Raw genomic sequence first — 57,671 nt, 5'->3', positions numbered from 1 at the left:
TTTTAAGAGACTTTTTTCCTTGCCATCAATTAAGTGTGGAAATAACCAACTATTGCAATGTCAGTAATGAATCCTGATGTATTTGTTAGTTCAAATGGTATCGGCTATTTTTTGAGGGTAACAACCCCCAAATCTCCGTGTTATTACCAATCTTTGATACATTTATTAAAAATAATGTCGAATTTTCCCGAAAAATAATTCTTTATTGAATTCGTTTTCAATGTGTACAATTGAATTTATCATCTAAATATTAAGAAAATTAATTCTTTTCACTCAAATTATAGAATTTGGAATAGATTAATTTATTAATAGGGTAAAAAGCAAAAGCATGAGAAGGCTTCCTTAGTTGACATTAAAGTTATTTTTGTTTGGAGGCTTTTAGCCCCAACAGAAAGGGGGATTATACAAATGGATAATTGTATCTTTTGTGGAATTGAATTGTCAAAAATGGAGAGAAACCGATGCGAATGTTGGGATTGTAGGGATAAGACAATTGAATCATATGAGGAAGACCCATAATCGAATAGTCGAAACTCCTTTTAAGAAAACATATTCCTCGTAAATAGTATGATCAATACATTTAGTTTTTTCGAAATATGGTAAATCAACGTTAGTAAATAGATTTGGTTGTAATAAACGGATTAAGATGGGGAAGAATTTTTTTATACCTAACCGGGACAATTTTTGTCCGCGGTGGATAAATTCCGTCCCTATTTTCTTCTTTTTAATAACCAGGGTATTCATTCGTTTTATCCAGTCATACCCCAAGAGACTCCAATATGATACTTACTGCATTAGGGTTAAATGGTAAAAGGTGCAAATTAGTAAATTCTCTTTTTACAACACAATTATTTTTTAAAATAAATAGTGAAAATAGTACATGCCATATTTTTCGATAAATTTAAATATATTCCAAAATCAAAGGGGGATTTATTATGCATACAAACGTATTATCCTTAACAGCTTATCCTTTTTATATAAATGGGGAGTGGAGAGAAAGTAAGTCAGGTGAAACAATTAAAATCACTTCGCCATATCTTTATGAAGTGATTGGAGAAGTACAAGCCATAACACCTGAAGAGGTTGATGAGGCAATTTATTATGCTCATAATGCACAAAAAAGTTGGGCAGTAACTTCACTTCAGGAACGAGCAAAGTTTTTGTATCAATGGGCAGATGAATTAGAAAACATGCAGGATGAAATTGCCGAAATTATTATGAAAGAAGTAGGAAAAAGCTACAAAGATGCAAAGAGTGAAGTCGTACGTACTGCAACTTTTATTCGATTCACGGTAGAAGAAGCAATGCATATGAATGGTGAAAGTTTGAAAGGAGACAGCTTTCCAGGTGGTTCAAAGTCAAAGATTGCGATTGTTGATCGTGTTCCGCTTGGTGTAGTCTTGGCCATCCCTCCATTTAACTATCCGGTCAACTTAGCTGCAGCTAAACTGGCACCCGCACTTATTTCAGGAAATGCAGTCATCTTTAAACCTGCTACACAAGGAGCAATCAGTGGAATCAAAATGATTGAAGCTCTTCACAAAGCAAACCTGCCAAAAGGTCTTGTAAATATCGTGACAGGACGTGGTTCTGTTATTGGTGATTACTTGGTTGAGCATGCAGGCATCAATATGATTTCCTTTACAGGTGGCACAAATACTGGTACCCGCTTATCGAAAAAAGCAGGCATGATCCCACTTGTCCTTGAACTTGGCGGGAAAGATCCTGGGATTGTGCGTGAAGATGCTGATTTAAAGGAAGCGGCGAATCATATTATTAGCGGAGCATTTTCCTATTCCGGTCAGCGCTGTACAGCGATTAAACGAGTATTAGTTCATAACAGCGTGGCAGACGAGCTTGCTACGATTTTAAAAGACGAAATTGAAAAATTGGAGGTCGGTTCTCCGGAAGAGGGCAGCACGGTAGTCCCGTTAATTGATGAACAATCTGCTGACTTCGTTCAAGGGTTAATTGAGGATGCGATTGAGAAAGGGGCAACACTCTTAACTGGAAATAAGCGTGAACGCAATTTAATTTACCCTACTCTTCTCGACCATGTGACAGAAGATATGGCCGTAGCCTGGGAAGAACCGTTCGGGCCTGTGCTGCCAATCATCCGTGTATCATCTGATGAAGAAGCGGTCAAGATTGCCAATGAATCTGAATTTGGTTTACAGGCAAGTGTCTTTACGAAAGATATAAACAAAGCATTTGCGATTGCAAATAAAATGGAAACAGGTTCTGTTCAAATTAATGGACGTACGGAACGCGGTCCTGATCACTTCCCGTTTATCGGAGTAAAAGGATCCGGTATGGGAGCGCAAGGAATCCGAAAGAGCATTGAATCGATGACACGTGAAAAAGTCACTGTATTAAATCTTTCTGAGTAATCTAAATTTGTAAAAGTATATCTTGAATTCCTAATAGGGGGCTTTGTTGCAGCCTTAAGGCTGCGCGTTTCTTCAGAAATTAGAACTTTAAAGATCTAGAACAGGTGCATAAATAGCTTATTTAGGTCGGCAGCACTACGGACTGTTCATAAAGAAGAAAAACACCCTTTCTGTCATTCCGTACGTGTCTCTTCGGCATTAAATGGACCGATAACTATGGACTGTACGGGGCTCACGCCTACATTCCATAGGTTCCTGTTCCATTTACGGCTGACGCCGCCATACTGAAAGAGCTAAAAATCGGAAAATCAATAGATTAAAAGCTCAAAAGGGGGGAGTAGATTGAAATTAAGAGAAGAAATACTTGAGGAGGTAACAAAGGAATTGATACGGATTGGATCAACTAACCAAAGGGATTACGATTTTTTAAAGAAGAAAGGACAGTTTTTAGTCCTACATTTGCCGCAGGTTGAAGTTAAGTTGGCCTGAGGGCGTTAATCAAACCGGAGTAAAGTTTTTTCTCAGTGGTAATTTATAAAATATGGAAAATAAATATTTTTAAGAATCAGGGTGATTTTCTTAAATCAATTAACAAAGTGCCCAAAAGTTACTACTATAATTTTGTGCACCTTGACCATACCTAAATTCTGCCTCTCCCCGTAAACTATTAATAAATAAACCATCTGGGAAGTTATCCCAATGGCAGAATTAAAATTAGATCACATTTATAAAATTTATGATAATAAAGTAACCGCTGTACAGGAATTCAACCTACATATTGAGGATTCAATGATGGAAAAAGAGTAAACGATGTTATTGCAAGAATTGATTCCCGTGCAAATGCTCATTCTGGAGACATTGTTAAACTTGCGTTCGACTTGAATAAAGCACACCTTGATACTGATACGAATTAAGATTACACCCTCAGGGTGAAAAGCAGACCCCCTTTAATATATATTTTTTGTAAGCCTGTTCTACAAAACAGGCTTTTTCTTTTATGGGATAATGCTGTAACTAGCCAAGAATAGTATAGCTGTATCCTTAGTGGAAGCTTGGTTCTTTAAAAGCTAATCATTCTTCGTAAGGAGTAGAAGGGGATAACAACTATCTCGGCATTAACGGATTATGATAAATAACAGAAAATAAGAAGGTAGTGAGAGAGGAAATATGAAATTGATCATTTACAAGAAAGATATTGAATATTTTCTAAATAACTTTTTAGACATAGCTGAATGCGATAAACAAAGGAATAAAAATTATTTTGTATTTAAGGATCATACCCGGAATGGGAATTGGACATTAATGTTTTACAAAGAAGAGCAAAAATGGACTGTTCACGGTAAAGGTTTAAATTATTGTGATCAAAATGAACAGGAATTACAAAGAAATGAATTAATTCAATTTTTATATAAAAACAGAAAGTATATTAACAATGAATTGAGAAGTAAAAAGGTAGTTTTAACTTCTTGAAAAAATTAAGAGCTTGGAAGGTCCAGGCTCTTTTTACGATTGTATAGCTGCTTTATTAATAATCTCGTAGTTTTTATGGTTGATAAAGGTTACATTATTTTCATAATCAATCCCCGTAGGATTTTTAAGGATTTTAATCAAAACGGAATTTTCATAAACGTTTTTCACAATCCCAATAATTCCTCTTTTAGACAGAATCTAATCATTTATTTTAGCTTTTTTCAAATTACCGCACCCTTTTTCATTTTAATTTACAAAAAAGACCAAATATAGGAGGGAGGACAGGGTGCGTGTCATAGACCTAAAAGTGACTGACAACAACAGTTCAAAGGTAAATATTTTCCACGTAAATCCACTTATGGCGATTACCAAAAACCATAAATTACTGAGATCTAGTACATAATAACAAGACTTAGATGAAGAAATTAACAGAGTCAACAATCCAGTATTCATGGCTGCTCTTTGGCAATTATTTGCACATTGCGGTTTAAAAACCAGCTTAGAATTTTTATTGAAGACTACGAACCTTTAAATGTACATTTATCAGAGAGTTTATCCGGTCATTGCTCCATCATGACTCCTGTATACCTACCTAATATTTCTTCTCATCAATGTAATGCGCTGCATCATTTTCCTTTTTCATGATTTCTTTCAAATAAATTTCCGTGGTTGTTACTTTCTTATGCCCTAATGTATTTTGGATAAACAAGAGAGGTTCTCCACATCGATGGGCTTCCTGGGCAAAATAGTGACGAAACCAATGGGGTGTCACGTTTCCTTGTTTGTATTTTATAAAATCAAAATTGGTTTGCTTGATGATATTGGTGACATATTTAGATAAATCCCTAAAATCGTAAGCCTTTCCTCGATTGGTAGTAAACAAAGGAGCCTCATCCGTGGGGGCAAGATGTGGGGAAAGCCGTTTTCTTACTAATGTTTGAAGCCTTTCAAAAACTAATTTCTTGATCAATGCATGTCGGGCTTCATCCCGTTTTCCCTGAACCTTAAGATAATATTTTCCTATTCCACGATCGTAGTAGAGATCATACCAACGACTTTGGGCAATCTCCTGAATCCTGAGACCAGTGGTGGCCAAAAGCGCAGCCAGTATCACCTAGTGAAATGAGGCCAGGAGATCTTGTATTCTTTGATACTTACACATCAGACGGACATGTTGGTAACTATATTGGTAATGGTAAGTTCATAGGGGTACAACCAGATGGAGGTGTAGCCATAGAAGATATGACAAAAGGCTATTGGAACGAAAGGTTTAATGGTCGTGTTATGAGAATATAAGTGGATAAAAATATAACATTAGAGGCTTAGAAAATGGAATAATTCAAAACAAAATATAAAAATCTTGGCCTACGACTAAGATATAGGGACTAAAACAGGTTTATAATTTAGCCTGTTTTTCTTTTTAAATCCTAAAATTCCTGCGTGATAACGTGAGAACACATAGGTCACTGACATCACCGTTAGTGACTAAAAGCATTATTATGGGATATTCAAGCAGCAATTTTTTAATACAATTACCATAATAAAAATTAAGAAAAATAGCTTAAAAGCTCCGCCCTTTTCAAATTCTTGATTCGAGATAGGATAGCGACACGATTTTTTCCGCTTAAGGGAGGCTAAATGATTGATTTATAAGCATATTCTGAAGAGGAACCAAGTAAATGTGTAACAGATTAACAGATTAAATGTGTAACAGTGTTAGTGACTTAAGCGTTGATTTTAGTGGAGATAACGAAAAAAATTGGTGGAGAGAGAGGGCTATGCATTATAGACAGATAGCGAATTCAATCGAAGAAGCTTCGAGTAATGTGATTGTGATTAACAATATGGGTAAAAACTCAAACGTCTATTGCAGAGGGTGCCTTTCTCGAATAGTGCCCCTTCGTTTCCATATACAAATGGGCATAATTAGAATTGAAACAAAAACCCTCTTCTTATTGATAAAGGTTTCCGTTTTTTGAGGTTCTTTTCTTAAATTTATAGTTAAAATGGCACTTAGATTGACATAAGGGGTGGTATACAAAAAGATCCTTTGTCTCTCCATTCAAAAGACAGCAATTCAGCGGTCTTTTGTTGTTTATTCCATATTTACTCTAATTCCTATCGCTGCCATAATTCCAGTCACTGAAATAAGGATGGTTTCTAGTAGATTCATATAAATTCCTCCTCTGCTTTTATGAGTATCTATTATACCATTTATTACTTAATTTTTTTGCATCTAAAATAACACGTATTCCAATATGAGGTAGTGCATGGCTCCGTTACGAAACTTTATCACTATAGGAAAGGAGTATAATATGGGCAAAACTCTTGTCGGCAATCACATCTGTAAATTACGATTCAACCATGATGAAATGACGGCAGCAATTAGCTGACAAGGTGGGCGTAATAAGGCAAACCATCGTGGCTCTCGAAAAGGAGATATGACTGGCAATAAAAAATGGGTTTATCAGTCGTTTTACGAAATGGTTAAATTGCATTATTGAAGGTATCAGTAAATAGATATAAAGTGCCATAATATGTAATATTGTGATAAAATACTTCAAGTTTTTCACCACACATGTTAGAATGTTAACATTCTCGGTTTTGGGAGAGTGGTTATTTTGAATAATTTTCGAGACAATTCACGTGCAACGTCTAGAGTAAAAAGGAAAAAAACCAATTTCATTTTAAACGGATCAATTGTAATCGTACTTATACTTATTGCATTTGTTTCGTATTCGATTTTTTCGTCGGGAGATAACCAAGCAGCATCCCAAAAAAGTGTTCAAGCCTCAGGCAAAAAACAATCGGTTCACAACATAAAGAAGGATGAGACTGCTGCAAAAAAGAATTCAACAAGTAATCAAACAAATGGCGACTCATCGTCCCAAGTTCAAACTCAAAATGATCAAACGAATAGCGATACAGTATCAGAAGGCAATTCATCCTCATCTTCTTCGGGTAGCTCGCAGTTAAGTTCAACAACATCACGAGCACCTGAGACACCGGCACAAACGGGTCAGCAACATGTTTCAAGCTATGATTCAAGTTCTCAAGATTGGCAGGAGATGCTACAGACAATCTCTTCTGCTGCTGGAATAGATCAAAGCAATATGATTGTATGGTTTTTAGGGAGCGACAAAAGCAACCCAGGCGGTTCAGTCGGGACTGTATCAGCAAAAGCAAAAGGCTCGCAAAAATATCGTGTGTATCTCCAATGGGATGGCTCAGGCTATAAAGCAACAAAAGTTGAACCAGCTTCATAAAAAGAATTTAGAAAATACCTAAGGGACATCCTCAGGCTGTCGAGAAACACTCGACAGTCTTTTATTTCGCTTATTTCCTGTAATAATTTACCGCATAAATTCGTTAAGAAATCTATCAAATACGGTCCAAAAATAAAGTAAAAATAGTGACACGTCATGTCTAAAAGAAGCATAAGGAAAAAGTAAGATTAAAAAATTACGGGGATTAAAGAAGGCAAGTCTGTAATTGGGTTGCCTTCTTTAAGTGAGTCGTCACGGTTTCAGTAAACAGGATGAAAATCGCGATAAACGAATGAAAGTAGCCTGAAGTTCCCTATATAATTTTCTTCCGGGTTTATAAATAAATATGATAACCTACATAGCAAATATATATGACTAAGACGGTGAAAAATCCTTGTTCAATTGCACCGCCAGTACGAATTCCACCAGGTATACCTATATGGATTTTTAAAGGCCATAAAAACTTAATTCCTTGTTTTGTGAGCATATCCAGAATCATATGACTGAACATTCCCAGCAAGATACCTAATTGAATATCTTTAGGCCAGGAAGTCTGCTGAAATAAGAAGAATGCTAAAACTAAAAACAAAAGACTATGAGTAAAGGACCGATGACCGAATACTGAACTGACTATATTATCAATCAACGGTATCTTTCGGCCAATAGATGAACCGGTGTGGTCGATATCCGGCATTAAAGCACCAAGAACTAAACTGCCAAAAAAAAGAGCTTCATGGCCAACTGCTCCTCCCAAGTTTAAATATAGAGCGCCAGCTGCTAAGCCCCCAACAATATGTGTTTTACCTTCCATGTTTTTCCCCTATTCTTTGCTAATCATTTCTATCATTTCAGTATGAATTAGCTTTTTACTTAAATCAAACAGACTAGTTTCCTTCAAGATACAAAATTTTAATTATATGCCTAAATATAATAGAAGAAACTCGTCCGGCAACTACTGATCATTAGGATAATAATGCTATCAATGGTAGTATCTTTTATGAATGTAAAAAGAGTCAAAATACCCAAGAAGTGTATAAAAACTTGCATATTTAAGGCTCTTTAATTTTATTCCTTATTGTTATAAGCCCCCATTAGTGTAAGTAGAATCCTTCACAATCTTTTTTTACACATAATAAACTTCAATCTTTTAAATGTGTTACTCCATAAAAAGCGCTTCCTTATTAAAGAAAAGCGATGATAGCGAAATGTTGAAAAACAAGGCTTCAAAAATAGATCCACAGTTATTTTGCTAAATCCTCATAGTAAAGTTAAAAATGCTTTAAAGTAATTTAAATCTTTTTTGGATATTTAATTAAGCTCAGGAAATATTATTGTCGTGGAGGTGATTTATTATGGCTAACAATCAACAACCAAACAAAACTCAAGCTGGAACTTACGCCCAACAGGCTAGACAACAAAATGCTCAAGGTGGACAAGCTGGAGCTGGTCAATTCGGAACAGAATTTGCTAGTGAAACAACTGCAGAAAAGGTAAGACGTCAAAACCAACAATCCGAGCAAAATAAGAACCAAACCTCTTAATTTGTGACTTGATAAACACCTCTTATCGCTCGATAGGGGGTGTCTTTTTTATGAACTTTTTTGAGGTAAAGCAAATTACAAACATTCTTATTATTACGCTAAACCTTTAATTGAGCAATTTCTTCTTTACCTTATCATAAATATCCATTTATCTTGCAAAGCGTTACTCATCAATCTGAACCGAATACTGAACACAAGTTAAACACGCTTTTCAACTATACTGCAACGTTTGTTAAAGAAGCTAGTATAAATACTTTAAACATAATCTTCCTGAAATCGTGCAAAAAGCAGTGTGATTTCATATGAGAAATACACTGCTTATATAACTGTTTTTTTATTTGCTTTTTGCTATGCGGGTACCTCAAAAGAAAACGGCTTATGAAAAAACAGGCAGTTTTTCATATTCCTTCTAACTTATTTCTTTCATAAACTTCGACATCAGGGCGCTTCTTAAAATGGTTAAATGGGTTCGTATATTCGTCTAAAATAATTACTTTTGCTGTAGCAAGATCGAAACTTTCTCTTAAAAATCCTCTTATCGTTTTTGGTTTCTGTAAAAAGCATTTAAAGCTGTATTCCGGCCATTTTTCCCTAATCTCACTTTTTATACTTTCTTCTATACCCTCAATGGTCGTTAATTTGTATGAAATAAAAAGGATTTTGTTACCTAAACGTATTTTTTTGCATAAAGGATACAAGATAAAATAGGCAAGGGCTTTTCCTGCCATATACTTAGCAGAAGCTACTTTTTGAGAAATTCTTTTTAAAAGAAGCTCATTTTTCAGCAGGCCCTTATTCTCCATTTTTTCAATGGCCTTAATTCTTTCTTCTGAGCCTAATTGTTTTAAGACGGATAGAATGGTCTGGTCCATTTGGTTAATCCATTCAACAATCTGCTCAACATCTATATAATCATGGTTAGGCCTGTTTCTTAGCGAGTTAATGGCTGGCCACACATCAGCCGTTAACAAACGATGGTAATAATAGCCCTTAAGAAAAACCCTTTGTTCTTCATTCTGTATGTAACGGTTCCAAAGTTGATCTGTCAATCTCACGCTTTTTAAAATATCATCAAGTACGTTTTTGGGGTTGCTTTTTACACTTTGTGACAATGAAATATTCTTGTCTGTTTCGCGCCGCCGGTATTGATAAATAACCTTATCAACGGTATAGATTTTAGCTGCTTTCAAATAAGCTTCAATGCAAAATGGATGATCCTCCGTCACTTTTATTCCAACAGGAAACCGTATTGGTTTAATGAGATCGGCCTTGAACAATTTATTGCATGGGCCCACTGAATATAATAATTCCGGATTATTGAATAACGTTTTTGGGCCAGGATTATAAACGCCATTCGCGGCATGGCTTTGGCTATACCAGAATCTTGTTGAATTAAAGCTGATAGACCCGCCGGTAATAATATCAGCCTCTTCCTTAATCGCCGCCTTGTACATCGTTTCTAAAGCATCTTTCGGAAGGAGATCATCTGAATCCACAAAACTGATATAATCTCCCCGCGAAATCTCAATTCCAGTATTTCTCGCAGCCCCAGGCCCGGCATTTTCCTGTTTTATGTATACAATAGAATCATGATTTTGAATAAAAGCATGAATAATTTTATCGCTGCCATCGGTTGAACCATCATTGACAAGAATGATCTCGACACCTTCTAAAGTTTGCCCAAGTACAGAATGGAGAGTCTCTGATAGATAGTCCTCAACATTATATACGGGCATCACAACACTAACTTTATATGATTTTATCTCATTACGTGAAATGACTTCAAATGCCATACTCTCACCTTCCTTTTTATCTCGCTGTTTTACTTGGGTCCTTTAAAATTAATACATTTTCTTTTATTTTTACCAGTTCACTCAGAATTAAAATATTTGGAAAAAATGTAATCGAAATGAATGAAGAGGTGAACAATTTGTCAGCGTATATTAGTAAACGCTATAAAAACTTCAATTGATTACTATCCTAAACACCCATTTCATACCGGCGAAGTTACCGCCTGCTGGGGTTATTATACCGCAATGAAAGAATTTGTACGATATGAAGAAATAAATCAAACAAAACAATATCTACCAATCTTTGTTCTTATATCTCCACAATCAAGAAATTTTTCTACTTCTTTAATAACGATTGGACGTATCTTTCTTCCATATTTACTTTTGAATTTTTCCGCCAAAACATACATCAGATAATTGCTAGAAACAATTGCTAATCTTTAAAAACAGGAAAAGTCCCGGTTGATTCATTTACTATCCAAATGTAATAAACTTTTTTAATATTTCTTCTCATCAATGTACTGCGCTGCGCCATTTTCCTTTTTCATGATTTCCTTCAAATAAATTTCCGTTGTTGTTACTTTCTTATGACCTAATGTATTATATCAAAAGAAGGCAAGCCAATTACAGGCTTGCCTTTATCTATATAATGAAGTATTAAAAAACGCAACAAGTTATGCTCGTCTTCCGCCTCTTCCGCCCTGTTTTGCTCCGGTGTTACGTTTGATGGTAGATAAATTCTCTTCACTCGTCTTTAAAAAACGAGCCATTTTATCTTCAAAACTTTCCTTTGGCTTGAAATTGCCTTTTGGACGAAAATCTTTGGAAGGATTATCAGATCTTCCTTGGCGCGGTGGGCTTTTTGTATAAGAAGGGGTTTGTCCTTCGGGTCTATCTATTGCTTTTTTGATGGACAAAGAAGTTTTTCCGTCTTTCATACTAATCACTTTTACTTCAACCTGATCGCCTACTTTTAGATGGTCATTCACATCTTTTACATAGCTATCCGCAACTTCACTGATATGCACTAGACCTGTTGATCCATCCGGTAATTCTACGAATGCTCCAAAATTAGTGATGCCTGTTACTTTTCCTTGGACCTTGCTGCCAACTTCAACTGACATAAAAATAACGTTCCCCCTCAATAATGTTAAAAACACTTCATTATAACAAATTTTCGAAGAAAGTAATATCTACTGGAGCCATTCAGTTTGAATGTTGGGTAAAAGGCCAGTCATTGACTATGACTGGTTAAAATTATACTTGGTTCATTCCAGTTCTACAAAATTATTAAGATGTGCATCAAGCCAATTCCATGTTTATAATATCTGCCAGCGTTAAGGCTGCGTAATTTCTTCAGAAAAAAGAACTTTATAGATCTAGGGCATAAACAACTTATTTAGGACGGCAGCACTACGGACTGATGAGAAAGAAAATAATCGCCTTTCTTTCATTCCGTACGTGTCGCTTCGGCATTAAATGGACCGATACCTACGGACTGTACGTTTAAAGCCAACATTCCATAGGTTCCTGTTCCATTTACGGATTACGCCGCCATACCGAACGAACCGAAAACCTTTAAGACCTTGGTCTCCTCGCCCAAACCCAGCCAACGGGGAATCCGATGCTGTTGAACTTTTTCGTGAAAAATCCAAATCCATTGGTTAATTATCAATTCAGCAACCCTCTTGTCGTAAAGAATGAGCAAATTTCAATGAATAATGTAAATTTTCATATCCCTACACCGCTGAAGGAGGTGAGAAACACACCAAAAAGCAAAATAGCAAGATACAAACGGATGGAAAAACCTTCATCGTGACAGTAAGCAGCTTCCTTATGTTACCGTTAAAATCAATCAATGGCCAATACATCCATACATACAGCCACCAACCTACCGCAAACGTCCGAATAGTTGTTCGCCATATTACTTTTTCCATTGCTATTTTTTATGTATCCTAATGGTTTATAAGCAATTGACGCTACGAATTTTCCCCTTTAGCTATATAGTTATTTTTTACATGGTCTGATTTAGCCAGCTTTTCGTTTTTAAGGAGGGCGTACTGCCCTAATTTTTCGTTAGAATGTTTTCCGATAATTGATTCCAAAGCAACTTTACAATAAATCTATTAATATGGGAAAATGTAAATAAATTCCTAAAGGGAAACACCATACATATGAAGGTTAAGACCTTTCACCTTCCTAGCGAGGTACGCTGGTTTAATAAAATAATTTGAAAGGAGAGGAAAGGTTTGTTTAAAAAAATCACACCAATCATTTTTACGATGGGGCTCATCTTGAATCCGCATATATCTTTCGCTGCTGAAAATGGTAATGTACCTTTTTCTAAATCAGTAAAAATAACTCAGGGTAACAAGGCTACAAACAATGTTCATCATGCAATAATAAATACGACAGTTCACTTACTCCCAAAAGGCTCGAACCCGTTAACAGCAAAGGCGGAGGAATTACAACCAGACGGAGTATCTCTACGTTCAACTAATCTAGCAATGTTAAAAAACGGCAAGAATGCTGCGTCTTGGAATAAACGGGTCGTTGCTACTGTTCAACCGGCTCATATAATCAGTTCGTATTCGGCTACTCAGCGGGGCTGGAGTGGTGTGGTCGATCATAAAACTTCCTCTCGTGTGGTAGGGACTTGGATTCAACCATATGTCCATTCTTATGGACGTCATTCGACTTTTTCGTGCCAATGGATAGGTCTTGGTGGATATGGAACCCAACCCTTGATCCAAATAGGGACCAACTCATTTCATTATCCAGACGGCACAAAGTATAATTCGGCTTGGTGGGAAATTGTTGGTACCAATAAGGATACAAGTTATGAAATACCTATAACAGGCTTTGCCCACCATCCTGGAGACAAATATTATGCAGATGTTTGGCTTACAGAAGATTCCCATTCTGCGACAGCCCATTTCTATATGAAGGATTTGGATACTGGAGCGGTTTTTAGTAAAAGCGTTCCTGGCATAGAGAACGAATATATATCTAGTATAACAAGTACGGCAGAATGGATTGTTGAACGCCCTATTGTGAATCCTGAAGAATATGGATGGTCAAGTGGAAAGGTGGTTCATACAGCTGTTTACCCTTATCTGACGAATTTCGGAAAAGTTTCTTTCACTAATACCTTAGCAGGAAATGCATTAACAGGGCATTTGGAACATCCGTCTCCGTTTAGTAAAGATACGGAGTATGACATTATGTACGATCCTTATGGAAAAATGAAATTGGATAGAATAAGTTTTCTTGACAATTCAGGAGATTTTCATGTTACTTTTCGTCATACGGGACATGTAATTTACGCAGATTAGCGGAATGAATTACAAATAAAAAAGTTTAAAAAAACATTTATTATCATTTCATACTAAAAAGGGCATTCGTTTAACGAGTGTCCTTTTGCCGGATTATGGAGTGGGATGGAATCGGTATTGGCAAGGTCTTGACCAACCGGGAGAGAGAACTTTCGATTTAAGAATTGAAGCAGTTGGGTTTCGAACCGGTTATAGAAGTTAACGAGGAGATTGTCAATAACAAAAAGGGATCCGTAATGTTGAAATTGACCAAACCGAAACAAGTGAAATCAATGCTTTTGAATTGATTGATCAATTCTATCGGATTGCTGGCCTCATAACATGAAGTTGGAAGTTTTCAATAGCGAAATTGTGATTGGGATGAAACCTGTACTCCTTCCATTTTATAAAAGCGAACATCGAGATGAAATCGACCTCTTGAAAAACAGCCTTGTAGAAGGAAAAATGATTTGCAGGCCGAATGGTGTTGTTCTAGATAGCGATTTAGTTTCCTTTGTGGCTTATGAATCCACTCATTTAAAAAATCAGGTAAAGGAGTATGCGGAAATAGAGGGTTTGACACAAGAAGAATTTATTATTCAAAGTTTAAAAGAGATCGTTCAGTGGCGAAAACTGATAAAATACGAATTTGAATTGAAAAGTACATAAATAATAGAAGAAACTCGACATAAATAGCCTTTACTCATATAGAGTAAGGCTATTTATCAATAAATAAACTTTTTATATGCACTGAAGCTAGCTTTGAGTAAAGCCAAGATTACAAGAATAGAGGAAATTTAAAAAAGGGTACAAAATTCGTGCGAAGTCTTTTTTAAAAAAAAAGCAAATCTCCGAAACGGAGAGTCGCCTTTCACATAGACAACTAGAGACTTCTGATTTTAGGTTCTTAGTTTAAGATTGTTACCTTTAATTGTTTTCTCCCAAAATTGATTGCATCTTGTTCTGAAGGAATAAAGACATCAATTCGATTTCCTTTAATGGCTCCGCCGGTATCAGCAGCTGTATATTCGCCATAGCCCGGAATATAAACTTTACTGCCTAGTGGTATAACAGAAGGGTCAACGGAAATGACCTTTGCATTTGGATTGGCCTTAATGTTAATTCCTGTAGCCGTAGTGCCGGAACACCCACCACATGAAGCTGTATACGCTGTGGCTGTTACAGTTATGACTCTTCCTAAACTTGGAATTGTTGTGGAGGCAGCTTTTACTCTAGGTGCACTTTCCATTGACTCTCGTACAGCGTGCCTCGGTGCAGCATTAGCCTTTTCATGTGAATGGCCGGTTCCAGATAGGTTTCTATGTTTTTCTATTATTGAATGATTAATAGTTATTGAACCATCAGGTATTACAAGATTTAATCCAGGATGGATGAGATCAGATGTTAAATTGTTCCGATTCATAAGCTGTGAAACGTTTATGTGGTGTGCTCTGGCGATTCCCCATAATGTGTCCCCGTGTTTAACAATATAATGTTTTTCCGGTGAAACGGTTAGTACTTCACCAGGTCGAATTAGGTTCGTGTGAAGATGATTCCACTCTTTTATTTTTTTTACAGTTGTCTTATGTACGCGTGAAAAATCCCAAAGAGTATCTCCCTTTTTTACAGTAATCGTTGCAGCCTGTACATTAGCACTTACAGTTCCTGAGAGTACAGCAACTGCCATCATTGTTTTAACTTTGTTAAGCATTCTTTTACCCTCCATATTCCTTGGTTGCTAATTTTTCCTAATAGTAACATAGAATTATTTGAAACAAAGAACAGGGGGATATTATTTAGTTTACATATATAGCAATTATATTTCGATAATATTTACTAATTTACAAAAATGTCTGAAAAATGGCCCTTCTAAACCCTCATTCGAGGTAGAAAGGCCGAAAGAGCGCCTTTCTTAGCACAACTTCAATTTATTACATTCATGTTACCAAAACCCCGATGGTTACCAATTATTACTATACCACCTAATATTTTTTAGGTTTTTTCTATGAAATTTAAAGATTTTGTAGAAAGTAATATTGAATATTTTTTAAAAGCTTGTTGAAATATCTGCATAATTATTAGGGGTATCGCTGTCAACACGCGAAAATCGTAGGCTAATACATATTACGGAAATCGTTAATAGAAAACACTCAGATGAAACTAAACTCGCTACAATTGTATACGAACTATGCCACTTATATTGTTGCCAACTTGGTACACCTAATCCTGTATGGTGGGGGAATAGAATCCTCTTGAAAGAGCCGTTGAGGAATTTGATGCTGAGAGTGTATGTTGGTTAGTTTGTAAGAGGTTGGGAATTAAGAACTCATCTGTAAAGTATCTTAGTGGATATCTTGATCATAATAATGATATTCCAAATATAAGTATTGATACTGTCCTTAAAGCCGTGGCTAGCATTGAGTCACTGATAAAAGGCGTTTGTAACGAAATGAATTAATAATAAGGAACTAATGAAGTAAACTAAGCATTCATGTTGATGGCATTTAATTATTTTAGAGCATTTGATTCTTTTATTACCAGATCCAAAGTTTTATAATTTGCTATCAAATCAATAGCAACTCCTGTAACTTTAACCTACATATGAGTAATTACGACTGAAATAAAAGTTACCACCGAACCGACATAAAGACCAAGCATAATTTTATCGGAGGCTGTGCCCAAATCTAAGAAACGGTTTACGAATTTCAACTGTTGTGCTAGCATTTTCATTTATAATACATCTCCCAATAGATAGATTTTTAGATTGGAACGGGTGCAGCCGTTCCTTTCTTCATTTCTATGACTAAAATGATAGAAATAGAATCAGAATCACATCGTAGACTACTTCCTCTTTCGGTTATTTGCCATTCTTGCAGCCTTAAGGCAACGATTTTTCTTCAGAAATAAGGACTTTAGAATCTAAGTTAAAAGCATACAGAACTACATTGGGCGACAGCACTACGGATTGATCAGAAAGGAAAAGACGCCTTTCTGTCATTCCGTACGTGTCACTTCGGCATTAAATGGACCGATAACCACGGAGTGTATGGCTCACGCCTACATTCCATAGGTTCCTGTTCCATTTACGGCTTAGGCCGCCATACCGAACGAGCCGAAAACCAGAAAATCAAAAGATTGAAAGACCAAAAGAATAAAAGACAAAAGGAGAGCAGCCGAAAACGGCTGCTTTTATTTTTTGATTTTTCCCTTTTGCCTTCCGAATCGTAAAACAGCGCAAGCTTTCTAACCTTCCAGCCGGCAGGGCACCCGAACCTTTCCGGCTAGTAGCTAAGAAAGCTAGTCAATCGGTCAAGGGGCAAAAAACTTTTTTGCTTAAAAGCGCTTTCGAACAGCAAAAAACTTTTTGTGCGAAGATCGCCCTTGACCCATTGCCTATGTGTGTTTTTCGTTCTACTTGCAAAAGGGGAAAAATCATCCCCTTTTGGGGAACGGATTCGCTTCGGAATCCAAAAAGAAAAAATGAAGAAAAAAACTAAAAATGAAAAGGAGTTTTGAAAAATGGAAATCACATCAATCTTTGAAGTCGTTAGAATCAAACAAGAAATTAAGGAATCCTCTGAACCGTTTGCACAATACTCAATTCGTTCACCAGAAGATGCACAGAAATTAGCGGCCTCTTACATTGCGGCTGAAGACCGAGAAGTGCTTCTTGTGATGATGCTTAATACGAAGAATCAGGTGGTTGGGCTACATAGAGCTCATGTAGGAAGTTTGAATGCTAGTATCGTTCATCCTAGAGAGGTTATGAAGTGCGCCATTCTCAATAATGCAGCATCCATTATCATCAGCCACCAACACCCGAGCGGAGACCCTATGCCCAGCCGGGAAGACATCGATATCACCAAGCGACTTGCAGAAGCAGGGAGAATTTTAGGCATCGAATTGCTTGACCATGTGATTGTCACCCACACCGGGAAGCATATCAGCCTTAAGGAGAAAGGCTATCTATAAAAATACCAAAATAGCAAAGGGGGATTTTGCCCCCTTTGCTTATAAAGAGGGAGATGAATCATGATAATTATTGTATCTAATTGTTATAAAGATTAGGCAAAAGCCATTGAAAAGGCAGGTCTGAAAGATGAAATTGAATATCATGTAATGGAATATGTTTGTAAGCCTATGAAAATCTATATCCTTCCATTTATTGAGGCAATGAGTGAAAAATATAAACCTACAAAACATCAAATGATTTTATCAGTGTAAATGAAGAAACCTAAAAAAACATCGGCAGGATCAGCGCCGATGTTGGTCCACGAATGGATAAAAAACATCCGTTTTTTCTTGATCATATGACGCAGGCATCGAGCCTGCTTGACGGTTGCTGACGCAACCTTTTGAAAGATTATTCGAGGAAGAATAGAAACATGTAGCTCTTATAATGAGAGGCAAATGTATATATGAATTTTTTTCATATTTGTGATAGTTCGACTTGTTTGGGGCATTGAGCCCCAACAACAGAGCTTCATTTAAGCTGCGCCTAGTTGAAGCATTAAAACCAAAAAATGTTGTAATCCATTTTCTAATGTTAATGAAAGATAATGTTGTTAAACAGTTTGTTAAAATTCTAAGAAATCGACAAAGATTTTACAATCTCTAATCTATAATGAAGTTTCAGCAACTCTATGATTATCCAGAAAGATTTTCCTACATTCATTATAAGGGAGATGTAATAGTGGATTTTTATGAAAACTTACCTACTGATTTTTTAATAGCCTTTTATGATGAAATCATGAAAAACATTAACAAGGGAGTATTATCGAAAAATATGTATTATGAATTAGGTCTAATCATTTCAGTTGCTAGTCAAAGGGGTATCACATTAGGACAACCATGTGACTTCGAACAAAAAGTAGAACAAAAGGATTTGGATGAATTCATTCAAATGGCGTATAAATGTAACGAACTAATGGATATTTCGTATCCGTCTTGTTGACTTTAACGATCGTGATGAAAATCAAAAAAAAATCCTATATTCATCATGTGAAAATACAGGACTTATTATCAAACAATTGAATATTGTTCCTTTTTCCTTTTTTGATACATCGTGATGAGCTCGTCTAATTTCCGGCTGTAACGTAGGGTGTAATCGCTATTTAATCCCGTTTCTTGCGCAATGTGGATCAAATTCTTTCTCATTTGATTGATACTGAGTTTTAATACATCGTCCTCTACACTCATCATCATAACTCCTTGGCCGTTTTGTTAGTGCAAATGTAATTTGTATACACAATATTATGTACGAATTTTCGCATAATTTGAATAGATACGACAAAAATTCCTAAATACTTACAAGATTTAACAGGAAATTTTCTATATTGAGATTTTGGGGTTGCTTAAAGTTGAAAAAGATAACTTTTTAGGAGGCGGCAGCACTACGGACTGATCAGAAAGGAAAAGACGCCTTTCTGTCATTCCGTACGTGTCGCTTTGGCACTAAATGGCCCGATAACCACGGTCTGTACAGCTTGTGCCTACATTCCGTAGGTCCCTGTTCCATTTACGGCAGGCCGCCGTACCAAACGAACCGAAAACCTTTAAAACCTTGGGCTCCTTGCCCAAACCCAGCCAACGGGAGCCCGTTGGATCGCCATATACGCTCGGACTCTATTAATCTCCTTCTTTGTTCTCCTAATTGTAATGTTTGCTCATAATGGCATTCAAGGGTGCTACGCTAGCGCTTCGCAAAGTTTCGTTGAGGTAAAACAAAAAAGGAGTGATTGTGAATGAAAGCAAGTTTTCATGGATTGAAGGTAGATAACTCAAGCTCAGGATATTATGTAGGTAGATACTTTCAGGAAGACGAGGTCACTTGACTTTTGGCGGGAGCACTATGACTGATCAGAAAGGAAAAGCGTCTTTCTGTCATTCCGTAAGTGTCGCTTCCGCATTAAATGGATCGATAACCACAGACTGTACGGCTAACGCCTAAATTCCGTAGTTTCATGTTCCATTTTCGGCTAACACCGCCAAACCGAACGAGCTGAAATTCGGAAAATCAAATGATTAAAAGCTCAAACAAAAGAATAAAAGACAAAAGGAGAGCAGCCGAAAACGGCTGCTTTTATTGAAAGTGAAGAAATTCCATCACGCCATTCTGGGTCATGTTCACATCGGCGGCTGCGAGGGAATCCTCAAGCTTTTCCGACAGCCTGAGGGACCTAAGCTCCCTTTTTCTTAGTCGGTCCTAAATATTGATAATCATTGGGATTGATCGGTTTAAAACCCTTCGGATGATAGAAGCGGAGCAAATCCTGATTTACGACCATATCAGACATCTGCAGTTCATTTTTCACTTTGGCACTGATGTTACTGCATGCGTTTTGGTTTGCAGCCAGAGCCCCCGTAGCCACACTGTAACATTTGCCCTGATTCTGAATCACATCATCGGATGAAACAAAGTCCCCATTTCTAAATGCAATCCAATTGCGGTGCTGTGGGGATAATAGATCGGAACCAAATTCAATGTAATTTTTCGTATCAATTCCAAGAAAATGAAGAAGAGTCGGGCGAACATCAACTTCACCGCCCACTTGGTGCTGCACACCGCCTTTAACGCCTGGAACATGGATGAACAATGGTACCTGCTGAAGATTAGAATCCATTACCGGAGTAATTTTATCCACTCCCAGCATTTTTGCCATAGCAGGGTAGTTGTTGCTGGAAAGTCCGTAATGGTCCCCATAAAGAATTATGACCGACTTATTATACAATCCATCTTTTTTAAGGGAATCAAAGAATTGCTGCAATGCCTCATCCGCATAGTGTGCCGATTGGAGGTACTGATCAACAGCCCAGTCCCCGAAATTTCCTTTTGGAAAATTAGTATCACCCGGGTCAAGCTCAAATGGAAAATGGTTTGACAGGGTGATGAATTTCACATAAAACGGTTGTTTTAAACTTTCGAGCATCGGCATGCTTTCCGAAAAAAACGGCTTGTCCTTCAATCCGAAATTCTTTATATTTGGCGGTGTCATGCTGTAATAAGAGGCGTCAAAAAACTGGTCGTATCCTAAAGCCTTATACATCACATTCCGGTTCCAGAACGTTTTGTAGTTACCATGGAATACGGCAGTCGTATAGCCTTGTTGATTTAAAATGCCCGGAGTCGCCTGATAGGTGTTCTGCGCTTTGCTGATAAACACAGAGCCCTGGTTCAAAGGATAAAGCGAATTTTCCATTAAAAACTCCGCATCGGACGTTTTCCCTTGTCCGGTTTGATGATAAAAATGATCAAAATAAAAGGTATTGCCATCATGGGCCAATGAATCCAAAAAGGGAGTGACAAGTTGTCCGTACGGCATCTTTAAATCAATCAAGAAATTTTGAAATGATTCCATTGAAACAAATATGACGTTCTTCCCCTTCGCTTTCCCAAACAAAGCCGGATTCGGAGGGGTATAGGTTGCGTTTCGGTAATTCTCCACATCTTCTTTAAGATTGCTGCTTGACGCAAAAACACGTTGACTTGCTGATTCAATACTTTGAATGATGTCAAAGATAGTATAATTGTACTCACCCAAATATTTCACAATATAATTTCGGTCAAAGTTGAGCGATAAAAGGTTGGGCCGATCTTTTTCCGCAAGTGTTAGATTTAATAAAAAAATAGTGATTGAAAACATTAGGACGATTTTGTACATTTTACGGCTTTTTACTTTCGCCTGTTTAAACAAGGTGGAGGCAAGTACAATCAGGATAATTGTGTCCGTAAAATAAAAAATATCGGATATTGACATCAAACCTAAAGCACTATCTCCTAATTGCCCGCCGTTCGATTTTGCCTGAAGCAAAACAGGGAGAGTAATAAAATCGTTGAAGAATCGGTAATAAACAATATTGGCATACAATAAAAAAGACAATAAAAATTCGATGCCAATCAAAATCCATTTAAAATACTTTTTAGAAAGGAGAGCAAACCCTAAAAAGAAAAGGGAAGAGCTCAATGGATTCAAAAATAATAAAAACTTTTGCATATTATCGTCCAGTGAAAATTTAAAATCAAGTTGATAAGCGATATACGTTTTTGTCCAGAATAACACCACACTTATGAGAAAAAAAACCAGGTGGTTATGAGTTGTTTTTTTCATATTTTTCTTCTCTCCTGCTAAACACAGTAACTTTATCATTTTATTTTTGTAAAAGAAATTAAAAAAATCAATTACAGAAGGGATAATCTTTTAGTTGTCACACCAAAAAGTATAATTGAATCTATTGATGAAAGCTATTTAAAAACAATCAACACAGCTAAAAATCCCTTCATGTTCTTAAACTCTATTAGTTTTTATATCGTAGGATGATTTCATTTGATTTTTTTAAGGGCAAACCGATTACACTTTGAACACTCATATATAAAACATAGAGAAGTCTTTGCTGTTGCTACTTTAAGTTGAATTTTATTACAATATATTGGAGGTGTGTCTGCTTTTTTATGCTAAAAATTTACCTCTGACTAAAATGATTTTAATATATGATATAGATATGTGTTTCAAAAAGGATGTTTTATGCCTTTTGACAGGGAATTTATGAGTTAAAGCAGTAAGGCAAGACGTACCTAAGGTTTAATTACTCTTGAATATCTGAATGAATTTAAGGTTTATACTTGTATAGCTTCCATGATCATGTAGATAACTTGGGAATGAAAAAAATGATAATTTCGTGGGGGTGTCAGCGTGGGTTCAACTATATCAACTATTATTAATGATTTTAATTTTTTCATGTTTCTACTATTTGCATTAATATATTCAATTAAAATTGTATACATACTTGTTGCATTCAAGGCCAAACTGGACAATAATCCTGGAATGAAGATTGTTCATCCTCGCAAATACGCAGTGATCATTGCAGCTCGAAATGAAGAACTTGTCATCGAAAAACTGATCAAAAGTATAAAAAATCAGAAGTATCCTGAGGAATTGATTGATATTTTCGTTGTAGCAGACAACTGTACTGATAATACAGCACGGTTTGCAGCGGAAGCGGGGGCAATTGTTAGGGAGCGCTACAATAAGACTTTAATTGGAAAAGGGTATGCCCTAGATCATATGTTAAAAATTATTGAAAAGGAATATTCATCCAGAGGGTTTGCAGGATATTTTGTTTTTGATGCCGACAATCTCCTTGATGAGAATTATATAATGGAGATGAACAGAACCTTCAATCAAGGATACAGGGTAATCACCAGTTATAGAAACTCCAAGAACTTCGACCAGAATTGGATTTCGGCAGGTTATTCGCTTTGGTTCCTGCATGAAGCTGAGTATATCAACCTACCAAGAATGGTGCTTAACTCTAGTTGTGCCATATCTGGAACAGGATTTTTGGTACATGCTGATTTGATAAAAGAAAATGGTGGATGGATCCACCATCTCCTTACAGAAGACATCGAGTTTTCCGTTTCTCAGATCATTAAAGGAGAAAAAATCGGATATTGTAGAAGCGCCTTGATCTATGACGAACAGCCAGTCACCCTGGTCCAGTCGTGGCATCAGAGATTACGTTGGGCGAAGGGATTTTACCAAGTATTTGCTAAATACGGAAGGAATCTGATTTTAAGTTTTTTCCGAGAAAAACGTAACAGGTTTTCATGTTACGATATGTTCATAACGATTATGCCATCCATACTCATTACCATAATAAGTATTTTGGTAAATGGATTATTCTACTTAGCCGGTTTATTTCATTTAATTGATGCGAACTTGACTGTTCATGTAATCACAGTGGAAATGTTATATTCCTTTGGCTGGAATTATAGTATATTGTTTATACTTGGTCTAATTACAACTCTAACAGAGTGGAAAAAAATTCATTGTTCTAGTTGGAAAAAAATTGCATATACTATCACTTTTCCGTTTTTTATGATTACCTATATACCTATTTCTGTAGTAGCCCTATTTAAGGATGTTAAATGGAAACCAATTCCTCACACAGTGGTGAAATCTCTTGATGATTTACGATGATGACATGACATGAAATTCCCGGTGTAGCTTATGTTCATTAAAGACGACCTTTCAAGGAATCTTGTGTAAATTTCTCATTCTCGATTAGAAGACGCTAAAAGGTTAAGGAATCTCTAAAATCAAGCGAATTTATACAGTCCAAATTTTCCTGAGGACAGTAGGAAGGCTATCAAAACGTAACTTTAAATCAGACTTTATCCGTCTGATTACAGCGATATTATGCTTAAAGGGGTTCCAGATCGAGGGTTACGTTTCAATTTATGCTAATAGATTTTCATGGGATAGCTGTTGTTATATCTTTTGGAATTCTCTTATCGATTTCATAAGCTTGCGGTCCCGTTACTCCAATTTCTCATCTATGTATTTCTGCTGCTGACCTATCTTTTTCATTAGTCTTTTAAGTAAAACATTTTGCTGATTAATCCTCTCTTTAAGTTCATTTATATCATCTTTATGACGTTTGATTTCTTCTTATTTATCCATACTACGGACCGACATATTGTATTGTTCAAACCATGTCATTACAGCATATGCTGCCTGTTCTAATGTCATGGCAGGTGATCCTTTAATTTCAATTAATATCTTGGATACTCAAACATCTTTTTCAACATACACTCTTTTTCCTCTGTCGTTTTTAGCAAAATGGTATCCAACGTCGTTTAAAATAATGGCATAACTGCGTAAAGTGGATTCTTTTATTTTGAGAAACTTACAAACATCACTATGACTCATAATTTGGTGGTACAGTGGATTGCAAAAATCCAATCCACAATAAATTAATTAATAATTAATAATTGATTAAGACGATGTTTAGACTTATTGTCTAATATTAATCTGTTACATAATTTTCTATGAAGGAGGAAAGAAGATGAAAAAGAAAGTTCTTACAGTCGTTGGAATAAGTAGCTTGTTAATGGCAGGAGGTGTGTTATCGGCATCAGCTTCAGGAAACGGCTATCAACTTTTCAAGGATTCGGTTAAAAAAACGCAAACTTTAACAAACTTTACTTCACATGTTCAGGCATCATTTACTGATAATGGTAAAAATATTTACTCGGTTAATTCTCTGAGTTCAGAAAATTTACCTGCCCATGAAGGAAGCAGTAGTGTAAGGGTAACAAATGGTGGTAAAACCACAAATGTAAACTATTATTCCCAAAATCATGAGACGATTATAAAAAGTACTAATGACGCTAACTATTATGTTCGTCAGGGACATGCAGAAAAAAATAATCAACAAAAAAATGAAAATCATGAAGGCCACAAGCTTTCTCCTCAAATGCAAAAGGATGTAGAAGCAATTTTTGATGCCATTACGACAAATTATCAGGATAAAATTACTGCTGTTAAATCAGGAGATCATACAAACCTTTCATTTGAGCTTACCAAAGATCAAGTACCAGCAATTGGTCAAGCGGTTGTATCATTCTTTTTGAAAAATATCGACCAAAATAAGGAGCATTTTGGGCACCGTGAATTCGGTTCTTTAAATATGGCCGATTTGAAACCGATACTTCCACAGCTAACCAGCAGCATTACAGTCAATAAAGTTGACCTTAACGGAATCGTGGATAAAAACAATTACTTAGTAGAACAAGATGCAACCATCTACGTATCTGGTAAAGATGCAAAAGGAACAGTGCACAATCTTGTTTTCTCAATTAAAAATCAATTTGATCAAATAAATAGTTCAAAAGTAGACTTAATTGATTTAAAAGGCAAAAAAGTTGTTACTGTTCAAAATAAATTTGAACGTCACGAAGATTAAGTTTAGTTTTATTTAAATATATCGATTGAGAGATGATCAATCAAATAAGGCAGAGAATTTTCTCTGCCTTTAATATGAGATTAAAGAGAAAGCAATTAATAAACCCAAGTAAAACAAAAATCAATATTTGGGTCAAGATTGGAGTGAAAATATGTGAAAGTTCTAGAGATTAAAAACGTGACAAAGCGATTTAAAAATGGAAGAGGCGTGGATAACATTAGTTTTTCTGTCCAAAAGGGTGAAATTTTTGGATTATTAGGCCCAAATGGAGCGGGGAAAACAACCTTAATGAAATGTATTGTTTCCTTATGTCAGCCAGATAATGGACAAATATATATAAACGGTCATAATGTCCTGGAACACTTTGAACAAGCGATGGAGTCAGTAGGAACACTCATCAGCGGTGTAGAAGCATTTGATTATCTAACTGCCTATGAAAACCTTATTCTTGCAGCTAGATTATATCCAAACCTTGGATTGTCAAGGATTGATGAAGTACTCAAATGGGTTGGCATGGAATCTCATAAGAATGAAAAAGTCAAATCTTTTTCAACAGGAATGCGCCAGCGCTTATATTTAGCAGCTGCTTTACTATCTAAACCAACCTTGGTTATTTTAGATGAACCAACAAATGGTCTTGATATTGAAGGGAAACTGGATTTTCTGGATCTGATAAGCCGTTTAGCTAATAACGAGGGGGTCACATTTATTCTTTCTACTCATTTGATTGATGAGGTTGAACGACTATGTGATCGAATTGCCATTCTCTCAAAGGGTAAAATCATTGGAGAAGTTGCAAAAAATGAATTAGCTTATGGTCAATCGTTTGAATCTTATTATATTGACTGTACCCGTAGAGGGAAGGAAGTGGAACAATATGCTGAATTTAAAAAATGAATGGAATAAATTATTGCGTAAACGATCGACTGTCGTGCTATTATGCCTATCAGCATTATTTCCATTAGCAGTCGGACCGGCTATTCAAATGCTCCAAAACAGATTTGGTTTTACAGCATTCGATGGGGAAAGCTTTCCGCTTGTCATTTTAAGTTTAGCTGTTTCCTTTTATTTACCATTGTTATTGGCGTTAGGTGTCAGTGATATGTTTGCTGGAGAACAAGAACAAAAAACTCTAGCCTTTCTTCTCGTACGTCCTATTTCAAGGTTTAAACTTTTTTCTTCAAAAATCGCTTGTACCGGTATTTATTTACTTGTTCTTTTACTCATTATTTGTCTTTCGTCTCTTATAACAGGAGCAATCTGGCTGGAGAATCTTACTTTCCATGGGTTGTTTCTTGGAATATCAGCGTTTTTATTATCATGGTTTCCTTTAATGGCAATAGGTGTTCTTTTAGTCTTTCTTGTTCAGTGGTTTGGTTCAAGCAGCAAAGCCTTAACCTTTTCTATTCTTCTATACGTTGTTATAGTTTTATTGAACTATCTATTTCCAGCAATCGCGCAGTGGTTGCCTGCTTATGATATTGATTGGTATCAACGTTGGATTAATAGCGGATTTAACCGAGTGATTATGGGCAGAACGGTTTATCTTTTATCTTTTTGTGTATTGTTCTTTATTTTAGGCTACTATAGGTTTAGTCAGAAAGAATATTAAAGAAAGTTTTAAATTAGATCTCCATTCGTTTAAGTCTTCAATTATCCTACCTCAAAATGGGTCTAATACCCATTTTTTTGTTGTACTAAAGGACAGCTTTGTTTAACATTAAAAGATAACCTGAAAGTTCTTCGACTTCCAGAAACCGGCTAAATAAAGTGATGAACCTTCCTGAGCCCTTATAACTTACATTGTTCTCTAATATAATAATTAAAGTAGAGAAAGAAACTGTTTCAGCAGTCTATTTTTCTTGATCTTTAATAAGTTAATGGGGGTTTGGCAGCGATTCCTTTATTTGCTGTACTAACTTTGGAAGTTAGTTCAACAAGAAATAATAATTTAGGTCTTCAACATTCTGGCGCGATGCTTCAATCGCGAAGGATCGATTTTCCTTATTCAAGAAAATGGAAGGATAGCATTCCTTTAGATGCTATTTTCGACTTTGGAAAAAATAGGACTCCTCAGTAAGATATGAGTATAGACACCACTCTAACTCAACTTGAACCCTTGCAGCCAGAGGTAGCGAGGTTATTGGACTAGAGCCAGCCGAAGCGTCACTAAAGGTGACTAAAACAAAAAATTAGTCTGATCATGTTAAATGGATTCACGGTAGTGCACTGGAACTTCCACCATTGAAGGTTGACCTTGTAACGATGACTGCTAACGTTGCTCAAGTCTTTCAGACCGAAGAAGAGTGGAAAGAGGCTCTGCTTGCGATTAGGAATGTATTGCGTCCAAGTGGACGATTGGTGTTTGAAACACGGAAACCTGAATCACAAGCGTGGCAAAAATGGGACAGGGAGAACACCTACCAGCGGGTTGATGTAACTGATGTTCAAGACTCCTTGGTGTCTTTCAGATGGACTTATGTTTTCGAGAACGATGGTGCCATAATCGCGTCCGACTCCACGTTGCGGATTAGGAGTCTTAAGGAAATTACCAAATCTCTTAGGGAAGTAGGACTGCCTGTAGAAAATGTAAGAGAAGCCCCTGACCGTCCAGGACGGGAGTACGTTTTTATTGCACGTCGCCAGACTGATGTATATTGATAAGAAAACAAAATCATTTGTTGTAAATAAGGTGACGAGTTGGTGCGAGTTTTCAATGGTCGCAATTTTTTCGAAAAGCAAGATTGTGAAACATTGTACTTAAACAAACGGGTAGCGATTGTTCAATAAGAGCAGTCGCTTTTCTTGTTCCACTAAATGAGCAGGGTACTTGAAGAAGGATATTGAATATTTAACTTATAATACTGCTATCTTTACTGAGGTGATGATATGAGATTTACTTATTATCGAAATCTTAATAAAAACGAAAAGTATGCGACAACTAAAAAACAAGTTAAATCAAATCTCTCTAATTATGAAAATTTAACTGTTGTATTTGGTTTAAGAAGAGTATTTAAACTTGATACCAGATGCTCAAATATGCTTAATATCAAAGGAATAGTTGTTGCTTCTGCTTATTGTAACAGAGATAAAACAATAGGTGTTTCGTTCTTTCCAATACCTCAATATGACTATGCTGAACAAGCATACGAAGAATTCAATAACGCAATTTTTCCTCAAATAAAAAAATGGATATAAGAACAAGTAGCAAAACCAGATACAGCAATCTTAGGAGTTGAAGAATTAATAATCGAATGGAGTGAAAAGAATCATTTGTTTCATAATGTGAGGTTTCTATAATAACCCTCAAAAGTTATGCTGAAACGAGAGCTTCTTCCGTTGCAATTTCCTCATTTAGATCCAAACAGCCTTAAGGCTGCATTTCTTCTTTAGAAATCATGACTTTAAAGAATTCGTTCAAAAATATAAAGACCTTACTTCGAGCGGCAGCACTATAGACTGATCAGAAAGCAATGTACACTTTCTGTCATTCTGTACGTGTCGCTTTGGCACTAATGGCCCGATAACCACGGTCTGTACGGCTAACGCCTACATTCCGTAGGCTCCTGTTCCATATACGGCAGGCTGCCGTACCAAACGAGCCTACTGATCCTAAAACCGTCGTCTTAGGTTTTGTAACGTTTCTAAGGTAGAGAGTGCCTGTTTCTCCATACGCAATCCGACAGCTATAATAAGACTTTCGACAACTGCGGTAGGAGCAACCATGGAATGAAACTCCCACAGTTGACCGCGGCATACGTAAAGTACTATAGAGGCTTGATCGTTCACGTCGGAAATCAACCGGTCCGTGATCATGATGGTTGTACATTTCAATTCCCCAGCATAATCGAGAATATCTTGACACTCCGGGGCGATTTTATGAAAGCCGAACATTACAATCACATCATCAGACGTAAGTTGCAGCAACGCTTCGTACACTTCTGCCCCACTCTTTGGCATGTTCTGAATACTAACACCGAACCGGTTCAGGCGAAATTGGAGTAAGCGCCCGAGCCCTTCTGATGGACCCGGAGCGAATACATAAATTTTCCTCGCCTGAGATATTGCTTCCGCAGCAAGGTTAAAACTGTCTCTATCCAACTTATAGGAAGTATCTTGCAAATAACCGGCCGTCCGTTCCAGCATATCTCCCAGAAGATCCTCATTTGAAATTTTATTGAATACTTCATTCATTTTTTTGGCTGGGGTAATTGCCTCCATCTTACTCAGACTCAGCTTAAATTCCTTCAAATTCTCGTATCCAACTGCCTGCCAAAAACGTGACACGGAGGCAATACTCGTTGGAACCTCAGCGGCGATATCTTTTTCATTCATAAAGGGCAGCCGATCATAATTCTTTTGGATATAATCAGCGATATTTTTCTGCGTTGCAGATAATTTGCGAATATCCCCATTAAATAAGCCTGCCAATGGTCTCCTCCTCATTGTTTTAAATAATCATTTCCTTGAACCTATTATAGTTCAACTCAACCGAAGTACCTAGATATATGAAAAAAAAATATCATATTTCAATTTATGTAGTTTTTTTTACACAAACTCAACATCTATATAACATTCCGTTAAAATTTCGAGTTTACAATAAAGCTCATTAAAGGAAATCATTTCGATGGATGAGCGGTTCATTTGGGAGGATGGTAATTTTAAAAAATATCATTATCATTTCTATAATTTTAAAAAAGGAGGAGGTATGGAGATGGGCCAGGTTAGTAACGATATTAGAAAATTCCTTTAAAAAAAATGGATGGATTCTTGATCTCGGATACGGGTCTGGGAAAATCGAGAAGCTCATATTTGAACGTATACCACAGGCAAAGATTGTAGGAGTGGATCATTCTGATGCCATGATGAATTTGGCGGAGCAACGACTTACTCAATATGAAAATCAATTTGTTTCGGTAAAGTGGGACTTAGCCAATATCGATGATATAAAATTGCCTCCGCATAAATATCAACATGTACTTGCAAGTCAGTCCCTGCACCATCTTTCAAAAACAGAAATGCAAGCAGTCTACAGAAAAATTTATGAAGTTTTAGAGCCAGGTGGTTTATTCCTTCTATTGGACAGGATTCTTGTCGAAACCTCTAATTTGTGGGGGGTGTTTCACACAGTCTGGCATCGCCAAGACCGCCTATATGGGTCTGAAGTGGCAAATCATGAAGGTGCTGACTTTGAGGAACATGAAAAAAAAGTACGGGAACGAGGAGATTTCCCTGTATTACTAGATGTACATCTGAAGTGGCTGCGCGAAATTGGATTTGAAGCCGCATGCATACATACACATGGCAATAGAGCACTAATGGTGGGAATAAAACCTTATTGAATGTAAGAAATAGCGCAAATGACTTATAAATAATTATTGTTGGATTTTTCATCATTCCGTTATAGGAATCTATTAATCTATAAAAAGATTATTGGAATGTTATCAAGCTGATTAGTTACTTTCGTGTATTGAAACGCAAAACAAATTCTTAATTGAATATTAAAATTCAGGAGGAAATCACTTTGAAAAATTTCAAAAGAATCATCCAACTTGGCGCTTTAACCACATCAATGATGGTAGTGGCTGCAGGGTGCGGCACACAAACACAACAATCGGCTTCTACAGGAACAGCAGGAAAAACAGCAGCGAAAGATAAAGAATTGGTCTTTTATTCAGCAGAAGGATTCGATCAGGATATTGCCACAGCCTTTGAAAAGAAAACAGGAATCAAAGTGAAATTAATAGATGACTCAACTGGTCCGCTTTTAGCCAAAATGCAAGCCGAAAAGGCAAATCCACAGTGGGATGTGGCATGGTTTGATGGTCCTTCTAATATGCAGGGTCTAGATGACCAGGGAATGCTTTACAAAGACTATGTACCAGCAGGGACTGCTCAATATACTGATTTAGGCAAAAAAATGTTCCCTAGCGATCATGCGTATTTTCCTGTAACGGCTACGGCTGCCGGGGCCATTGCTTACAATACGAAACTAGTAAAAGAATCTGAACTGCCAAAAGACTGGTCTGATCTATTAAAACCTGAATACAAAGGCCAAATCGCCATGAATAACCCTAGTATTTCAGGTCCAACCTATTCAACAGTTCTTGGATTGATGAATTTACAAGGCGGCATTTCCCAAGGGGAGGATTTCTTCACAAAATTAAAGGCAAATAGCTTACAGGTATTTGACTCGAACGGTCCAACTTTAACCAATTTAAGTAAAGGTAATGTCAAATTTGCCATTGCTCAGGACTCTGCCATTATTGATAGAATCAATAAAAAAGAACCTATTAATATCATATATCCTACTTCTGGGGTAACGACCTTAACAAGCAATATCGCAATCGACGCAAAGGCTCCGCATTTACAAGCAGCCAAGGAATTTGTTGATTTTGTTATAAGTGCTGAAGCCATCAAATTAGGTACTACTATTGATGGAGGAGATTCAAATTTTATCTCGCTCATTCAAGATGCGCCTGCAAAACAAGGAATCCGTCCGGATACAGTGAAGTGGAATGAGGAGGATCCGATTCAGGGCGCTCAGCACGAGAATGACATTAAGCAGTGGTTCACACAGAACATTGTTCAAAAGTAAGCGGACAAGCGGACGTTTCCAATACCCAATTCTGACCTGGCCTAGCATACTCGTGCTGCTATGCCTGGTCGTTTACCCATTGGGTTCTATCCTGCTGCAAAGCGTGTTCCCTGAACTGTTCGACAAGGGGTTTCATGCATTTTCATTCCAGTCCTTCGGTGGAATCTTGAAAGACAACTATACGTACCGTTCGATTGTGGATGCTTTCTTATTCGGTGGAGCAACAGCATTGCTTGCAGCCATCATGGGGACGTTTTTCGCGGTCGCCGTGCACCGGAAATGGGTATATGGGGGCAAAATCGTCAGCTTGTTCATTTGGATTATTTTTTTTACTCCGTCCTATTTAGTAGCAGAAGGCTGGGTCTTAACGCTGCAGGACAAAGGGGTAATATGCGAATTGCTCCACCTGCCCGATGGAACCTTCAAATGGTTTTTTACACCTGTCGGTCTGATTGCTGCGATGTCCTTTCGGTTGTTTCCCGTTGTCTACCTGTCGGTTCGCTCGGGGCTTGAACGCTTGGGGGCCGATTTCGAAGAGGCTGCAAGAACACAAGGAGCCTCCGTATTCCGTGTTTGGATGAAAATTATCATCCCGCTTTTGTTTCCTGCCATCTTGGCTGGGGCTACATTGTCATTTGCTGAATCGGTCAGTGATTTTGGATTTGCCTCCGCCATGGTTCCACAGGCGCATATTCCGATGCTAACCTATTCGATTTATACGGCTCTCAGTCAAATGCCGGTTAATTACTCACAGGTCGGTGCCTTATCTTTTGTCCTAATCGCGGTTATTGCTCTTTCGCTATGGGTTCAGAAGTGGATTCTAGGAAGAGGCTCCTACAGTGTGATTCAAAACCAAATCAGACCTTATCGCATGGAGCGTTCTCCTTCAACGGTATGTACGGCAGTGGCTTTCCTTCTCCTGATCCTTGTATATGTGTTACCGATTAGCGGAGAGGTCATCACATCATTTTTTAAAAATTCTAGTGATGGGTTCATGGCATCGAACTTTACACTCACCCATTACCAAAGTGCGATCCAAAGCGGAAGTGATTCCTCTTCGGCGATCCTGCGTTCACTTTGTTTGGCATCCTTAACAGCACTGACAGTGACCATTTTAGGGATTGGGTTAGCGTTTGCCATTCATCACAAGTCAGGAATCGAGACAAAGATTCTCTCCGGTTTAACGATGTCCACGCTTGCGATTCCGGGAATCGTCTTGGCTGCTGGTTTTGTGTTTGCTTATAATGCGCCGTATTTGATTCCTTTCCATTTAAATTTTTACGGAACGTTATTTTGTTTGTATCTAGCCTATGTGGCGGGCTCTTTGCCGAACTCGATCCGCTTGCAAATGGCAGCCATAACTCAAGTCAGTCCGACTTTATTGCAGGCTGGACAGATCCACGGTGCAGGTCTATTCCGTGTTTTCCGAAAGATTCTGTTCCCGTTAATAGCAAGTACTTCCATTTCAACACTGTTTCTGATTTTCAGCCATATCATGTTTGAGCTGCCTTCATCGGAGCTTTTGTATCCACCGGCTGAGACGGTGCTTCCAGTTGTGATTACCAAGTCTTACACAGAATTTAAAATTGAAGATGGAGCAGCGCTTACCGTTTTATCGATTGGGCTTGTGCTAGCTTGCTATGGACTCGGACAGCTCATCATCTATGCTTGGAAACAAATCAGTAAGAAGCTTTCACTATGTGCCATTGATTTGCAGCATGTTCCAGCGGAACCAGCATACCCTAAACAAAAGGAAAGAGAAATTGCCGAATGAGCTTAGAATTACAATCTGTTCAAAAACACTATGCTGATAAACCCGTCTTACACGGGATAAATCTATCGATTGAAAAAGGAACCTTTTTAGCACTGCTTGGTCCATCGGGCTGTGGCAAAACCACTTTGCTTCAATCGATCGCTGGTCTTACATCCATTGATAAAGGAAAAATTATTATCGATGGAAAGATTGTATCCGAGCCCGGAAACGAGGTTCCGATTGAAAAAAGGGAAATTGGGATGGTGTTCCAGGACTTTGCCCTGTGGCCCCATATGAATGTGTTTGAGATTGTCTCCTTTGGTCTCAAGTTAAGGGGGATAAAGGGCCATGCGTTAAAACGACGTGTCATCGATACCCTATCCATTTTTCACATGGAAGAGTATTTGACCCGATATCCCCATGAATTGTCCGGGGGGCAAAAACAACGGATTGCTATGGCTCGTGCCATTGCGCCCAATCCTCTCTTGATATTAATGGATGAACCGCTATCCGCTCTCGATACGGCACTGCGTGAAGAAATGCGAGTGGAATTGGTGCGAATTTTTAAACAATTAAATATGACCGTCATTTATGTCACCCATGACCAGGGAGAGGCCATGAGTATGGCCGATCAAATTGCTATTTTAAAAGACGGGGAAATTGAACAAATCGGGACACCCGAAACACTTTATCGAGAACCCGTTTCTGAATATGTCGCAAAATTTATGGGTCGTGCCAATATCATTTATAAAAAGGGAAAATCATTTTCTACCTTTATCCGGCCGGATGATGTTCGTATTTTATCTGATGAGGAGGAAGGAGCTTTAGGGGAGGTAATGGTTCGAACCTATCTGGGCAGCCATTATCGATACCTTGTCAATTTGCAGGGATATCAGGAACCAATTGAAGTCACCCATCCGAAAAAAATTGAAATTGGTACATCCGTGAAAATCGAAATCCCTGTGGAAAAGTGCAGGATATTAGAGCCTATCTATTAAAAACAGGAGAGGTGCCATTCATGATTTTTGAATCTTACGCGGTATTAGCTAGTTTTCTAGGAACTAGTGTTGAGTTTATTGAAGCATTAACGATTATATTAGCTGTTGGTACGATTAGGGGCTGGAAAAGTTCCTTATCCGGTGCAGCTGCGGCTATTATCATTTTAATTATATTAGTAGCTGGAATCGGTACGTCGCTTGTCCAAATTGTTCATATTTTCTGGGTGCAGCTTCTTGTCGGTCTTTTTATGCTACTGTTTGGAATCCGTTGGCTGAGGAAAGCCATCTTGCGTTATTCAGGCCTAAAAGCGATTCATGACGAAGCGGAAAGCTATCAAAGTGAGCTCGAACGCCAGAAAAACGCGGGGAAAGTAGGCAATGGAATTGATTCCTTCGGATTTATGACTTCCCTAAGCATTACCTTTTTAGAGGGAATGGAAGCAATTTTTATCGTCATTACATTAGGAACCAGTTCAACGAAATCTGGGTTGATGCAAAATACCATTATTGGCGCACTAGTTGCGGTAGTCGTTGTATTATTGGCAGGTTTATTGCTGCGTCAGCCTCTAACGAAAATACCTGAAAATACCATGAAGTTTATTGTCGGTGTGATGCTTACTAGTTTCGGATCTTTTTGGGTAGGAGAAGCCTTTCAGGTTGACTGGCCACAGGAGGATCTGTCTGTTGTCTATATGTCAGCGACATTATTGATTTTCTCCTTGCTGACTGTCCGTTATATCAAAAGTAAACTTCAACAAGTGAAAGGAGGAAAACAGAATGAAAGTACTTTCAACGATGTGGGGATTAATCGTTGATGATGGAAGGTTAGCATCCATTTTGATCGGCTGTCTGGTGATTTCCTGGTTGTTATCGCTAGCTGGCCAGACTTTCATCGCCGCATTCGTCATTTGGGCAGGGCTATTGATATCTTTATGGGTCTCCATTCAGTATCAGCTGAAGTTGAAGCTATCTAAAGGGAAAAATTAAGACATACTGCTGTTGTCCGGTTTGGATGGCAGCTTTTGTATTTTATAAGGTTAAGAAATTGATTGTTATTCTCACCTAAAGGGGATTTATTTTTCGAAGTCGTTAGAATCAAACAAGAAATTAAGGAATCCTCTGAACCGTTTGTATAGTATGCTGTTCATTCACCAGAAGATGCCCAAAAATTACGGCCTCTTACATTTGGATGAAGACCGTGATAGATTCTTGTTACGATGCTTAAACGGATAAAAAACATCCGTTTTTTCTTGATTATTGGACGCAAGCATCGAACATGTTTGACGGTTGCTGAGGCACCCTTTGAAAGATTACTCGAGGAGGAAAAAACGTTTGGTTCTTATAATGGAAGTGTTTTCGGTGTCATCACAGGCATTTTAGTTGGAGTTTTAGGAATTCCCGCAATTCCTAAACCATGCTAAACCAAAGTTATAAATAAACAAATGAGGAGGCGATTCTTCAATAAGGAAGGATCACTTTTCTTATTTGATTATAGGGCTGGTTACTCTTTAATAAAACTTTTTTATTATTCTTACTTGACAGTTTGGTTAAAAAATTTGCTTTTTAAGAGGGTACTACTTTTGATTAAGATGAGTTGAAATTTTTTAACCCAAAAAGAGCAAACCAGACGGTCTGCTCCTATTCTTATTAGTTTAAAGAATTATGCTGTAATATTTAACTTTTGTTTCAATGCTTTTCTTCTAGTTAAATAGCGAGCTGCAAAATATGAACCTAACACGTAAATTACAGCAACAGCTTGTAAAGATAACGTTTCTGCAGTTGGGAATAAACAGAACCATACTCCAGCCCAATCAGGGATAGGAAGGTTGAGTGTAGTTGTACCAATCCATCCTGCCAATTGCATTTCTTGAACTGTTTCGCCCACCATTACAGCAAGTACTACAACTAAAAGCCCACCTGTGAATACCAACATTTTTTTATAAGGGAGTCGTTGATGGGCTAAAAATGTTAGAACTCCCACAACCATTGTTAACGCTAACCCAATTAGTGCTCCTTGTAAGATAACTTCAGAACCTACTTTTAACCTTAAATTTTGAAGGAAGAGAACCACTTCAAATCCCTCACGATATACTGATGTAAGACCAAGTAGGAAAAGAGACCAAAATGTATTCTTCTCGACTCCTTCAATGTTATTACCAGTTATTTTTTGTTTTTTTCGATTATGAAGGTTAATCCACCCTTGCCAGTAAATCTTATGAAAGAACCAGTTCATTATTATACATAAAACAATAACAGCCAGAAGTCCTGTTCCAGCTTGGATATTTAGCTCCGATGTATTTACAGAAGCAATGATGGCAACCACAATAAACCACGTTACAATTGTAGCTAAAAAGGATACCCCTGCTCCCGCAGAGATTGGCTTCCAATAGTTATCTTGCTTCTTTTTAACTAACCCTGAGATGATCGCTGATAATACTAAAATAGCCTCTAATCCTTCCCGAAAGATAAGGATAGCTGTATTTATAATGGCAGCACCTGGGGTTATGTTTTTGGCGGTAGGATCAGGATTTCCATGATAACTCATTCCCTGCCATACAATAACTCCTATTACCACCAGTAACGAAACAGTGATAAGTAAATTTTTGAGATTAAAAATTCTCCTTAACATTACAATCGCTCCTTATTATGTAAATGATAATGATAATCTTTATCAATTAGATAATTTGATTATATCTCATGATTCTTTTTTCAGTCAATAAAATTATTAATCTACTAAATTATTGTTCCCCCTTTTTAATGAAGTGTTGTATAAAACGTTCTAACTGGAGACTTTTTGTGGTTGAAGTAACGGGAGTTTAGTTCAACAAGGTAACGACTCATTAACTTCGCATTAGACCCGTATAGCGAATTAATTTGTGAGGAAAATGAACAAAAAGTGTTCATTAACAAAAAGGAAAAAAGCGTCAAAATGACGCTTTTCAGAAGTGGTGGGTCCCCCTAACTTAAGGAGTACATTATTTTATGAACAAACGATTTAGAAAGAAATGGACAAACATGGGGATTTTTTAATAAATATTATAATGAACAACCATTTTTATTTTGTAGTCTAATGAAAAAAAACTACAATTTTCCAAAAAAACGCTAAGTATAGGTAGATCCCAATTAGAATTATAAATAAGATGAAAATCACCATATCTGAAAATTTAGGGGAATCTGCAAAACGATTTAGAAACTGGCTTGAATTTGATATTTAAATGATAAAAAGAGCATTGATAGTGTCTATTCAATGCTCTTTTTTTGATTATTTTACTGTTAAATTTAAAGCTAATTTCGGTGCTAATTCACTGTGATTTACATTAAAATAATTAACTTTCCCTCCGAAAAGAGAACTCGTTATAAAAAACTCCGATGTTTTTAACTTTTTATTTTATTTTGAAACGCTTTGTTCGTTTTTTGGAACCAATGGAATTCGATTATAGATGTGGATAATGGCACGGCCAAATGGTGCAAAAACTGTTTGCAATGCAAAAACAAGTCCGCTTACTACCAGTGATACGATGATGCTTGCGAGTACATCAAAAGGATAATGGTTTCCTACATAAACACGGGAAATCCCTGTACAAATCGCAAACAAGAGCATACCAATACCAATCTTATGATGCTTCCGCCATAATATCGCTAAAGCAATTGAAAATGTACCCGTTGCATGATCACTAGGGAACGAAGAATCTTTTGCGTGTTGAACCAGAAGATTGACATGGTGTGATACAAATGGACGATTTTCATAAAAAATATGACCTAATATAACATTAATAACTAAACCTATCACTGCGGTTAGGGCTGCATATACAACTGTATATTTTTCTTTTTCTTTGCCCAAAAACCACATTAAAAGTAAAACCAATGCAAAGAAAGGAAATGCATATTGCGTAAAGAAAACCATTAATCCATCTAAAAAGGGATGATGGCCTGCATTTTGATTGATTGCTTGAAATATTTCGTAATTCACTCTAGCCCCTCGCCTCTGTCTAAAATTTTATAATTTTTTTCAAACTAAAATTTCATTTTTGATGTTTATCATCTATTTGATTTAGGTTACAGCCATCAAACATGAACAGAAATAAGTATATAAAGTAAATCTTATCGTTCTCTAAAATAAATATTAAGAGTTCCTTAAGTCGAAAACTTACTCATAAAATAGTGCTACATTGTATTTGATTCTTTTTTTAAAATTCGGAGGCCATATGTCATATTTAATCACTTTGTTTGAACAACATAGTTACCTCATTTTATTTCTAGGGATTTTTCTAGAGCTGATGGCATTTCCTATATCAGGGGAGCTATTAATGAGTTATGCAGGGTATTTTGTATATCAAGGGAAAATGCATTATATTTTGGCACTCTTAACAGTGTTTTTTTCAGCAGGTGCTGGAATAACCTTAACATATTGGATTGGTAGAGCTGGAGGATATAGACTTATTGAAAAATACGGCAAATATATTCATCTGGGACCTGAAAGATACAGTAAAACAGCTGCTTGGTTTGAAAAGTCGGGTAGTAAGCTATTGGTTTTTGCCTATTTCATACCAGGAATTAGACACTTTACTGGTTATATTTCAGGAATTTCAAAAATGCCTTATCAAAAATTTATCTTATCTGCATATACAGGAGCATTTTTATGGGGTATGTGTTTTATTACATTAGGAAAAGTATTGGGACCAGAATGGGATTCTTTCCATCAAGCTGCAAGTAAATATTTAATTATTTTCCTTATTGTTTTGGCTGTGTCGCTAGCAGTTATTCTTACCTTTCGATTCTATAAGATACAAATAAAAGACTATTTTATCAGATTGATAAAACTGTTTATGAAACGACTTAAAACAATAAGGGCAACAGAACTATTTCTGATTTTCCTTACTGTGGCTTTAATAAGTATGGTTATTTTGATGCTTGGACTAGCTGATGATTATTTAGACAATGATTTTACCCAGTTCAATAAAATTGCCGAATATATGGTTCATTCTGCTATTTATATGAGTTGGATGAAAGGATTTCTAGTATTTCAAGCACCAATCGCATTTTGCAGCATTATTGCTATAGCCATAATTACTATCTGGACAAAGGAACGAAACAGGGGACTAGAGTATCTACTGCTTGTTGTTTCTGTAGGGGGTGCAACCCCATTTCATCAATTAATCAGGTACGCTTTTTCTTCCCTTCAATCCTTCGGGTTCATAGGGAAAATTCCTTCTACGAATTTTCCCGATTTAAATGCAACTTTTATGATTATTGTCTATGGAACGTATATATTTCTGTTAATCCGTCATTCAATGAGAAATCTATTAGCAATGGTTGTTCTATTATTAGGATTAGTCTTATTAATGGGTTTGGCAATTGTAAATATTGTATCAACCAATGTACTACCAAGTGATATTGTTGGTGGATATGTATTTGGGGGAGTCTGGATATTTTTTAATTTCTTATTGTTTGAAATGCTGCGGCTAGTCTTGGAAAAGTATTAACCGGAATAAAAGGGAAAAAAAAGGCCTAATAATCGATTATTAGGTCATTTTTTTATATTCTTTATCTGAAAGGATACAAATAATAAGTTAATATGCCAACTATTATGCCAGTAATCGCTCCAAAAAAAACTTCCTTTGGTTGGTGACCTAACAATTCTTTTAATTTTTCTCTGGACTCAGCTTTCTTGATGTTAGGATCTTTTAAAATGGCAATTAACCGATTAAAATCAACTAATAGTTTATTTAAATTTCAGCATGATACCCTGCATGTCTTCGGACACCACTAGCATCGTGCATGACAATTATAGAAACTACAACACATATTGCAAAATCATTTGCGTAAATGCCAGAAGTTAATCCAACAGCTGTAGTTAATGAAATGATTGTGGAAGTATGAGAACTTGGCATTCCACCTGTACTGAACATCAATTTCCATTTATATTCCCTTGATGTAAAGAAGTGAATTGGAACTTTTATGAATTGAGCAATCAGCATGCCTAAAAGAGCGGCTAAAATTGGATATGATAATAACATTTTTCCTCCACTCAGTTTGAATTATAGTATTCGTAACTAAACTTAACCCATTTAAAATGGGGGATGAGTATATTATTTTTTAAAATCAAAAGATTAAACCAAATTTATGGTTGAAGCGTTGCAGAAAAAAAGCAATGCTCCTTGAAGCATTGCTTCCCAAATGCAAATTATGCTATGCTGATGCCTTTCTGCTTTTAATAACTTTTACTGCTATGAAAACTAAAATAAAGCACACAATAACTGCAACCAAATATGCAATAGGATGCAAGAAATTCTGAATATTATCCCAATTGTTGCCTAACACATATCCTACGTAAGTTAAGATTGCAGACCAAATCACACTACCAATGGCAGTGTAAATGAAAAATTTACTAGGGGACATTCGGGCAATTCCTGCAGGTAAAGAAATAAAAGTACGAATTGCTGGCAAAATACGGGAAACAAATACAGTAATTTCCCCACGCTTACCGAACCACTTTTCAGGAGATTCTAAATGTCTTTTTGACAAAAATACATATTTGCCAAAGCGGTCGATGAATCTTTTTCCACCCCAATATCCAATCGCATATGCAATTAGAGAGCCGATGATATTACCAAGTGTTCCAATCAAAATAACCCCTATTATATTTAAATGACCTGTTGAAACTAAATAGCCACCAAAAGGCATAATCACTTCACTAGGTATAGGTACGCAGGCACTTTCCAAAATCATTCCTAAAAGGATTCCCCAATATCCATTAGAATTGATCCAGTTTATTGCTATGTCTCCCAATTGATGTAAGATACTCAATTTTTACTCTCCCTTAAAATACTTTTTTGCAAAAATTTTTGACAATAACCATTTAACAGTTTGCCATAAAAAATGCAATTTGCAACTTGGATTTTTATTAAAATTTTTTTATTTGTAACCTTTAAAAAGAAAAAACCCCAATTTGGGGTTTCGCAAAGGGGGAGCAATTTTAATTCAGTCAAGGGTAAGTACCCATACTTTTATTATGCTCAATAACTGAAATTTTATTACCAATTTGTGATGATAAAACCATAAATAGAAAAATATAGGGCATAATATAGACTTAAGTTTCTTTTAATAATTACTTAATACTAACTCAAAAACATTATATTATAGTAAATTTGTTGATTTTAATTTCTTTAGTAACACAATTGCTTTAAGAATAATGTTTATTTTCATAAGGAGCTGAACTTTTTTGGTCTAAAAATTAACCAATCGCTGAAAATGTTGTGGGGAAGTCCGTGCTAAGTAAGAACCACATTTAAACAATATTCTTTTGTACAGGTCAAGCTTATGGCAATGACTGTCAGAGAAACAGAAATCTTACCCCGTGATAGAATAATCAAATTAAGATTTAGTGGGTAAAAACTGAATGGAAGGAAGTTATCAATGCTAGCAGAACGAATTGAAATGAAAATGTTGCTAAACAAGGTACCAGAAGTGACTATTTATTTCTGGATCATCAAAATTTTATGTACCACAGTGGGTGAAACATTTGCTGATTTCTTGAATTTCAACCTTGGATTCGGATTAGCTAACACTACGATTATTATGGGGGTAGCGTTTTTCATTGTATTATTTATTCAATTTAGAGCAACGAAATATGTTCCAGGTATTTATTGGACAACGGTTGTTCTTATAAGCGTATTTGGAACGTTGGTAACCGATAATTTAACAGATGGGATGGGAGTACCTCTTGAGCTTAGTACAGCTGTTTTCTCCATACTGCTAGGATTAACTTTTCTTTTCTGGTATCTTAGTGAAAAAACACTCTCGATACACTCGATTTTTACAAGAAGAAGAGAAGTTTTTTACTGGCTTACCATTCTTTTCACATTTGCACTAGGAACTGCAGTAGGAGATTTATATTCCGAACAACTAGGTCTTGGTTATCTTAAAACAGGAATCACAGTCATAATTATTATTGCTTGTATATTCTTAGCATGGAAAATGAAACTTGATGGGGTACTAGCATTTTGGATTGCGTATATTTTGACTCGTCCACTTGGGGCATCAATAGGAGATTTCCTTTCTCAACCGAAAGTTAATGGCGGGATTGGGTTAGGTACAACCGTGACCAGTGTCATTTTCCTAGTTGCTATCTTAGCGATAATTGTATTTCTTGCTGTTACGAAAATTGATATAAATGCAAAAAGTGAAACAGTAGAAAAAGACAAATCAAAAGAAAGCAAGAAAAACGTTATGACACAAACTATTGTAGCACTGTGTGTTTTTTTAGTTGTTGGTGTAGGAGGTTATGTGTGGAGAAGTAATGCTATAGCAACGCAAAACCCTTCACAACAAGCCACACTAGGTGGGCAGTTAACGCCTTTTATTAGCATTGAAAATAATATGCTAAAAGATGTAAACTCAAATAACTTTACTTCTGCGAAAAGAGGTGCTGACGACTTAGAACATCAATGGGATGCATCGGAAGCGAAGCTCAGAAAAATAGATGGCACCACTTGGACAAAGATTGATGGAACAATTGACGTTGTATTAGCATCCGTCCGTTCAGGAAACCCAGATGCAAGCAAAAGCAAATCTGCACTTAATAATTCACTTAGTGTTCTTAACGGAGCAAATAAACAAACCGCTTCTTCACAAACAACATTAAAAGGGCAATTGACAGATTTTGCTACAATCGAAAGTGATATGCTAAAACAAGTAAACTCAAAGGACTTCGCTTCAGCAAAAAAGGGTGCTGACAATTTGGAACATCAATGGGACACATCGGAAGCTAAACTTCGGAAAATTGATGGCACCACATGGACTAAAATTGACGGAACGATTGACGTTGTACTAGCAGCAGTTCGCTCAGGAAACCCTGATGTAAGCAAGTGCAAAACAGCCCTTAACAATTCGCTCAGTATTATAAATGGTGCAAATAAATAAAAAATCTTAAAAACCCCCCTTCAAACGTAGTGGAAGAGGAAGCAATTAAGACTCAAGATTCAAAGTATGAAATGAAGCTGCCAATTTTGGTGGCTTCTTTCAATTATCCATTATTTTTTAGGATACGAAATTGTAAAGCAAACCTGCCCATTTTGATTCTCAGCCTTTATACTTCCATGATAAAAATGAACATTTTTGTTAGAAATGCTTAAACCTAGGCCGAAATTTCCCTTATCACCTTTACTGTTCCATTTACGGCAGGCCGCCGTACCAAACGAGCCGAAAACCTTTATGAACTTGGGCTCCTTGCCCAAACCCAGCCAACGGTTGCCCGTTGAATCGCAATATACGCTCGGACTCTATTAATCTCCTTCTTTGTTCTCCTTATTGTAATCATTTGCTCTTAAGGGCAATCAAGGATGCTACGCTAGCACTTTGCAAACTTTGTGAACTTTTTTAAGAAGAGCGTTTAAAGAACTTCACAAACTTCAAGCCCATTGACAGCCCTTTTCGCAAAGATTCGTTGAGGTCAAACAAAAAAGGAGTGATTGTGAATGAAAGTAAGTTTTCATGGATTGAAGGTAGCAAACTCAAGCACAGGATATTATGTAGGTAGATACTTTCAGAAAGACGAAGTCACTTCACAGTTTGTCCGATTAACCGATAATTTCAGCCGCAAACATGAAGCCATCGAGTGGATCGAATCCATAATGGAAGAAGTTTCGTAGAGGAAAGAAGGGTAACTCCCTCTTTTGTTTTTTTGTTTTAAAAAGTGTACCGAAGAGCATGAAAAATTTCCGGCTAAGCTAGGAATCGTGTCGCTTGCTTCGCTTTGCTCCTAATAATTGAAAGAGTGTTAGCGGCATCTTGGGGGCATTGAACCCTTAAAAATGCCGACTGGCACAAAAAAATTTATTGAAAAATCTGAAAATGTGCGCTAAGCTATTTCCTAACACTATTAAAGGGTAAAAGTTATTAGATTATTGTAAATATTCGGTTAAATCGACAAACATTTTACAATCACTCATTTATAATGGAGGAAGGTGATTCTTGTTTGTCCAATAGGTTTTTCTACATTTTTTAAAAATGGGAGATGTAAATATGGATTTTTATGGAAAGTTACCTACTGATTTTTTAATTGCTTTTTATGATGAAATGATGAAAAACATTGAAAAAGGATTATTAACGAAAAATATGTATTATGAATTAGGTTTACTGATTTCAGTTGCAAGTGACAGGGGGATTACATTAGAGCAACCATGCGACTTTGAACAGATCGTCGATCAAAAGGCTCTGGAGGATTTTATTCATTTTACGCAACATGTATCGTAATAAAGGACGGTTTGGTACCATCTTGGAACTATTATTATGTAACCATCAAAAAAAAACTAAAAAAAATTCCCGTATTCAGTGGTAAAAATACAGGACTTTTAATCAAACTTCTGTATGTTGCTGATTTTTTCCTTTTTGATACATCGTGATGAGCTCGTCTAATTTCTGACTGTAACAAAGGGTGTCATTGCTATTTAACCCAGTGTTCCCTGCAATTAGGATCAACATCTTTCTCATCTGATTGATCCGGTCCTCTAGTTCCTCCATCTCGATAACCATCATGCATTCCCCTGATTCTCTTTAACTGTTTAATTCGATAAATTGAGTTTTTCCGCAATTATTATTATGCGAAAAATTTTAAATAATTGGAATACATCTGACAAAACCCCCTAAAACATTACAAAAAATTGTATAAATAGACGAACCAAGAGCTAATAGAAAGAACGAGTGCCCTTTCTTTCAGAACGTACCTGTCGCTTTTTCACTGACGACGCTACCACAACTTAATCTTCTCAAGACATGAGCTGCAAATAAGGTCATATTGACGAAAAACAGGTTATACCAGTTACTGGTATAACCTGTTTTGACTGCTAATCTAACTATCTAAAAAAGGGTTAAAATACTTTATGCTGCTAAATCACTCTTTGGACCGAAGAATTCAAAATGGATTCTCTCTTCTTTTACTCCCAATTCTTTTAAGGAACGGTAAATTGCTTTCATGAATGGAGTGGGACCACAGAAATAAAAGTCCGCATCTTGAAAGACCACATTGTCCTTCAGCCAATTTTTAGATATATATCCTTCAAAGTCAAAGTTATGATTTTTACGGTCTTCTTCTGTTGGTGAATCATAAAATACAAAGGATTTTACGTTCTCCCTTTCTTCAATCAACTCAACTTCATCTCTTAACGCATGAACGCTGCTATTTTGTGCGGCATGAATAAATGTAACCTCTCGTTCCGGCTGAACCTCAACTACTGTTTTTAACATACTCATCATCGGAGTAAGTCCAACGCCGCCGCTCAACAGCACAACAGGTGATTTCTTTTTTAAATCAAGGGTAAAGTCTCCAGCTGGGGCACTTATCTTAAGCACATCTCCCTCATTGACATGGTCATGGAGATAATTTGACACCTTGCCTTCTGGAATATCAGTACCAACTTCGCGCTTTACGGTAATTCGATAATAGCCCTTTCCTGCCGCATCAGAAAGGCTGTATTGACGAATATGGGTTTATTCCTCACCAGGGATTTCCAGCTTAATGCTGATATATTGACCTGGTTGAAAGCCAGCGATTTCTTTGTGATTTTCAGGTATAAGGTAAAAGGATGTAATGACGTCACTTTCTTCTACTTTGCGGTCGACGATGAAGTGACGGAATACATCCCAGCCTCCTTTCTGATTGGCTGCTTCGTTGTACATTTCTGCCTCAACACCTATAAAGGCATCCGCAATTACTCCATAGGCTTGAGTCCAAGCATCAATTATTTCGTCCGTTGCAGAATCACCAAGTACATCCTTGATTGCCAGGATTAGATATTTCCCTACGATCGGGTAATGTTCCGGTTTGATCCCCAAACTGCGGTGTTTTTGGGCAATCTGATTAACGACTGGAAGGATTGATTCAAGGTTATCAATGTACATGGCTGCTGCATATACAGCACTTGCAAGTGCTCTTTGCTGTTTTCCTTGCTTTTGGTTTGCATGATTGAATATATTAAGTAATTCAGGATGTGCCCCAAACATTAATTGATAAAATCGGGTCGTAATTTTTTCTCCGTGTTGCTCCAAAACCGGGACAGTTGATTTTACAAGGTCAATCCTTTTTTGGTCTAACAAAACAAACACTCCTTTGTAGTTATTACTGTTTTCATAGGGTTTATTATAGGGAGCATTATACATAGAATGTGTGATTTAAATCACACGAATGTATATTCAAAAACCCTTGGCAAACGCATTCATTCTTTTATTTATTGATGTCCATCCTTTCTTTATATTTTTTTTATAAAAAAGTGACAAATTCGTGACATTCGGGTGAATTTACTCAGAGTTCCATCTAATTTAGCCGGTGCACCAGAGCCTTTCCGGCAAGAAGCTAAGAAAGCTAGTCAATCGGTCAAGGGGTAAAAAAACTTTTTTGCTTAATGGCGACTAGCGCAACAGCAAAAAAATTTTGTGCAAAGAGCAGCATGGCTGCACCACAAAGAATGAAAATGGATAGTGATACTGACTTTAATCCAGTCAATCCAATCTATAGGCTTGCTAATTTAACACTCTCCTCTTTTATTGAGCAGGGTCTTCTTAAGTATTGTCACTTCTCTATTTTTGAAGAAACTTATTTTCAGGATAGCTGAATAAGGGAAATTTCCTTTGCCCGTACTTCTTACTTTACAAAACTATCCATGCTCTGTCCCTACCCTCTGATTTTCACCTCTTTCCCCTGTATATCTAGGAGGATTTTTAGACTGCTTATTTCTAATGGCTCCGGGTCAATATCTTGGGCATAATACAGTTTATATACATAGAGAGGGGGATAGTATGAGGCTGAAAAATGGAGATTTTTATACAAATGTTTTTACCAATAAGTTATATAGGTTAAATGAAGATAAAGATAGTAGCTGGAACTTGAGTTTGCGTGATGAAGAAGGTTATCATGAAACAGATAAAGTATCAGGGCGTGATATGATTAAATTGGTAAAAGGTAGTTATAAAAAAAGCTAATAAAAAAGCTACCCCATGCCTGTCATAGTACCTGTAATCAAATTTTTTTAATGAAAAGTAGGAAAAACTTAAAACAATATAAGATGTTCCAAGGAAAAAGTCGCCTTTATGTCGAATATTGTAAATAAAGGGGATTATCCAATGAATAAAGTTGAGTTATTAAAAAAATTACTAAATAGTAGTCGAGGTAATTTGTTTTCACTAGAGATTCCTACTACAAAAGAAAGTGAAAAAAAGATTCAAGAAATGGTTAGAATATTAGAAGCAGAAAAAAGAATTAAATTAAGAGAATATGTACAGAGAGAATACTCAGTTTATTTACATGGAATAATTAAGTATGCATCCGAATAATTGGATGCATTTTTTATTGGGGTGAATCACCATAGTGTTCTTCAAGTTATACAGTAAGCCAGGATGCGCATAGAATTTTTATGAGATTTAGAAATTGTGAACCTTCATAACTCACTGAGCCAATAAATGCTTGGGGACATGCACGTAACGAGTGAAGTTAATATTTTTATTTCAAACCAAAATAAAAAACATCCCGAAGGATGCTATTCACTGTTCTTCGATGATTTTGGTGAATCAATCACTTTACCATCTTTTGTAGGATTCATCACATAATATATTGCAGTACACAATCTTGCTTCAATAGATGTCAAACTAGGTTTAACAATCTCACCATCGAGTTTTTGCTTTTCTATTTTAGCAAACATTCCTAATGCCCGGGAAGTTAAATCTAAAGCCCTTTTTAGTTTAGTAATATCATTATCATAATCTTTGTCCGTAACTTGAGATGAAATTTCATCTGCAATTTTAATAATTTTTTCAAGTCTTTGATACTCGTCCAAATTCACCATCTCCCAATAGATATTATGGAATGATGATTTACTTTATTACTGTAAAAAAAGGAGATTCCCCAAGAGGAATCTCCCTTTCACATTTAAAAGCGTTTTCGGTTTCTTTTCTTTTTTAGTTTGGTTAGAGCCTTTGCAGGCTAGGGAATCTCCTTCTTAGCTTGCTGACTAAAAGAGGAAACGCGTAAAAATATCCAAATTCTTCCATAAGGAAGGGTAAAAAGGAATGGAAAAATTTCAATGAACTAGGAGAAAATAAAAATGATTTAAAGGAACGCTATGATTAAAGCTCAATGTATATTTTGGCACTATGTTGATTGGATTGGAAGGCGCGATTTCCTGTGAGAAAAGCGGGTCAAGGGAGACTCCCGGACCATCCGTGGAAAGCGAGTGCCTGAAGCGGAAATCAACAGGCATGTTTAACAGAAAGTTTAAAGGATTTAAACAAAATTTTAATTCTAAGTGAGGAAGCAGAATGAAAGTAGTAAAACCGCCAAAGAAGCCGCTAATCTATTATTACATATTGATATTAATTGTTATCATGCTTCTAAATACTTTCGTTTTTCCGGCAATAGTTCATTATTCAATTAAAGATGTAGATTATGGGACATTTTTAACAATGGTTGATCAAGGAAAAGTAAAACAAGTAGAAATTCAAGATGATTATATTACCTTTGGTCTGAAAAATGACAATGTAGTCTTTAAGGCAGGAACTATGAATGACCCTGGATTAGTGGACCGGCTCCATAAGGAGAATGTTAAATTTTCTAAGGTAATACCGATGCAAAACTCACCGCTTATCAATTTCTTTTGGACATGGATAGCCCCTTTACTGATTTTTTTAGCTCTAGGTCAATGGCTGACGAAAAGAATGCAAAAAGGGATGATGGGAGGCGGTGGGAATCCCTTCTCCTTTGGGAAGAGCAATGCAAAAGTATATGTAGAATCAGAAACAGGGATCACCTTTGCTGATGTCGCAGGCCAGGATGAAGCCAAGGAGGCGCTCCAGGAAATTGTTGACTTCTTGCATAATTCAAAAAAGTATATCGACATTGGCGCTAATATCCCCAAGGGGGCTTTGTTGGTGGGGCCTCCAGGCACAGGGAAGACCCTTTTGGCAAAGGCAGTTGCAGGGGAATCTAAGGTACCGTTTTTCTCAATGTCCGGTTCGGAATTTGTTGAGATGTTTGTTGGCATGGGTGCGGCAAGAGTCAGAGATTTATTTAAGCAGGCTAAAGCAAAAGCCCCATGTATTGTCTTTATTGATGAGATCGATGCCATCGGGAAAAGCCGTAATTCAGGAATTTCTGGCGGTAATGATGAGCGTGAGCAGACATTAAATCAGCTCTTAACGGAAATGGATGGATTTGAACCTGATAAAGGCATCGTAATCCTTGCAGCTACCAATCGACCTGAAACGCTGGATAAAGCCCTTTTAAGACCTGGAAGATTTGACCGGAGAGTCCCTGTGGAACTACCTGATTTAGCAGGGCGAGAATCAATTTTGAAGGTTCATGCCAAAAAAGTAAAGTTAGCGGATGATATAGATTTTAATGTCATTGCTCGGGCGACATCTGGCGCATCAGGGGCCGACTTAGCCAATATCATCAATGAAGCTGCACTTAGGGCGGTTAGAATTGGCCGTAACAGGGTGATCCAAAGTGACTTGGAAGAGTCAGTAGAGGTGGTCATTGCGGGCTATCAACGTAAAAATGCCGTGATTTCGATGAAAGACAAATTAACGATTGCCTATCATGAGATTGGCCATGCACTGGTTGCTGCCAACCAGAGTCATTCGGCACCTGTTCATAAAATAACAATCATCCCAAGAACTTCAGGAGCTTTAGGCTATACGATGCAGGTAGATGAAAAGGAAACAGTGCTGATGACGAAGGAACAGGCGCTGGATAAAATTACGACCTTTATGGGCGGCCGGGCTGCGGAAGAAATTATTTTTAAAAGTATAACTTCTGGTGCATCTAATGATATTGAACAGGCGACCAAGATAGCCAGATCAATGGTAACTCGGTTTGGAATGAGTGATGAATTCGATATGATGGGTCTAGAAACAGTGAATAACCCTTATTTAGGTGGAGACACGACACTATTGGTATCGGCAGAAACAGCCTCCAAGGTGGATTCGGAGGTTCTCAGAATCATTAAATCCTGCCATCAGAAAGCAAAGCAGATCTTAACGGATAATATTGATAAATTACATGAATCGACCAAGTACCTGTTAGAAAAGGAAACTATAACAGGAGAGGAATTTATGAAGATTCTTTCAGGAAAACACGTTGAAACTGATTTCTAATTGTTAAACTTACGAAGGTTGGAACGGGCAGTTCAACAAATGGTTATGTTGTTAATATGGAAAAAATGGGATTAGTGAAAGACATGGTCAACAGTCAGGCAGTGTAATATAAAGGATAAATGATTCGAAAATTGTCTATACCATTAAAAATGGAAGAAATATAAACTAAATGTGGCCTAACTCATTTCTCGATTTTTATTTACAGCTGTTAAATTTACGAATTTAAGTACTAATGGATATTTGGATTAGAAATTTTTTAAAACCTCATTTTTATATGTTACGGTGAACCGGACCATAAGCAACTGCAAAAATTTAGATCTCCACTCCACCTTTTTTTTAAAAGGCGAAAAAATAATTTTTGATAGGATAACAAGATGAAAAAAGAAGTCACTTTTAAGGTAAAGGGCAAGTTTGTAAATAAGTATAAAAGCGGTTATCCGCTCATATCAAAAGAAGCCATACTGAACTTGAACGAAGCTGCCGAAGAAGGAACTATAATCCGGCTCGTTGATGAAAAGAATAAATTCATAGCAAAAGGCTATTTTGGCAAACAAAATAAAGGTTATGGATGGGTTCTAAGCAGAAGCGAGAATGAACAGATTGACCAAAGGTTTTTTCTGAACAAAATAAGGGATGCAATCAAGTATAGAGAGTCGTTTTTTAATAGCATAGATACTAATGCCTTCAGAATAGTGAATGGCGAAGGCGATGGTTTGGGCGGATTGACCATTGAATATTTTGATGGCTACTATTTAATCAACTGGTACAGCAAAGGAATTTACCACTTTCGGGATTATATAATAAATGCGCTAAAAGAATTGACTAAATATAAAGCCATTTATCACAAGAAAAGATTTGATGTCAGCGGAAAATATATTGAAGATGATGATTTTGTAACAGGAGAAAGAGGAACATTTCCGATTATCGTGAAAGAAAATGGAGTAAACTTTGCTGTTTACTTAAATGAAAGTGCCATGGTTGGTGTATTTTTAGATCAAAGAGATGTAAGAAGAAAAATTCGGGATGCTTATGCGGACGGAAAGAATGTACTGAATACCTTTTCCTACACAGGAGCTTTTTCAGTGTTTGCTGCCTTAGGAGGCGCAATTAAAACGACAAGTGTGGATGTAGCAAATAGAAGCTTTCTGGAGGATATCGAACGAATCCTCAAAGATACTCCAGAAGAAAAACAAACCTTGCTGTTCTCTGCAACAATGCCAAAACCGATTCAAAATCTTGCGGAAAGGTTTATGAATGATCCGGAGTTAGTAAAGATAAAAGCGAAGGAAGTTACTTCTCCATCGGTAAAGCAAATATTTTATGAGGTTAATGAACGAGATAAATTTGAAGTTCTTTGCCGTTTGCTTGACGTGGATAACCCGGAATTAGCCGTAATTTTTGGAAGAACAAAAAGACGCGTGGATGAATTAAGTGATGCATTGAATAAAAGAGGGTATCTTGCTGATGGGTTGCACGGAGATTTAAGTCAACGACAGCGAGATGTGGTGATGAATAAATTTCGTGAGGGAAACATTGATATTTTAGTTGCGACCGATGTGGCTGCGAGAGGAATTGATGTATCGGGGGTTACCCACGTCTACAATTTTGACATTCCTCAAGACCCGGAAAGTTATGTTCACCGAATTGGCAGAACGGGGCGAGCTGGTAAGACGGGGTTAGCTATTACATTTGCTACACCGAGGGAAATTGGACAGATTCACAGTATTGAAAAAGCCTCGAAAGGAAAGATCCAGCGTAAATCAATACCGACTGTAGCAGAGGCAAAAGAGTCTATACAGAGAGCCGCAATAGAAAAGATGATTCAACTGGTTGAAGAGGAGGAATACAAGCAATTTAAACAAGCAGCAAACGAATTGCTCGAACAATACGATTCGATAGCGTTAGTTGCAATTGCCTTGAAATTGTTGTCGAAGGAACAGAGGTATATTCCTGTGGAGCTAACATCCGAGGCGCCTAGATATTCCAATAAGTCTAAAGTAAAGGTACAAGAGAAACAAAGGAGAAACTATAAAGGGAATAGGGAATTTGGAGGAAAAGGGGGAAATGGTAAACGTAAAAATACTTCCAAGTCCCCTCGAAAAAAAGAAAGTATTCCTTTACTTGGAAAAACCAAATAGGGATATTCTATATCTCACCACTTTTTTTTAAGTATCCGTAGCCCTAATCCAACAGTTAATAATAAGCTTTCTTGCAAACACATTCGAAAAATCTATTCTTTAAAAGATTTTTTTTGTTCGGTGTAAAGGATAGCATCATTAAAGCTTTTCGTCTTAATCATCACTGATAGCGGATAGTATTACATTGTGTGTATCTACACACTTGGAGGCAACACAAATGGAAAAAGGTAAAGTAAAATGGTTCAACAGTGAAAAAGGCTTCGGATTCATCGAACGTGAAGGTGGAGACGATGAATCCGTTCTTTTTCAGCGATACAAGGTGAAGGGTACAAAACACTTGAAGAAGGTCAAGCTGTGACTTTTGACGTTGAGCAAGGACAACGTGGATCCCAAGCTTCATACGTTCATAAAGCTTAATTATAAGGATGCATATAGAAAGGCTCTTATTCTAGAGTCTTTTTTTATTTACTTATTAAAATAAAAACCCCACTCACACGTGAGTAAGGAATGGAGGTCGGTAAATCAAATCAAATAATAAAATTAGTGCAACATACAATTACGAAATTTCCACATTATAATATATATGGTAGAAGGATCGCTCTTTTTATATTTTATTTCTTTAAATCGAGGGATTACTTCTCATTATTTTTTTTATATGTATTTTTGAGACAAATTGGAGTCTAATTTAAAGGCGGTAAACAGGAAATTTTCCACCAAACTCATCTGCAGGAAATTTATCTTTGCTGTAAGTTAATGACGATTAATTGTTATTATTCTTTAATTAATTCTTCTTCAAAGAAAAAGGTATTTAGATATTCATTAACAATGTAAGAGTACCTTTTCATGTTTTTAACATACTGACATTTATAGATTGTTACTGATTCACCGGAGGCTTTAATTTTACTTTTTCCCCAATAGTAAAAAGACTTTCCCTCATACTTCTCACCCTTTCTAGAAACCAAAATAATTAAATAATAAACGATTACTTATTTTCTTTAATGCATACATATTATATAAGCTTGGCAGAACTTCTTAATAATATCTAGCTTTTAGCATAAAATTGATTTTTCTATTCTGCTGATATGAGCGAATTTATGTGTAATAAGGAAGATACGTTGTGTTTTGCTAAGGAAGATGGTTACTAATACAGCAGATCCGTAAGTATATCCTTTGGGGGGAAATTGCAGCTGAGTTGTACCAGGGATCCAAAAAATATGGATACATCATTAAAAAAGCTGAAATTGAACAATTCGCGATGTTCAAAAAACAAAAATTTAACTTGAGTACCCAATCAGTTAAGTCTTATTTGGGGGAATTTTTTAGAACAGACCAAGAATTAATTCGTTAAAAAGTCAGCCCTTGTCCATTTCATTTCATTATCTTGTACATATATTATTATTGCCAACCATCATTGTAACACCAACATATACATTACCTTCTTTTATTTAAAGAGCGTTTGCCTATAAAGCAGACGTTTCTTTGCATTTATAGGCAAATCGTATATTTTGCCTTTTCAATATGATGTTTGTCCAATCAATTCTTGTCTTATGAAATAGGATACAGAGTGATTGTTTATTTCGGATATTCTAACAGGTGGTGATAAGTATGTTTGGATTCGGAGGAGGCTTCGGAGGCTGCGGCTGCGGCGGTTTTGGCTATGGCGGAGGTTTCGGCGGAGGAAGTACATTTGTTTTAATTGTAGTATTATTTATCCTTTTAATTATTGTTGGTACTTCTTTTGTTTTTTAATAAATCAATACACGTTCTAGCGGAAAGAATGATTAGGCTGGAGGTGTAATAAATGGACGGAATAGGAAATAGTTTTGCGTTAATCGTCGTATTGTTCATCCTTCTTATCATCGTTGGTACAACATTTATGTTCTACTAATAATAAGATAGATGGAGCAGGAAAAATTCCCTTTATGAGGTCCTTTTTTCGATTATCAATATCAGCATTATTTAAAGTCGATTTTCTTAGCATAGGAAATATCGGCTTTTTTGATGTTGAAATTTGTTTAGCTCATATTTCCAGCATATAGCTGTTTGGACCCCTTATTGCACTAGGCAGTATAGAAAGGTCTCGAAATCGACTCCCGAACAAGACGGCTTCATTTCACGCTGCTCTTGGATGATGCTTAAAAAAATATTATAAAGGGTAATGCGTTGACTTTGTCAACGTTTTAAATTATTGTCAAGTTGACTAAGTCAACAGGAGGGGAGAAGATGAAACGCTCAATTAAACGAATCATTGAAGCGTACCCGAAATTAAAAGGTAAATTAAAGTCTTATCAAAACATTGTAACAGTGGAAGAAGCAATGAAAGGATTAACAGACGTTGAAGCTGTATTTTTAAAATTAGCCTGGTTTTTTGAAGCACCCCAACAGGAAAGTTTTAATATTGGATTATTTTATCTTCATTTAGATAATGAATGGCTTGAATTCGCGTTAGAATTAATGAATCAGTTCTTTCATGAGGATACGTATTTAATTCAAAAACCTACCAATTCCATTCTTAGAGAAACGCAGGATCATTATTTTAATCAAAAGCAGTTTGCTGATTTCTTATCGGAACAGTGCTTGAATTATGATAAACGTAAATTAAATGTGTATTACAGTCGAGGGAAAATACCGAAAGCAGATGTTGAACTTTCTGGTACACCCTATTGGAGCAAGTCTACAGTCGAAGGGTTTTGCAAACAGGAGAAGGAAAGATTGAAAAAGGATAAAGTTATCCTGGGTAAGAAAAAATTCTTAAATTCAGATAGGTAAGAATGGGCTGGATAGTCTTAAAAGGCTATCTAGTTTTAAAATGATTGCGAAACTGAGGAGTAGTATTCAGAAACTCCAAGGTAAAATAGGTAATAAGGCAAAAAAATTATTGTACTAAACAAACAGAAATGTTACCTTATAAAAGCTGCTTCAATAAAAAGTTCAATTGAAAATAAAATTTTTAAGAATAAAGTAATTTTTAGTTGATATTTATGAACCAACATGATAAGATATTTTTTGTCGCTAAATTAAATAGTGATTTGACAGTAAATTTGTTCTTTGAAAACTAAACAAACTAAGACGTGTAAACAAACTATAAACATTCATTTCGATGTGAAATGAAGCCAACGTAACTTATGAGCTAATCAACTTTCTTGGAGAGTTTGATCCTGGCTCAGGACGAACGCTGGCGGCGTGCCTAATACATGCAAGTCGAGCGAATCAATGGGAGCTTGCTCCCGCTGGTTAGCGGCGGACGGGTGAGTAACACGTGGGCAACCTGCCTGTAAGACTGGGATAACACCGGGAAACCGGTGCTAATACCGGATAATCCTTTTCCTCTCATGAGGAAAAGCTGAAAGACGGTTTCGGCTGTCACTTACAGATGGGCCCGCGGCGCATTAGCTAGTTGGTGAGGTAACGGCTCACCAAGGCGACGATGCGTAGCCGACCTGAGAGGGTGATCGGCCACACTGGGACTGAGACACGGCCCAGACTCCTACGGGAGGCAGCAGTAGGGAATCTTCCGCAATGGACGAAAGTCTGACGGAGCAACGCCGCGTGAGCGATGAAGGCCTTCGGGTCGTAAAGCTCTGTTGTTAGGGAAGAACAAGTACCGGAGTCACTGCCGGTACCTTGACGGTACCTAACCAGAAAGCCACGGCTAACTACGTGCCAGCAGCCGCGGTAATACGTAGGTGGCAAGCGTTGTCCGGAATTATTGGGCGTAAAGCGCGCGCAGGCGGTCCTTTAAGTCTGATGTGAAAGCCCACGGCTCAACCGTGGAGGGTCATTGGAAACTGGGGGACTTGAGTGCAGAAGAGGAAAGCGGAATTCCACGTGTAGCGGTGAAATGCGTAGAGATGTGGAGGAACACCAGTGGCGAAGGCGGCTTTCTGGTCTGTAACTGACGCTGAGGCGCGAAAGCGTGGGGAGCAAACAGGATTAGATACCCTGGTAGTCCACGCCGTAAACGATGAGTGCTAAGTGTTAGAGGGTTTCCGCCCTTTAGTGCTGCAGCTAACGCATTAAGCACTCCGCCTGGGGAGTACGGCCGCAAGGCTGAAACTCAAAGGAATTGACGGGGGCCCGCACAAGCGGTGGAGCATGTGGTTTAATTCGAAGCAACGCGAAAAACCTTACCAGGTCTTGACATCCTCTGACAACCCTAGAGATAGGGCTTTCCCCTTCGGGGGACAGAGTGACAGGTGGTGCATGGTTGTCGTCAGCTCGTGTCGTGAGATGTTGGGTTAAGTCCCGCAACGAGCGCAACCCTTGATCTTAGTTGCCAGCATTCAGTTGGGCACTCTAAGGTGACTGCCGGTGACAAACCGGAGGAAGGTGGGGATGACGTCAAATCATCATGCCCCTTATGACCTGGGCTACACACGTGCTACAATGGATGGTACAAAGGGCTGCAAAACCGCGAGGTTGAGCCAATCCCATAAAACCATTCTCAGTTCGGATTGTAGGCTGCAACTCGCCTACATGAAGCCGGAATCGCTAGTAATCGCGGATCAGCATGCCGCGGTGAATA

Annotated in this window: 49 protein-coding genes, 1 rRNA gene and 4 pseudogenes (2 of these 54 cut by a window edge); 37 read left to right on the top strand and 17 right to left on the bottom strand. The window is 37.0% G+C overall.

Annotation, left to right across the window (positions count from 1 at the left end):
- The 4 genes from ACZ5XR_RS29310 to ACZ5XR_RS29295 form a co-directional block, all read left to right on the top strand.
- Positions 1-77, top strand: partial view of a hypothetical protein gene (locus ACZ5XR_RS29310; RefSeq protein ID WP_464502818.1) — the 3' portion only. It extends 76 nt beyond the left edge of the window; the window shows 77 of its 153 coding nt (coding positions 77-153); its start codon lies off the left edge, out of view; it ends in the stop codon at positions 75-77.
- Positions 78-935: 858 nt separating this feature from the next.
- The gene (locus tag ACZ5XR_RS29305) at positions 936-2,390 is read left to right on the top strand and encodes an NADP-dependent glyceraldehyde-3-phosphate dehydrogenase (protein WP_464502817.1); all 1,455 of its coding nucleotides are present in this window, start codon (positions 936-938) and stop codon (positions 2,388-2,390) included.
- A 342-nt stretch (positions 2,391-2,732) separates the two neighbouring features.
- The gene (locus ACZ5XR_RS29300) at positions 2,733-2,879 is read left to right on the top strand and encodes a hypothetical protein (protein ID WP_464502816.1); all 147 of its coding nucleotides are present in this window, start codon (positions 2,733-2,735) and stop codon (positions 2,877-2,879) included.
- 678 nt (positions 2,880-3,557) lie between these two features.
- Positions 3,558-3,860 (top strand): hypothetical protein, encoded by a 303-nt coding sequence (locus ACZ5XR_RS29295; protein WP_464502815.1) that lies wholly within the window; start codon positions 3,558-3,560, stop codon positions 3,858-3,860.
- 33 nt (positions 3,861-3,893) lie between these two features.
- Here ACZ5XR_RS29295 and ACZ5XR_RS29290 read toward each other — a convergent pair whose 3' ends face one another.
- On the bottom strand, positions 3,894-4,028 hold the full coding sequence (locus tag ACZ5XR_RS29290) for a DUF2187 family protein (protein ID WP_464502814.1): 135 nt from the start codon (positions 4,026-4,028) through the stop codon (positions 3,894-3,896).
- Positions 4,029-4,452: 424 nt separating this feature from the next.
- Entirely contained in the window at positions 4,453-4,956 is a 504-nt protein-coding gene (locus ACZ5XR_RS29285; RefSeq protein WP_464502813.1) for a tyrosine-type recombinase/integrase, read from the bottom strand.
- An 11-nt stretch (positions 4,957-4,967) separates the two neighbouring features.
- Between ACZ5XR_RS29285 and ACZ5XR_RS29280 the strand changes: the two are divergent.
- A pseudogene (locus ACZ5XR_RS29280) lies at positions 4,968-5,156 on the top strand (C40 family peptidase); the annotation flags it as partial.
- A gap of 1,325 nt (positions 5,157-6,481) precedes the next feature.
- Positions 6,482-7,126, top strand: coding sequence for a YrrS family protein (locus ACZ5XR_RS29275; protein ID WP_464502812.1), 645 nt, complete (start codon positions 6,482-6,484; stop codon positions 7,124-7,126).
- Positions 7,127-7,460: 334 nt separating this feature from the next.
- On the opposite strand, the gene ACZ5XR_RS29270 is transcribed toward ACZ5XR_RS29275, so the two are convergent.
- Entirely contained in the window at positions 7,461-7,937 is a 477-nt protein-coding gene (locus ACZ5XR_RS29270) for a metal-dependent hydrolase (RefSeq protein ID WP_464502811.1), read from the bottom strand.
- 541 nt (positions 7,938-8,478) lie between these two features.
- On the opposite strand from ACZ5XR_RS29270, the gene ACZ5XR_RS29265 reads away from it, so the two are divergent.
- A complete protein-coding gene (locus ACZ5XR_RS29265) occupies positions 8,479-8,667 on the top strand; it encodes a gamma-type small acid-soluble spore protein (RefSeq protein WP_464502810.1) in 189 nt (62 codons plus the stop codon).
- A 398-nt stretch (positions 8,668-9,065) separates the two neighbouring features.
- Here ACZ5XR_RS29265 and ACZ5XR_RS29260 read toward each other — a convergent pair whose 3' ends face one another.
- Together ACZ5XR_RS29260 and ACZ5XR_RS29255 are read right to left on the bottom strand one after the other, a co-directional pair.
- A complete protein-coding gene (locus ACZ5XR_RS29260; RefSeq protein ID WP_464502809.1) occupies positions 9,066-10,460 on the bottom strand; it encodes a glycosyltransferase family 2 protein in 1,395 nt (464 codons plus the stop codon).
- A gap of 671 nt (positions 10,461-11,131) precedes the next feature.
- The gene (locus tag ACZ5XR_RS29255; RefSeq protein WP_464502808.1) at positions 11,132-11,581 is read right to left on the bottom strand and encodes a S1 domain-containing RNA-binding protein; all 450 of its coding nucleotides are present in this window, start codon (positions 11,579-11,581) and stop codon (positions 11,132-11,134) included.
- 1,125 nt (positions 11,582-12,706) lie between these two features.
- On the opposite strand from ACZ5XR_RS29255, the gene ACZ5XR_RS29250 reads away from it, so the two are divergent.
- Positions 12,707-13,792 (top strand): G1 family glutamic endopeptidase, encoded by a 1,086-nt coding sequence (locus ACZ5XR_RS29250; RefSeq protein ID WP_464502807.1) that lies wholly within the window; start codon positions 12,707-12,709, stop codon positions 13,790-13,792.
- A 321-nt stretch (positions 13,793-14,113) separates the two neighbouring features.
- Positions 14,114-14,440 (top strand): hypothetical protein, encoded by a 327-nt coding sequence (locus ACZ5XR_RS29245; protein WP_464502806.1) that lies wholly within the window; start codon positions 14,114-14,116, stop codon positions 14,438-14,440.
- Positions 14,441-14,678: 238 nt separating this feature from the next.
- On the opposite strand, the gene ACZ5XR_RS29240 is transcribed toward ACZ5XR_RS29245, so the two are convergent.
- On the bottom strand, positions 14,679-15,482 hold the full coding sequence (locus ACZ5XR_RS29240; protein WP_464502805.1) for a 3D domain-containing protein: 804 nt from the start codon (positions 15,480-15,482) through the stop codon (positions 14,679-14,681).
- Between the two features lie 1,814 nt (positions 15,483-17,296).
- On the opposite strand from ACZ5XR_RS29240, the gene ACZ5XR_RS29235 reads away from it, so the two are divergent.
- A complete protein-coding gene (locus ACZ5XR_RS29235) occupies positions 17,297-17,743 on the top strand; it encodes a JAB domain-containing protein (protein WP_464502831.1) in 447 nt (148 codons plus the stop codon).
- A 721-nt stretch (positions 17,744-18,464) separates the two neighbouring features.
- Positions 18,465-18,725 (top strand): hypothetical protein, encoded by a 261-nt coding sequence (locus ACZ5XR_RS29230; RefSeq protein ID WP_464502804.1) that lies wholly within the window; start codon positions 18,465-18,467, stop codon positions 18,723-18,725.
- Positions 18,726-18,793: 68 nt separating this feature from the next.
- Here the strand turns inward: ACZ5XR_RS29230 and ACZ5XR_RS29225 are convergent, their stop codons facing one another.
- Positions 18,794-18,976: an aspartyl-phosphate phosphatase Spo0E family protein gene (locus ACZ5XR_RS29225; protein ID WP_464502803.1), complete on the bottom strand. Its 183-nt coding sequence runs from the start codon at positions 18,974-18,976 to the stop codon at positions 18,794-18,796.
- Positions 18,977-19,950: 974 nt separating this feature from the next.
- Complete coding sequence (locus tag ACZ5XR_RS29220) at positions 19,951-21,879, bottom strand: LTA synthase family protein (protein ID WP_464502802.1); 1,929 nt, start codon at positions 21,877-21,879, stop codon at positions 19,951-19,953.
- A 582-nt stretch (positions 21,880-22,461) separates the two neighbouring features.
- Here ACZ5XR_RS29220 and ACZ5XR_RS29215 point away from each other — a divergent pair.
- The 6 genes from ACZ5XR_RS29215 (at position 22,462) to ACZ5XR_RS29190 (ending at position 28,714) form a co-directional block, all read left to right on the top strand.
- On the top strand, positions 22,462-23,748 hold the full coding sequence (locus ACZ5XR_RS29215; RefSeq protein WP_464502801.1) for a glycosyltransferase family 2 protein: 1,287 nt from the start codon (positions 22,462-22,464) through the stop codon (positions 23,746-23,748).
- 868 nt (positions 23,749-24,616) lie between these two features.
- Positions 24,617-25,516, top strand: a complete 900-nt coding sequence (locus tag ACZ5XR_RS29210; protein ID WP_464502800.1) for a hypothetical protein — start codon at positions 24,617-24,619, stop codon at positions 25,514-25,516.
- Between the two features lie 153 nt (positions 25,517-25,669).
- On the top strand, positions 25,670-26,413 hold the full coding sequence (locus ACZ5XR_RS29205) for an ABC transporter ATP-binding protein (protein ID WP_464502799.1): 744 nt from the start codon (positions 25,670-25,672) through the stop codon (positions 26,411-26,413).
- A complete protein-coding gene (locus tag ACZ5XR_RS29200) occupies positions 26,394-27,128 on the top strand; it encodes an ABC transporter permease (RefSeq protein WP_464502798.1) in 735 nt (244 codons plus the stop codon). Before ACZ5XR_RS29205 ends, ACZ5XR_RS29200 begins: the two co-directional genes overlap by 20 nt.
- Positions 27,129-27,781: 653 nt before the next feature.
- Positions 27,782-28,177 (top strand): hypothetical protein, encoded by a 396-nt coding sequence (locus ACZ5XR_RS29195; protein WP_464502797.1) that lies wholly within the window; start codon positions 27,782-27,784, stop codon positions 28,175-28,177.
- Positions 28,178-28,405: 228 nt separating this feature from the next.
- On the top strand, positions 28,406-28,714 hold the full coding sequence (locus ACZ5XR_RS29190; RefSeq protein ID WP_464502796.1) for a hypothetical protein: 309 nt from the start codon (positions 28,406-28,408) through the stop codon (positions 28,712-28,714).
- 414 nt (positions 28,715-29,128) lie between these two features.
- On the opposite strand, the gene ACZ5XR_RS29185 is transcribed toward ACZ5XR_RS29190, so the two are convergent.
- Positions 29,129-29,947: a MurR/RpiR family transcriptional regulator gene (locus tag ACZ5XR_RS29185; protein WP_464502795.1), complete on the bottom strand. Its 819-nt coding sequence runs from the start codon at positions 29,945-29,947 to the stop codon at positions 29,129-29,131.
- 221 nt (positions 29,948-30,168) lie between these two features.
- Here ACZ5XR_RS29185 and ACZ5XR_RS29180 point away from each other — a divergent pair, with 221 nt between their 5' ends.
- The 7 genes from ACZ5XR_RS29180 (at position 30,169) to ACZ5XR_RS29150 (ending at position 36,286) form a co-directional block, all read left to right on the top strand.
- Positions 30,169-30,858, top strand: coding sequence for a class I SAM-dependent methyltransferase (locus ACZ5XR_RS29180; RefSeq protein ID WP_464502794.1), 690 nt, complete (start codon positions 30,169-30,171; stop codon positions 30,856-30,858).
- A gap of 182 nt (positions 30,859-31,040) precedes the next feature.
- On the top strand, positions 31,041-32,114 hold the full coding sequence (locus ACZ5XR_RS29175; RefSeq protein WP_464502793.1) for an ABC transporter substrate-binding protein: 1,074 nt from the start codon (positions 31,041-31,043) through the stop codon (positions 32,112-32,114).
- Positions 32,071-33,888, top strand: coding sequence for an ABC transporter permease (locus tag ACZ5XR_RS29170; protein WP_464502792.1), 1,818 nt, complete (start codon positions 32,071-32,073; stop codon positions 33,886-33,888). Before ACZ5XR_RS29175 ends, ACZ5XR_RS29170 begins: the two co-directional genes overlap by 44 nt.
- Positions 33,885-34,865, top strand: coding sequence for an ABC transporter ATP-binding protein (locus tag ACZ5XR_RS29165; protein ID WP_464502791.1), 981 nt, complete (start codon positions 33,885-33,887; stop codon positions 34,863-34,865). The genes ACZ5XR_RS29170 and ACZ5XR_RS29165 overlap by 4 nt, the downstream gene beginning before the upstream one ends.
- A 20-nt stretch (positions 34,866-34,885) precedes the next feature.
- Entirely contained in the window at positions 34,886-35,680 is a 795-nt protein-coding gene (locus tag ACZ5XR_RS29160; protein WP_464502790.1) for a COG4280 domain-containing protein, read from the top strand.
- The gene (locus ACZ5XR_RS29155) at positions 35,643-35,852 is read left to right on the top strand and encodes a hypothetical protein (RefSeq protein ID WP_464502789.1); all 210 of its coding nucleotides are present in this window, start codon (positions 35,643-35,645) and stop codon (positions 35,850-35,852) included. Before ACZ5XR_RS29160 ends, ACZ5XR_RS29155 begins: the two co-directional genes overlap by 38 nt.
- Positions 35,853-36,082: 230 nt before the next feature.
- Positions 36,083-36,286, top strand: a complete 204-nt coding sequence (locus ACZ5XR_RS29150) for a hypothetical protein (protein WP_464502788.1) — start codon at positions 36,083-36,085, stop codon at positions 36,284-36,286.
- Between the two features lie 239 nt (positions 36,287-36,525).
- Here the strand turns inward: ACZ5XR_RS29150 and ACZ5XR_RS29145 are convergent, their stop codons facing one another.
- Positions 36,526-37,494 carry an FTR1 family iron permease gene (locus ACZ5XR_RS29145; protein WP_464502787.1) on the bottom strand — a complete coding sequence of 323 codons (969 nt, stop codon included), beginning with the start codon at positions 37,492-37,494 and terminating at the stop codon, positions 36,526-36,528.
- Between the two features lie 759 nt (positions 37,495-38,253).
- Positions 38,254-38,835, bottom strand: coding sequence for an undecaprenyl-diphosphatase (locus ACZ5XR_RS29140; protein WP_464502786.1), 582 nt, complete (start codon positions 38,833-38,835; stop codon positions 38,254-38,256).
- A 337-nt stretch (positions 38,836-39,172) separates the two neighbouring features.
- Here ACZ5XR_RS29140 and ACZ5XR_RS29135 point away from each other — a divergent pair, with 337 nt between their 5' ends.
- Positions 39,173-40,348 carry a DedA family protein gene (locus ACZ5XR_RS29135; RefSeq protein ID WP_464502785.1) on the top strand — a complete coding sequence of 392 codons (1,176 nt, stop codon included), beginning with the start codon at positions 39,173-39,175 and terminating at the stop codon, positions 40,346-40,348.
- A gap of 61 nt (positions 40,349-40,409) precedes the next feature.
- Here ACZ5XR_RS29135 and ACZ5XR_RS29130 read toward each other — a convergent pair whose 3' ends face one another.
- The 3 genes from ACZ5XR_RS29130 to ACZ5XR_RS29120 all read right to left on the bottom strand — a co-directional run bounded on the left by ACZ5XR_RS29130 (position 40,410) and on the right by ACZ5XR_RS29120 (position 41,672).
- Complete coding sequence (locus tag ACZ5XR_RS29130; RefSeq protein ID WP_464502830.1) at positions 40,410-40,538, bottom strand: divergent PAP2 family protein; 129 nt, start codon at positions 40,536-40,538, stop codon at positions 40,410-40,412.
- 53 nt (positions 40,539-40,591) lie between these two features.
- Positions 40,592-40,882: a divergent PAP2 family protein gene (locus ACZ5XR_RS29125; protein WP_464502784.1), complete on the bottom strand. Its 291-nt coding sequence runs from the start codon at positions 40,880-40,882 to the stop codon at positions 40,592-40,594.
- Positions 40,883-41,054: 172 nt separating this feature from the next.
- Complete coding sequence (locus ACZ5XR_RS29120; RefSeq protein ID WP_464502783.1) at positions 41,055-41,672, bottom strand: DedA family protein; 618 nt, start codon at positions 41,670-41,672, stop codon at positions 41,055-41,057.
- Between the two features lie 609 nt (positions 41,673-42,281).
- Here ACZ5XR_RS29120 and ACZ5XR_RS29115 point away from each other — a divergent pair.
- The 3 genes from ACZ5XR_RS29115 (at position 42,282) to ACZ5XR_RS29105 (ending at position 45,119) form a co-directional block, all read left to right on the top strand.
- A complete protein-coding gene (locus tag ACZ5XR_RS29115) occupies positions 42,282-43,787 on the top strand; it encodes a COG4705 family protein (protein WP_464502782.1) in 1,506 nt (501 codons plus the stop codon).
- A gap of 554 nt (positions 43,788-44,341) precedes the next feature.
- Entirely contained in the window at positions 44,342-44,515 is a 174-nt protein-coding gene (locus ACZ5XR_RS29110; protein ID WP_464502781.1) for a hypothetical protein, read from the top strand.
- 373 nt (positions 44,516-44,888) lie between these two features.
- A complete protein-coding gene (locus ACZ5XR_RS29105; RefSeq protein WP_464502780.1) occupies positions 44,889-45,119 on the top strand; it encodes a hypothetical protein in 231 nt (76 codons plus the stop codon).
- A 102-nt stretch (positions 45,120-45,221) separates the two neighbouring features.
- Here the strand turns inward: ACZ5XR_RS29105 and ACZ5XR_RS29100 are convergent, their stop codons facing one another.
- Entirely contained in the window at positions 45,222-45,401 is a 180-nt protein-coding gene (locus tag ACZ5XR_RS29100; RefSeq protein ID WP_464502779.1) for a Spo0E family sporulation regulatory protein-aspartic acid phosphatase, read from the bottom strand.
- Positions 45,402-45,743: 342 nt separating this feature from the next.
- A pseudogene (hmpA, locus tag ACZ5XR_RS29095) lies at positions 45,744-46,958 on the bottom strand (NO-inducible flavohemoprotein).
- 699 nt (positions 46,959-47,657) lie between these two features.
- Between hmpA and ACZ5XR_RS29090 the strand changes: the two are divergent.
- Together ACZ5XR_RS29090 and ACZ5XR_RS29085 are read left to right on the top strand one after the other, a co-directional pair.
- On the top strand, positions 47,658-47,840 hold the full coding sequence (locus ACZ5XR_RS29090) for a hypothetical protein (protein ID WP_464502778.1): 183 nt from the start codon (positions 47,658-47,660) through the stop codon (positions 47,838-47,840).
- Between the two features lie 141 nt (positions 47,841-47,981).
- Positions 47,982-48,191 (top strand): hypothetical protein, encoded by a 210-nt coding sequence (locus ACZ5XR_RS29085; protein WP_464502777.1) that lies wholly within the window; start codon positions 47,982-47,984, stop codon positions 48,189-48,191.
- A gap of 203 nt (positions 48,192-48,394) precedes the next feature.
- Here the strand turns inward: ACZ5XR_RS29085 and ACZ5XR_RS29080 are convergent, their stop codons facing one another.
- On the bottom strand, positions 48,395-48,691 hold the full coding sequence (locus ACZ5XR_RS29080) for a hypothetical protein (protein WP_464502776.1): 297 nt from the start codon (positions 48,689-48,691) through the stop codon (positions 48,395-48,397).
- Between the two features lie 481 nt (positions 48,692-49,172).
- Between ACZ5XR_RS29080 and ftsH the strand changes: the two genes are divergently transcribed.
- The 7 genes and pseudogenes from ftsH to ACZ5XR_RS29045 form a co-directional block, all read left to right on the top strand.
- Positions 49,173-51,008 carry an ATP-dependent zinc metalloprotease FtsH gene (gene ftsH, locus ACZ5XR_RS29075; RefSeq protein ID WP_464502775.1) on the top strand — a complete coding sequence of 612 codons (1,836 nt, stop codon included), beginning with the start codon at positions 49,173-49,175 and terminating at the stop codon, positions 51,006-51,008.
- A 374-nt stretch (positions 51,009-51,382) separates the two neighbouring features.
- Positions 51,383-53,146 carry a helicase-related protein gene (locus ACZ5XR_RS29070; protein WP_464502774.1) on the top strand — a complete coding sequence of 588 codons (1,764 nt, stop codon included), beginning with the start codon at positions 51,383-51,385 and terminating at the stop codon, positions 53,144-53,146.
- 217 nt (positions 53,147-53,363) lie between these two features.
- Positions 53,364-53,563 (top strand): annotated as a pseudogene (locus tag ACZ5XR_RS29065) (cold-shock protein).
- A 1,260-nt stretch (positions 53,564-54,823) separates the two neighbouring features.
- Positions 54,824-54,895: pseudogene (locus tag ACZ5XR_RS29060) on the top strand (YjcZ family sporulation protein); the annotation flags it as partial.
- A gap of 52 nt (positions 54,896-54,947) precedes the next feature.
- Positions 54,948-55,034 carry a YjcZ family sporulation protein gene (locus ACZ5XR_RS29055; protein WP_464502829.1) on the top strand — a complete coding sequence of 29 codons (87 nt, stop codon included), beginning with the start codon at positions 54,948-54,950 and terminating at the stop codon, positions 55,032-55,034.
- A 335-nt stretch (positions 55,035-55,369) separates the two neighbouring features.
- Positions 55,370-55,915, top strand: coding sequence for a hypothetical protein (locus ACZ5XR_RS29050; RefSeq protein ID WP_464502773.1), 546 nt, complete (start codon positions 55,370-55,372; stop codon positions 55,913-55,915).
- A 371-nt stretch (positions 55,916-56,286) separates the two neighbouring features.
- Positions 56,287-57,671: ribosomal RNA gene (locus ACZ5XR_RS29045) — 16S ribosomal RNA — on the top strand (it continues 165 nt past the right edge of the window).

It is taken from the genome of Neobacillus sp. Fa239 (assembly GCF_055395235.1).
This window is presented reverse-complemented; position numbering and strand designations above follow the sequence as displayed.

What these genes read in the sequence shown, in the direction of transcription:
- ACZ5XR_RS29305 (WP_464502817.1), top strand. Translation starts at nt 936, where the DNA reads ATGCATACAAACGTATTATCCTTAACAGCTTATCCTTTTTATATAAAT.
- ACZ5XR_RS29295 (WP_464502815.1), top strand. Translation starts at nt 3,558, where the DNA reads ATGAAATTGATCATTTACAAGAAAGATATTGAATATTTTCTAAATAAC.
- ACZ5XR_RS29270 (WP_464502811.1), bottom strand. Translation starts at nt 7,937, where the DNA reads ATGGAAGGTAAAACACATATTGTTGGGGGCTTAGCAGCTGGCGCTCTA.
- ACZ5XR_RS29265 (WP_464502810.1), top strand. Translation starts at nt 8,479, where the DNA reads ATGGCTAACAATCAACAACCAAACAAAACTCAAGCTGGAACTTACGCC.
- ACZ5XR_RS29260 (WP_464502809.1), bottom strand. Translation starts at nt 10,460, where the DNA reads ATGGCATTTGAAGTCATTTCACGTAATGAGATAAAATCATATAAAGTT.
- ACZ5XR_RS29255 (WP_464502808.1), bottom strand. Translation starts at nt 11,581, where the DNA reads ATGTCAGTTGAAGTTGGCAGCAAGGTCCAAGGAAAAGTAACAGGCATC.
- ACZ5XR_RS29245 (WP_464502806.1), top strand. Translation starts at nt 14,114, where the DNA reads ATGAAGTTGGAAGTTTTCAATAGCGAAATTGTGATTGGGATGAAACCT.
- ACZ5XR_RS29240 (WP_464502805.1), bottom strand. Translation starts at nt 15,482, where the DNA reads ATGCTTAACAAAGTTAAAACAATGATGGCAGTTGCTGTACTCTCAGGA.
- ACZ5XR_RS29225 (WP_464502803.1), bottom strand. Translation starts at nt 18,976, where the DNA reads ATGATGATGAGTGTAGAGGACGATGTATTAAAACTCAGTATCAATCAA.
- ACZ5XR_RS29220 (WP_464502802.1), bottom strand. Translation starts at nt 21,879, where the DNA reads ATGAAAAAAACAACTCATAACCACCTGGTTTTTTTTCTCATAAGTGTG.
- ACZ5XR_RS29210 (WP_464502800.1), top strand. Translation starts at nt 24,617, where the DNA reads ATGAAAAAGAAAGTTCTTACAGTCGTTGGAATAAGTAGCTTGTTAATG.
- ACZ5XR_RS29200 (WP_464502798.1), top strand. Translation starts at nt 26,394, where the DNA reads ATGCTGAATTTAAAAAATGAATGGAATAAATTATTGCGTAAACGATCG.
- ACZ5XR_RS29195 (WP_464502797.1), top strand. Translation starts at nt 27,782, where the DNA reads ATGACTGCTAACGTTGCTCAAGTCTTTCAGACCGAAGAAGAGTGGAAA.
- ACZ5XR_RS29190 (WP_464502796.1), top strand. Translation starts at nt 28,406, where the DNA reads ATGAGATTTACTTATTATCGAAATCTTAATAAAAACGAAAAGTATGCG.
- ACZ5XR_RS29180 (WP_464502794.1), top strand. Translation starts at nt 30,169, where the DNA reads ATGGTAATTTTAAAAAATATCATTATCATTTCTATAATTTTAAAAAAG.
- ACZ5XR_RS29170 (WP_464502792.1), top strand. Translation starts at nt 32,071, where the DNA reads ATGACATTAAGCAGTGGTTCACACAGAACATTGTTCAAAAGTAAGCGG.
- ACZ5XR_RS29165 (WP_464502791.1), top strand. Translation starts at nt 33,885, where the DNA reads ATGAGCTTAGAATTACAATCTGTTCAAAAACACTATGCTGATAAACCC.
- ACZ5XR_RS29160 (WP_464502790.1), top strand. Translation starts at nt 34,886, where the DNA reads ATGATTTTTGAATCTTACGCGGTATTAGCTAGTTTTCTAGGAACTAGT.
- ACZ5XR_RS29155 (WP_464502789.1), top strand. Translation starts at nt 35,643, where the DNA reads ATGAAAGTACTTTCAACGATGTGGGGATTAATCGTTGATGATGGAAGG.
- ACZ5XR_RS29150 (WP_464502788.1), top strand. Translation starts at nt 36,083, where the DNA reads ATGCTTAAACGGATAAAAAACATCCGTTTTTTCTTGATTATTGGACGC.
- ACZ5XR_RS29145 (WP_464502787.1), bottom strand. Translation starts at nt 37,494, where the DNA reads ATGTTAAGGAGAATTTTTAATCTCAAAAATTTACTTATCACTGTTTCG.
- ACZ5XR_RS29135 (WP_464502785.1), top strand. Translation starts at nt 39,173, where the DNA reads ATGAGTTATGCAGGGTATTTTGTATATCAAGGGAAAATGCATTATATT.
- ACZ5XR_RS29125 (WP_464502784.1), bottom strand. Translation starts at nt 40,882, where the DNA reads ATGTTATTATCATATCCAATTTTAGCCGCTCTTTTAGGCATGCTGATT.
- ACZ5XR_RS29115 (WP_464502782.1), top strand. Translation starts at nt 42,282, where the DNA reads ATGCTAGCAGAACGAATTGAAATGAAAATGTTGCTAAACAAGGTACCA.
- ACZ5XR_RS29110 (WP_464502781.1), top strand. Translation starts at nt 44,342, where the DNA reads ATGAAAGTAAGTTTTCATGGATTGAAGGTAGCAAACTCAAGCACAGGA.
- ACZ5XR_RS29105 (WP_464502780.1), top strand. Translation starts at nt 44,889, where the DNA reads ATGGATTTTTATGGAAAGTTACCTACTGATTTTTTAATTGCTTTTTAT.
- ACZ5XR_RS29100 (WP_464502779.1), bottom strand. Translation starts at nt 45,401, where the DNA reads ATGATGGTTATCGAGATGGAGGAACTAGAGGACCGGATCAATCAGATG.
- ACZ5XR_RS29090 (WP_464502778.1), top strand. Translation starts at nt 47,658, where the DNA reads ATGAGGCTGAAAAATGGAGATTTTTATACAAATGTTTTTACCAATAAG.
- ACZ5XR_RS29085 (WP_464502777.1), top strand. Translation starts at nt 47,982, where the DNA reads ATGAATAAAGTTGAGTTATTAAAAAAATTACTAAATAGTAGTCGAGGT.
- ftsH (WP_464502775.1), top strand. Translation starts at nt 49,173, where the DNA reads ATGAAAGTAGTAAAACCGCCAAAGAAGCCGCTAATCTATTATTACATA.
- ACZ5XR_RS29070 (WP_464502774.1), top strand. Translation starts at nt 51,383, where the DNA reads ATGAAAAAAGAAGTCACTTTTAAGGTAAAGGGCAAGTTTGTAAATAAG.
- ACZ5XR_RS29055 (WP_464502829.1), top strand. Translation starts at nt 54,948, where the DNA reads ATGGACGGAATAGGAAATAGTTTTGCGTTAATCGTCGTATTGTTCATC.
- ACZ5XR_RS29050 (WP_464502773.1), top strand. Translation starts at nt 55,370, where the DNA reads ATGAAACGCTCAATTAAACGAATCATTGAAGCGTACCCGAAATTAAAA.